The organism is Acinetobacter beijerinckii CIP 110307, assembly GCF_000369005.1.
Lineage (GTDB): Bacteria > Pseudomonadota > Gammaproteobacteria > Pseudomonadales > Moraxellaceae > Acinetobacter > Acinetobacter beijerinckii.
Genome location: NZ_KB849766.1, coordinates 533,755 through 591,425, shown reverse-complemented (window position 1 = coordinate 591,425; position 57,671 = coordinate 533,755). Strand labels below are relative to the sequence as shown.

Here is a 57,671-nt window from a genome sequence, read left to right as displayed (position 1 = left end):
ACAACGTCATATTCACGGTAAATTAAATACTCAATATTTACAGACTTCACCAGAATTCCCGATGAAACGCTTATTAGCAAGTGGTAGTGGTGCAATTTATCAAATCTGTAAAGTGTTTCGTGATGATGAGCATGGCCGTAAACACAATAGCGAATTTACCATGTTGGAATGGTATCGTCCTGGTTTAGATTTAAAAGGCTTAATGCATGAAACAGCAGAATTACTAGAAGTTTGTTTGGCACATCGCTTTGGTGAAGTTCGTCCTTATATTTTGAGCTATAAACATGCTTTTCAAGATCGATTAGATATTAACCCTTTACAAGCGACTTTAAAGCAACTCAAAGAAACTTCGAATCGAGTTGGTCTTAACCTTGATTTAGGAAATGATCGCTTGGCTTATATGGATTTATTGTTTTCGCATTTTGTAGAGCCGAGTTTAGGTTTTGATGCTCCAGTATTTTTAACTGATTTTCCACCTGAAATGGCATCATTAGCCAAGGTAAAAACAGATGAAGAGGGTGAGCTAGTCGCAGCGCGCTTTGAAGTGTACATTGAAGGATTAGAGCTTGCGAATGCCTATGATGAACTTCTTGATGCCGAAGTATTGGCAGCACGTTTTGATGCGGATAATGCTGAACGTGCTCATAAGGGGTTGCCTGTGATTCCAACAGATCAACATTTATTAGCAGCTTTACCAAATATGCCTGAATGTTCAGGTATTGCACTTGGAATTGATCGTTTACTTATGGTTGCAATGAATAAAATGAAAATTGAACAAGTCATTACTTTCCCTGCTGAAATTGCTTAACACATAGATTTTGAAACTTTTTATAAAAATTGCATCAACAGTTGAATCAATTCAGTTTGTCGATGCGTTTTTGTTTTTTTGAAAATGGATTGCAGGTGTTTCTTTACGGTATCCGCTTGAATTTCATGCGAGCGTGCAATCTCTTTAGTGGTTTTACCTTCGAGTAGTTGTTCACATATTTTGTGTTCGACAGGGGTGAACATAAAAAGTTGTGCATAGACATCTTTTTGATATTTGGGTTTATGTTTTAAACCAGTGAATGTAGCGAGTAAAACGGGGCGTAAACCAAAAATCTTATGGGTTTTCTCGGGACTGAGTAAATCTAAAGTTAAAAATAAATGGTGATCAAACTTGATGATTTTGCTGCGCTCAGTCGAGCTTAAATCGTAATTTTTTTTATAATTACGCTCAAGTTCGATTAAGTGTTGATCAAACTGGCTTTGATTTTTTTCAGTGAAAATGAAACGACGTTGTTTTATTCCGATGTGATCATTTTGTTCTAATAAGCTTTGGGCCTCAGGATTTATTTCCAGAATATCTCCATTTAAGTTAATAAGAGCAATTGGTTGTTTCATTTTCTGAATTAATTGCGAACCAAGTAAAGTCATCGTGGAATATTCAAAATGGTGACGATACTGCTGAATTTTTTGCTGCATGACGGGCAAGATTTCATAGACAGCATGTAACTCCGAGCAGCAAAGAGCACCTCGCTCTGGACTAGTCAAAAAAGCTAAGATCACGCAAACTTTTTGGTCATAGATGATTTGAATTGCTGAACAAAAACGTAAATTAAGCGGCTGTAAAACTTGCTGATAAATCTGAGTTTCTAGGATTTCATCTTCTGAAAAATGTTCAGAGCAATGCATCCAACCATCGACTGGAGCAAGTAAGATTTTCTTTAAACGAGGATCATCATCAATATTTAAACGTATTTGCTTTAATGCGGCTTGTTCAAGTTGATTAGAATCAAAATCTACACCGTGATGAACACTAAAAGAAAGTGCTTGAACTTCGAGATCTACGGCTAAGAGTTGAGAGGCTTGTATGTTGAAACGATGATTCAGTTGTTCTAAGAAATTAACCCAATCATCAGCACACTGGACCTTATTCAAGATTCCTGTAGCTATGTCATATTGGGTTATATTCATTAAAAATCCCTTTAAAATAAATGGAGTATATTTCCATGTAGTTTATATGGGTTTTTTAAAAATAAAATTACTAATTAGATGAAAATATCATTTTTATTGTGATCGAGTGACAAAATACTCATTCTAAGGAGCGTAAGACTGTTCTAAAACCGACGTGGCTTGCTGCTAAGTCAAACTCTTGTGGATAGCGACTACTGTTTCGGTAACGAGCACAAAAGTTTGAGGCACATAAAAAAGATCCACCTTTTAACACATATTGAATAGTAGAATTATTCTGTTGCCGTAATTCAGCATAATTCCCCATATGTTGATCATGTGCGCCGTGATATATCGAAGACGTCCATTCCCAGACATTGCCGATCATATCGTATAAGTTGAATGCGTTAGCAATATAACAGCCCACAGGTGCAACCCCTTTAAAGTGATCTTCACTGGTATTGGTAAATGGAAATTCGCCTTGCCAATAGTTGGCTTGTGAATGCTGATGTGAATCTTTAGGTGCTTGATGTAGCGGCGTATCCGTTTTTGATCCAGCTTTAGCAGCATATTCCCATTCTTGCTCTGTAGGTAAATCCCGACCTAACCAAACCGCATAATGTTCAGCATCATTTTTAGTGACATAACGAACGGGTTCAGAAGGTAGAGGTGCTTGACCTACTTTGCCGTGAGGCGTTTTCCATGTGTAGTTTGCTTTTAGTTGCCACCATTGATTCGGATTACTCACATTAGGAGAAAATACCGCAGCTTGTTTTTGTTTTTCTGCATCAGTAACGTAACCCGTCGCTTTGATGAAGCTAGAAAACTGCGCCACAGTAACTTCAGTTTGGTCGATCCAGAAACCTTCCACCTGCCGTTTTTGTTTGCCGAAGTTTAACTCATCTGGGTAAGCGAGATTAGAACCTAGTTGAAAAGAACCTTTAGGAATCCAAACCATGCCCGCGGTTTTATTTTGTTGCCATGCATCGGGTAGACCTGAATACTGTTGGCATTGCTGCAACGTGCCCAATTGTGCCGCTACAGTATTACGGGGCTTAGTATCATCATCTCCGACCTTATTACAGCCCGTCAGAAGAGACAGACTGCTGAGTGAAACTAAAAAGTAAATCCATTTCATTTAAGGTTGTATTCCTGAACGCCATTTTTTTGCGTGTATTGGTTATATACATCTACAAGTTGTTGCAGTTTTTCAGGATTGTTTTGAGCAAGATTTTGAGTTTCCCCACGATCATTTTTCAGATTATAGAGTTCCCAAGAGCCTGTTCCGAGTTTGGCATTACCTTGTAGTGCGATTTTCCAATCACCTTGACGAGCATATTTACTACCATGTAATTCATCAGCAAAGCTAAAGTTAACTGGACGAATGTTTTGAGCCTTATTCTCAAGTACGGCTTTCCATGAGTAACCGCTTGGTGTATTAATTTGACGACCTTTGTACTGACCTTGTGGTATGGAAATATTGGCATAATCTAAAACGGTTGGGAAAACATCCAGCACAGATGCAAAACCATGATGAGTGGCTCGAGCTTGACTTTGATAAGGGAGTTTTACAATGGCGGGTGCTGTCGTTGCACCTTCGCCCGCTGTATCTTTCCATAAATGAAATGGCGCAGCGCTGACTTCTGCCCAACGTGGTCCAACATAGTGATAAGAGTTCGCTGCACCGACATTACTGATACTGTTATCAAAACCTGATTCTGTTCCATAACTCCCTCGGATAAAGCCTTCTGCACCGTTGTCTGAAACAAAGAAAATTAAAGTGTTGTCATATAAATTATTGCGTTTCAGATATTGAATGATACGACCGATATTGGCATCTAGATTTTCAACCATACCAGCATAGATTTCCATTCTGCGTGCTTCCAGCGCTTTTTGCTCAGTTGAAAGCTCATTCCATTTGCCATATTTTTGTGGTGCGTTTTCAGTAGCAATTGGTTCAGCAGTACTGAAATTGGCGGGAATTAAACCCAGTTGTTTTTGACGCGCAATACGTGCATCACGAATTACGTCATAACCGACATCGTAAACACCACGATAACGGTCACGATATTCGGTAGGAGCTTGTAGCGGCCAATGCGGTGCGGTGTAAGCAGCATAGGCAAAGAATGGTTTACCTGAATTTTTACCTGAATCTAAATAGCTAATCAGTTTGTCAGTAAAATAGTTAGTCGAAAAGAAATCATCAGGTAAGGATGAAATTGGAATTTTTTTGCCATCCTCAGTATATGTTGCATTGCGTTTGTAAGCGTCAGGCGCTTGTTTAAAATGTAAATCAAATCCTTGTAATAAGGTAAATGAATGATCAAAACCTTTGGCATGAGCATTGGTTTCATCCGTTAAGCCTAAGTGCCATTTTCCACTGATATAAGTTCGATAGCCATTGTCTTTCAGCACTTCAGCAATTGATAGAGAACGTTGATTTAGAAAACCCTCATAACCGGGTTGACCCTTCAAATGAGTGGGCGTAAGTTCCGCCATAGCCCCAATACCTGCTAGATGATGATCAGTACCAGAAATCAACTGTGAACGAGTGGGAGAGCAAGTAGGGGCTGTATGATAGTCGGTTAAAATACGACCCTCTTGGGTGAGGGCATCAATATTTGGTGTATTGATTTCACCACCAAAAGCACCTAAGTCTGAATAGCCTAAATCATCCGCCATAATAAATAGAACATTGGGTTGTTTCTTGATTTCACCAACAATATTTGTATTTTCTGAATCATCATTATTACAAGCTGTGAGCGTAAGACTAAATAATGCAAATGAAAGAGTAGAGAGTAGATATTTACGTGGCATTGTAATCGACTTATTTTCTAAAATTTTAGTTAGTTTAGATAGATGATTTTTATGATAAAAATAATTAAAACTTGAATGTTAATCTTAAAAAAAGAAAAGCCCCTAAATCGGGGCTGATGTTTAAAACAATTTAAAAAGGTAGTTTGGTCAATTGATTTAGGAAATGAGGAACAACTCTAGGCTCTAAGATGATGGTCACCACTACGCCATAGGCAGCACCCCAAAGATGCGCACTGTGATTGATATTACTATTGCCTTTTTTCCCTGACCAAATGCTATAAGCCACATATAAAATGGCAAAGATAATTGCAGGAACAGGAATGAAGAAAACAAAAATTAAGTTCCAAGGCTGAAATAGAATATAAGCGAATAACACGCCAGAAACTGCCCCAGAAGCTCCCAAACTCGCCCAACGTGCGTCATGACGATGTTTTAAATAGCTTGGTAAAATAGCAGCAATCAGACCGCCAAGATAAAATAAAACAAAGCCCATATCGTAAAAAAACTGACGATAAAAACTTTCAATGATATTGCCGAAGAAAAACAGCGTAATCATATTGAACAATAAGTGTGTTCCATCGGCATGAATGAAACCATGTGTGATAAAACGATCGTATTGCCCACGTTGCATTGCGGGTGGCCAAAAAATTAAACGATTCATTACTGTTTGATTGGAGAAAGCCAATAAAGAAATCGCAACAGTAATAATGATGATTGTCACAGTGTGACCGAAGGGTAGATGTAACATAAATGTTTTAAATTGATCAGTGTCTAGGCAATAATGCCATTAAAAACTGAATAAACAATCATCTTGCATAGAATTCCTACAAAAATGGTTGATTTTTTTTAATTACCCTCCATCTTCGGTTAATATAACGACATCAGCTTGAGGATTAATGTTATGTCGACTGAGAACACCAATACTGCCGTTGCAGAAGAAATTCCAAACCTTTTGATTACTCCCTCTGCGCAAGAGTATTTAAGCGATTTATTGAACAAGCAAAATACTCCAGGGATTGGCGTTCGTGTTTTTGTAGAACACCCAGGTACACCACGCGCGGAATGCTGTATGGCATATAGCGCACCTGATGAGGTCGTACCGACCGACTACAAACAGGATTATCCAGATTTTCCTGCTTATGTTGATGCGCCATCCATCCCATATCTTCGTGATGCAGTGATTGATTACAATAAAGATCGTTTTGGCGGTCAGTTAACATTTCGTGCTCCAAACTCAAAAGTACCTCGTGTAGGTCCTGATGCGTCGATTGAAGAGCGAATTACTTATATTTTACAATCTGAAATTAATCCAGGTTTAGAAGGCCATGGCGGTAATTGCAGTCTTGTAGAAGTTCAAGATGATCCTGAACATGGTCTTACTGCGGTATTGAAATTTGGTGGCGGATGTCAGGGTTGTTCTGCAATTGATGTCACGTTAAAACAAGGCGTTGAAACAACCTTGCAGCAGCACGTTCCTGAACTTAAACGTGTTGTGGATCAAACGGATCATTCTCAAGCAGAAGGCGCTTATTTTAAATAATTTTCTTGAAATTTATTGTATTTTAAAAGCTCTCTCGGGAGCTTTTTTTATTTTTAAATCTGTATGATTTAGAGCAGTCCATTGTTTCATAACTAAAAATAAGAATTTATAAATGAATACATAAATAATAATAATTATCATTTGTATTGAGTTTTATTATTTTTTTGTTAGACTTTTCATGAATTTTTTAAGCAAATCTTGAAATTTGCCATATTTAGGTGGGAATATGTCCAATAAATTAGCTAGTCAATCTCTCCTCACAATTTCTGTGTTTAGTAGTATGATGGCCGTTGCACATGCAGCAGAAACTCAAACGAATAAAGATGCCGTCCAACTTGAAAAAATTGTTGTGACTGCTAGTAGCCAAGCTGTAGATGTAAAAGATGCACCTGCAAGTATTAGTGTGATTACGCGAGAAGACTTAGAAAAACAACCAGTTAGCAGTATTGGTGAATTATTGAATAAAGTTCCTGGTGTTACAGGTGGAACGAGTCCTAATGGCGACGGTTCAAAAATTAAATTACGTGGTTTACCAGATAATTACACCTTGATCTTAATTGATGGGAAACGTATTGGCTCTTCGCGTGATACCAACTATCGTCCTGATTTAGGCCGTCAGGATTTAAACTGGATTACACCTGAAATGATTGAACGAATTGAAGTGGTACGTGGCCCAATGTCATCACTTTATGGTTCAGATGCGATGGGTGGGGTAATCAACATCATTACCCGTAAGATTCCAACCAAATGGGGCGGGAGCTTAACTCGTAATTATACTGTTCCAACGACTTCCAGGGATTTAGGGCATACTGACCAAATGGGCGTTATGGTGACAGGTCCATTAACTGATAGTTTAGGATTACGTTTAACAGCTGGTCGTACAGAGCGTGAAGCTGATCAGAATATTAAAGCTGGTAAAGGGACTTCTGGATACATTGATGAAAACTATAACGCATTATTGAATTTTAAAATTAATGATAAACATCAAGTTGCTGTTGAAGCGGGAATTTCAACTCAAAAAAATAAGGCAGGATTTGGTGAGGTTGGTGGACGTGGTGGTGCGATTAGTGAGGGAGAGATCTCTTGGGGACCAGACAATTTAGAACATCACACTTATAGTATTTCCCATGATGGGGATTGGGGTTTTGGTAAATCTAAACTATCTGCATATTACAATGATTACGATAGTAGTAATGAGACTGGCATTGCGAAGTCAAATGAAACAATTGTTGAAGGTAATTTGAACATCCCATTCAATGTATTGTTTGAACAATCATTAACGGTTGGTGGGCAGTGGAAGAAAAATGAGTTAACCAATACTCAAACGATTGGAACATCACCAGATGGAAGTTGGGATGGGCAGAAATATTCAGATCCAACTGTTGATAATAAGACTTGGGCAGTTTTCTTGGAAAATAATATAAGTTTATTAGACAACTTAAATTTAACGATTGGTGATCGATTAGACCATGATGATAAATATAGTTCACATCATAGCCCACGAGCTTATCTTGTCTTCCATCCAGTCACTGATTTCACCATTAAAGGTGGGGTTGCAAAAGGTTTCCGTGCACCATCATTAAAAGAAACAACTGCAGGTGCTGCGACTTTTTCTAGAGGAGGTGGTTGTAGTTCTCTAATCCCATTGGGTTATACCACAGGTGGCTGCTACATGGCAGGTAATCCAAATCTACAACCCGAAGAGAGTACCAACTATGAAATTAGCTTTAATTATACGGGCTTTAATGCTGATCTTGGTGTGACGTATTTCCATACTGATTTCAAAGATAAAATTGATTATGCAGCGTTAGATAAAATTAATGGTCGTTGGTATACCCGTTATGAAAATATTGGCAAAGCACGAACGAAAGGTTTAGAGGTTGTTGCAAACTTTCCACTCACAGATACGTTGTATTGGAATAATAATATGACTTATTTCTTTGAGGCAAAAAACTTAGATACTGGTGAAAAGCTAATTACGACACCTAAAATTACAGTGAACTCAGCTTTAAATTGGAAACCAACAGATGCTTTTGCTTTTGAATTCAATGCAAAACATTCAGGGAAGCAATATTTCGGTAATAATATTACAACTAGTAGCCTGCAAAAACCTCATACAATTTTTGGGGTGTCTGCAAACTATAACTACAACGATAATCTTACGTTTAGAACTGGTTTGAGTAATCTATTTGATAAAAGCTTATCAAATGGCGATGATTCATATTTAGTAGAACGTCAACGTGCATTTATTGGCGTAACTATTAAATACTAAGTAAATGAGTTAGAAAGATCATTTAATGATCTTTCTAACTTAGAATACTTTGTATTTTTTCTGAATAATAAAATTTCTCTAAGTGAATACGCGCTCTTTGTCTTAAATACCCAGTTGCTATAACTTGCTTTAGAACAGGTGCTAATAATTGACTCAATTCATTTTGAATCAGGTCTTCATCAATATTTAAATCACGCAATAATAAATCGAATGATCTTTCTTGATTACGTGCATACCAAGCATATACGCCATCGTGTACTTGCTGTTTTAAGTATGGAGTTTGACGAATATGATCCCAAATTTCATGTCCCATGCCGACGGTTTTAGGTAAGTCCTGAACTTCGACATAGTTTTTCAATACTGATAAGGGCATAACTTTGATTTTATGCCAAAGATTTGCTTGGAAATGATAAAGCTTATCATCATTGAAATGTTGACTTAAAACTCGCTCACTCATTTGACTAATTTTTAGAATGTTTTTACGTAGATAATGTGCAATTGTTTCATTCAAGTTGGAATCAGTGACTGACTCTAAAACAGATTTGCCCATTTTCATAAAGTGCCCAACCCCAGGCACACGTTTAGACATCACCGAGTTATCTAAATAATCTTGGATTGAATGTTGAATCAGTTGGGTAATTAGGGCTGAAAAAGCTGGATTATTTACAATGGTTTTAATTAAACGTTCCCTATGAGCGCTTTTACTCGCGACATATTGGGCAATAGAATCAATCGTAAGTACGGGAATCACGTCTTCTATGGTGGTGCTATCATTTAATGGATGGATTAAAGCAAAACGAATATGCTCTGCAATTTGTTCGACTAAAAATGCGCTTGCTGGCGTTGCTAAAATTTGCTTTTCAATTAAATTAAAAATTTGTTCAAATGACCAAATATGTTGCAGTTGTTGTAACCGTAACCAATGATAGAACGCTTTAAATTCAAGTTGAATGGTTTCTGGTTGGGCAAATTCAAGATCGAGAAAATCAAGTTGTGCATCAATCAGCTGTTCTATCATTGGATGTTTAGGCATAAAGACTCAAATTATTGCTTAAATTTTAAGGTGCCGTTGCAGGCTTTTGTGTTTGCACTTTATTCAAGAATGGCAAGTATTGTTGAACCACCAATTGATCTGCTTCTAAAATTGGCATATGGCCAACATTATCTAAGATCACAGGTGCTTGAGCATTCTTCAGCAGAGATTTTAACTCAGGTGCAACTTCAACATTAATAATTTTATCTTGTTTACCCCATAAAATCAGCGTTGGAGCATCAATTGATCTCGCAAGTAATGCAAATGAATCTGGTGTGTAGAGCTTATTCAAGGCAATGATTTGATCAACCATTTTTTGGGTTTGTTCGGATTGGGCGATCATCATTTTTTCTTGCGCTTGCGCAATTTCTTTTGGAATAAATGGTGGGGTATGCATGGCTTGCTGCATTAAGAAATTGAAATCGCCTTTCTTACTTACGATCATATTCTTAACTTGATTTGGGTCTTTTAAATAAGGGGTTGTTGCTGACTTATAAACACCCGCAGCATCAATTAAGAATAGGCTTTTGGTTTCAAATGGATACTGACCGGCATAAAGCATCGCAATAGAGCCACCTAATGAATGCCCTGCAACATGAGCAGGACCCGTTAAGTTCGCAGCTTCAATAAATCGACGTAATTTTTCCGTGACGTTTGGAACCGAGTAATCGAAATCTTTCGGGACTTGAGTCTCTCCACTTGCAGGTAAATCAGGAATGACAACATGATAGTTTGCGGTTAATGCACGAGCCACTCGGTTCCAGTTATCACGGCTACCAGCTAAACCATGGATTAAGACAACAATTGGTTTTCCAGCCTGTCCGCCTTCACTATAAGACCAAGTAATATCACCCACTTTGATTGTTTTACTTTGCAATCCTGCCCAAGCTCGTTCTTGTTGTAACACATTTTGGAAGCTCATCTCGATTTCAGCCGCTTGAGTGGTGCTGATGGCAAAAGTTGCTAGACTAAATGAAAGTAATGTGGCGGTTAATGTTTTACGAATGGGCAAGCTAAATAGAGTAGTCATTGTTCTGTCCTTGATTTATTTTTAAACCAATTGATTATTGTGGAAGTTTGTATTGGAGTCATTTGCATAATCTACAGATGTATGGAAATTCTTGCCAATGAAATCATAAATTTTCCACGATTTAACTGATTAAAAGATTATTCATCAATAATGATAGTTTCTATTTTTTGTCAGTGACTTTCGAACATGTGCACATTAAACTATTTGCTCATGTTAATCATAGATGGATGTACGCATGCTCACTGCCCAAGAAGCTCTAGAACGTTTAAAAGCTGGTAATGCTCGTTTTGTGAAAGGGGAAGCAACTCAACAAAAGTTGCTCACTCACCAAGAGCGCGCCGAGATGGCAAGTGAACAAAATCCTTTTGCAATTGTTTTAGGTTGTTCTGATTCACGTGTACCTGCCGAAATGGTATTTGATCAAGGTTTAGGTGATTTATTCGTTATCCGTGTGGCAGGTAATATTGTTGCACCTTCACAAGTCGGTAGCGTTGAGTTCGCTGCTGAGCGTTATGATTGTGCAGTGGTAGTGGTATTAGGTCATAGTCATTGTGGTGCAATTCAGGCAACTATCGATACCTTAAAGCATCCTGATCAAGCTCCTTCTTCGAACTTAATGTCGATTGTAAATCGTGTTCGCCCTTCAGTAGAAATTTTAATGCAAACTGAGTTAAAAGATGATTTGAAAAAATTATCTGCTCATGCAGTGCGTTCAAATGTATTTGCTTCTGTGAATCAGTTACGTCATGGTTCAGCCGTTTTAGAAAGCCTGATTGAAAAAGGCAAGATGATTGTGGTTGGAGCAGAATATTCGCTGGAATCTGGTGAAGTTATTTTCTTTGATTTTTAATTGTTTTGGCTAGTTTTACACTAGCCATCAATTTTATATGTTATTCGTTTTGATACAAATTTTAATGATTTAAAATCAATAATAGCGTTTTCTATTATGAAAATTTTATCGGTATCTGAGCCGTTATTGGCAGATTGGTTAAGATTAAGAATTTTACTTTGGCCAAATACTGAAGACGCACATTTGATAGAAATGCGTCAGCTACTTGCAGAAAAACAAACTTTGCAATTAATGGCATACTCTAATAATCAAGCAGTCGCCATGCTTGAAGCTTCTATTCGACATGAATATGTGAACGGAACCGAAACTTCGCCTGTTGCTTATTTAGAGGGAATTTATGTTTGTTCCGAATTTCGCCGTCTGGGAGTTGCCACGAATTTGATCCGACAAGCAGAGCAATGGGCAACTCAGTTTGCTTGTACTGAGTTTGCTTCAGACACAGCCGTTGATAATCTAGTTGGTCAAGCCATGCATAAGGCTTTGGGATTTCAAGAAACCGAACGTGTGATTTACTTTTCTAAAAAAATAAAATGAAATCTGTGTAAGAGCTAGCTCAACTACAAAACAGCTTTGATATAGGGATAAGCTAAATTCAGCATAATTGGCTGCGCTTTGGCATTCGGATGAATCTGATCATTTTGAATCAACGCTTTTTGCCCAGCGACGCCTTCTAAGAAAAAGGGTAATAGCTTAATTTTATATTTCTGGCTTACAACTTTATAATTATTTTCAAAAGCATTGCTATATGCGCTACCGTAATTAGGTGGTATTTTCATACCGAATAGTAAAACTGTCGCTTTTTGTTTTTGGCTGAGTTGAACTAATTGAGCTAAGTTTTTTTGGATCATTTGTGGCGGTTGTCCACGTAAACCATCATTGCCGCCGAGTTCAATCACAACCACATCTGGTTTGTAAGTTGTTAATAATTTCGGCAGCCTTGCAAGCGCACCACTGGTTGTTTCACCACTGACACTTGCATTGACCACCTTATGTTTTTTCGGATACTGTTGGTCTAAACGTTGTTGTAATAAGTTAACCCAACCTTGTTTTGCATCTATACCATAACCTGCACTCAGGCTATCACCCAATACTAAAATAGTCTTTGCAGAAACGATTGTCGGTACTAAGCAAATCGTTATGGTTGCGAGTAATTTAGACGTAAACAAGATGACTTTAGATATTTGCATAGCACTTTAAATTTGTCCTAAAGGATACGTGACATCATGCCACAACCGATTATTTCTGCCCGAAAAGTTACACAAAATATTCAAATCAATCAGCAAACTTTAACGATCTTAAAAGATATTGATTTAGATATTTACTCAGGTGAACAGATTGCAATTACAGGTCGCTCAGGCTCAGGGAAATCAACTCTATTGGGTATTTTAGCAACCCTTGATCGACCAAGTATTGGTGAGTTGTGGGTGTGTGAAAAAGCGGTGCATACATTAACAGAAGAACAACGTGCCGAAGTCCGCTTACAAAATATTGGCTTCGTATTTCAATCCTTTCAACTTTTACCACAGTTGAGTGCATTAGAAAATGTAATGTTACCGCTACGCTTGCAACCGAATTTTGATTTTAAACAAGCCGAACAAAAAGCACTGGCATGGCTAGAACGTGTTGGTTTGGTTCGTCAGGCGCAGCAAACCCCAAAAGTTCTCTCTGGTGGTGAGCAACAACGTGTTGCAATTGCTCGTGCATTGATTGCTGAGCCTAAAATTATTTTTGCGGATGAACCTACAGGAAATTTAGACGGACAAACGGCAGAAGAAATTGAACAGTTATTATTTGATTTAAATAGAGAATTGGGCACAACACTTATTTTGGTCACACATGATCAGAGTTTAGCAAACATGTGTCAACGCCATGTAAAACTGGTCGATGGTCAAATCCAAGAAATTGTAAAAGTACAGGAGGCGACATGAGTTCAGTCCTCAAACCTTTACTTCTGCAAAGTTTTCGAACAGGTGGATTGTATTTACTAATAATTGCCTTGTCCTTAGCAATCAGTGCCACTACAGCATTAAAATTTAGTAATACGCAAGTTCAAAATGCTGTCACGCTTCAAGCGGCTGAAATGTTAGGTGCTGATCTCGTTTTATCTGATAACGATCCAATACAGTTAAACTGGCAGCAACAAGCAGAAAAGCTCAAACTCAAGCAAGCGCCAGTAACTTTATTTGGCTCTATGGCACATACACAAGATCAGTTTGTTATGGTCAATGTGAAAGCAGTTGATGAGCATTTTCCTTTACGCGGTAAATTAGAAATAAAGCCAAGGGCTCAATCAATCCAACAAGGGCAGGTGTGGTTAAGCCCAAGAGCAATTGATTTATTGAAAGTAAAAGTTGGTGATCAAGTTGCGATTGCTGATGGTCAGTTTAAAGTGACAGGTGTTATTGAGCATGATTCAAACCAAGAATTAGGCTTTTCTGGTTTTTCTCCGACCGTGATTATTCATCAAGCGGATATTGCCAAAACCAATGCGGTTCAAGTGGGAAGTCGCATTGAATATCGATTATTGATGGCAGGCGAACCTGAACAAGTTGAGACATATAAGAAGATATTTAAGCAAGAAACAAATCATGATCTCAAAACGGAATCAGAAAAAGAGCAACAAATCGAAAATAGCGAGCAAACATCATTAAAGCTTAGAGATGCGAGTCAGTCGAATACTCGATTAATGAAACCGATTGAAAATTTGGATACTTTCTTACAGCTTGCCAATTTATTAACTATTTTACTCTGTGGTATTGCGATTGCCTTAACAAGTCAACGTTATGTACAACAAAATCAAGATCATATTGCTTTGATGCGTTGTTTGGGTGCAAGCAAGCGACAAATTTTATTTGCTTATATCGCGCTTTTAGGCATTGTGAGCGCATTGTCTATTGTGTTGGGAAGTCTGATTGGTATTGCTTTAGGTTATGGTCTGTTGCAATTAATGCTGCAACTCATTCCACAGTTAGAAATGAGTTTTGCGGTACTTGATTTACTGATGGCTTTACCAATAGCGATTTTTACAAGTGTAATGGTATTGATTGGTTTTATTTTGCCTAGTATCTGGGAGTTACTAAATACACCACCTATACGTGTGATCCGTCAGCAAGAGCGTTCACGTAAATCCTATTTCACTATGTTTACTGTAGGTGTGCTGAGTCTTGTGGTGTTTAGTTTAGTGCTGAGCGATAATTTAACCCTTAGCTTAATGGTTCTCACTGCGATTCTTGCGCTTTGCGCGCTGTTATATCTTGTCATTTGGTTGTTATTAAAAGCGATTAAACAGTTAAAACATCCATTATCTGCTTATGTTCGTATACCGCATCAAACTGCACTTCAGATTACTGCACTTGCGCTAGGATTGAGTTTAATTACAGTGCTGAGTGTTTTAAGAACTGATTTACTTGAGCGCTGGCAACAACAGTTGCCTGAAGGTACACCAAATCAGTTTGTCTATGGATTACCACCATTTGACATGCCACAGTTCAAACAACAACTTGAACAAAATAAATGGCAGTCAACGCCGCTTTATCCCAATATTCGTGGACGGTTAGTGGCTAAAAATGGCGAAGCTTTTACGCCAGAATTGATTAAACAAAGTAACTCATTACGACGTGAACTCAATCTGACTCAGGCAGCGCATTATCCGAAAGATAATCTCATTACTCAGGGGCGTTCAAACTTTACTCAAACTGGTCAAGTTTCAGTAGAAGAAAAATTAGCAACTGAGTTGGGAATAAAAATAGGTGACCAATTAAGTTTCAGTTTGCCTGAGGGAACATTACAAGCCACCGTTATTAACTTGCGTTCTGTCGAATGGGAAAGCTTTAGTCCGAATTTCTTCTTTATCTTTTCTCCTCAAACGATGGATGAAAATGCTGGTAGTTATTTGGGGAGTTTTTATGTACCACCGACTGATCAAACAAAAATGGTGCAATTGATTCAGCAGTATTCCAATACCGTATTTATTGATGTGGGACGTGTGTTGGATGAAGTGAAGCGACTTATGAATGTCTTGGTGCAAATTGTCACAGTACTCGCAATGCTGGTTGGTTTATCTGGGATATTGGTATTGATCGCATGTTTGAATGTCTTGATGGATGAGCGCCGTAAAGAGGTCGCACTATTGCGTTCTTTTGGTGTCGCCAAGAAAAAATTAAAGCAGATGTTAAGTTTGGAAATTGGCTTTATCGGATTATTGTCAGGTATTGTTGCCTGTCTTTTTGCTGAGGTGATTAGTGCAATTGCGAGTTATAAGATGCAAATGGCAATGCAATTGCATCCTGAAATTTGGTTGATTTTACCTTTGAGTATGATGATTGTTTGTACTTTAATTGGGCGTTATCGCTTGAGTTATTTATGCGATATTCCACCTTTGCAAAGTTTAAGAGAAATGAATCAATCTTAAAACCCAAGTTGATTCTGGCGCAGGATTTCACTCCATAACGGGGTGAGTCCTGTACTAAGTTGAGTACAATAAAAGTAAAATGCACCGAGTAATACGCTACCTAAGATAAGTGAAATCATTTGAAATAGCGATTTACTTCGCGATTTTTGACTCAAGTACCATGTGCTGGCGAGCAAAGCCCCCATAATCATGCCACCAATATGCGCTGCATTATTAATACCTGAAACGGTAAAACCAAAAATAAGGTTGATACCCATCACCATCAATAATGATTTTTTATCGAGCCAAAAACGTAACTGCGGTAATCTTGGGAACAGGGAAATTGCTGTCAACGCCGCACCTAAACCCATCACTGCTCCAGAAGCACCTGCACTAATGTGAGGAAGTAGCTTAGGATCAAAGTGTTGCAATAAGGCATAACCATCACGAATCGTGAGATAACTAGACAGGACACTTCCCATCAAACCCGCGAGAAAATATAAACCAATATAATAAACTCGACCAAATAGTTGTTCTGCTACGCTACCGAAGATATAAAGCGCCCACATATTTAGCATTAAATGAATGAGACCGAAATGGAAAAACATACTGCTAAATAAACGTTCAGGCTGCCCTAAAAAGGTCAGTGGAGTAAAATCTGCTCCCCAAGCAATTGCATCTACAGGTGAAGGGTCGGTAATATTCACACCTGAAAGAATTTGCCAGCCAAATAATCCGACATTGACTGCAATCAGTACCGCAGTGAACCACCAAGTTTGTATCTGTATTTTTTGATTAATTTGTGGTGGAGTCGTTTCAGTCATATATTTGCGCTAGTTATTGATGTAAAAAATAGCTTAGCATGAATTTGTTGCACGATGGAGAGATGCACTTTAATGAAAGCCTTTTTAGCACGCGCAGTAATGTTGGTTCTCGGTGTTATTCTACTGATTCAGTTATGGATTTTTAGTAGTTTAGTATGGTGGAGAACTCATCCTGTTGAAACAACAATGTTTATGCGATTAGATTATTTGACAGATTTTAATCCAATTAAACAACAGTGGCGTGATTATGATGATATTAGCAATAATTTTAAGCATGCGATTTTAGCAGGTGAAGATGCAAAATTTATTCATCATCATGGTTTTGATTGGGCTGGTATTCAACATGCATTAGAGCGTAATAATGAAAAAGGTGAGGTGGTCGCTGGAGGTTCAACCATTTCTCAACAGCTCGCAAAAAACTTATTTTTATATAATCAGCGTTCATTTATTCGTAAAGGGCAAGAAGCTGTTGCAACTTGGATGATGGAGCGAATGTGGTCAAAACGCCGAATCTTAGAAGTGTATATGAACTCTGTTGAGTTCGGTAAAAATATCTATGGTGTAGAAGCCGCAGCACGATTCTATTATGGAAAAAGTGCAAAAAGTTTAACGCCTGAACAAGCCGCCTTTTTAGCCGCGCTTTTACCTAACCCTAAATATTATCAAGACAATCGTAATGACCGTAAACTGCAATATCGCAAACGTGTGATTTTAAAATATATGAATGGCACTCAAATTCCTGAATAAGTCATTTAATTTAAAAAAAGCCCAAAATTATTGGGCTTTTTTACCAAATTGACATAATTTTGCAGCATACTAAATCCATAACTTGATAAATGATAATGCAACAAGGTTCGGTATGAATACTGCAGTGACGACAACAGCGCCAATAGAATATAGTTACAATGATCGATATATAAATCGTGAGCTTTCAATTCTCGATTTTCATCTTCGTGTACTTGAGCAGGCAGTCGATCCACTCCATCCACTTTTAGAGCGGATGAACTTTTTACTTATTTTTTCACGCAATTTAGATGAGTTTTTTGAAATTCGTGTTGCGGGGATGATGGAGCAACTGACATTAGGTAATGAAAGTCGCACACCTGATGGGTTGACGCCTAAACAAGTTTTAGATCAAATATCAAAAACAGCACATGCTGCATTAGAACGTCAGTATCGTATTTTAAATGAAGAAATTTTACCTAAGCTTCGTGAAGAAGATATTTGCTTCTTACGTCGAGGTGAATTGAGCCCTGCACAATCTGCATGGATTAAAAAATACTTCCAAGAACAAGTTGCACCCGTCTTAACACCAATTAGTCTAGATCCAGCTCATCCATTCCCGCGTTTAGTCAATAAAAGCTTAAACTTTATTGTGACGTTGGAAGGGAAAGATGCATTTGGTCGTCAAATTGATTTAGCAGTTGTACCAGCGCCACGCTCTTTACCGCGTGTAGTCCGTTTACCTGATGAATTAACCGATGGCAAAGAGCATCATGTGATGTTGTCTGCCATTATTCATGAGCATGTCTCTGATTTATTTCCAGGAATGACAGCAACTGGCTGTTATCAATTCCGTGTCACACGGAATGCCGATTTAGCTTTAAATGAAGATGTAGAAGACTTAGCCAAAGCTTTGAAAGGTGAGTTGAGTTCACGTCGCTTTGGTCGTGCTGTCCGTTTAGAAGTCACACATAATTGTCCAAAACATATTTATGAATATTTGCTTGATGAATTCCATTTAGATGAAGAACAACTGTATCGTGTCGATGGGCCTGTCAATTTAGCGCGTTTACTTTCAAATTTTAAACGTCCTCATTTACGTTATGATTCGCATACACCTGTACTACCAAAAGTATTTAAAAAAACAGAAAGTATTTTCGCAGCGATGCAGAAGCAAGATATTTTATTGCACCATCCTTTTGAATCATTTGCACCAGTGATTCAATTGCTCCGTGAGGCTGCTCGTGATCCGCAAGTACTTGCGATTAAGCAAACACTATATCGTAGTGGCGCTGACTCTGAAATCGTACAAGTTCTAGCTGAAGCCGCACGCAATGGTAAAGAAGTCACGGCTGTGATTGAATTACGTGCACGTTTTGATGAAGAGTCAAATATTGAAGTTGCCAATGTACTGCAAGAAGCAGGTGCGGTGGTTGTATACGGGATTGTGGGATATAAAACACATGCCAAAATGATTTTGGTGGTGCGCCGTGAAAACAACAAACTGATTCGTTATGTTCATTTAGGTACGGGTAATTACCATGCGACTAATGCACGTATTTATACCGACTATGGTTTGATGACTACAGATAAAGATATTTGTGAAGATGTACATCGTATTTTCCAGGAATTAACAGGAATGGGGAAAATGGCGAAGCCGAAAAAGCTTCTTCATGCTCCATTCACTTTGCATGCCCAACTCATTAATTTCATTGATGACGAAATTGCGAATGCTAAAGAGGGTAAGCCTGCTCAAATTATTGTTAAAGTAAATGCATTAACAGAAGTTCAACTGATCAATAAATTATACGAAGCTTCTCAAGCTGGTGTACAAATTGATTTGATTATTCGTTCGATCTGTTGTTTAAGACCTGGCTTACCAAATCTTTCAGAAAATATTCGTGTGCGTTCTATCGTCGGGCGTTTCTTAGAACATACACGTGTTTACTATTTCAGCAATAATGGTAACCCTCGAATCTATTGTTCTAGTGCAGATTGGATGGATCGTAATCTATTTAATCGTGTAGAAGCATGTTTTCCAATTGAAGAGCCGACATTAAAAAAACGTATTTATCAGCTTGGTCTATTGAATTATCTTAAAGACAATCAACAAGCTTGGTTATTACAAGGTGATGGCGTTTGGGAGCGTGCAAAACCAGCAGAGGGTGAAGCTCCGCATAATGCACAGCATACGTTGCTTGAAGCAATTAAATAACAAAAGAAACCGACTTATTTAGGTCGGTTTCTTTTTAAGAGATTTTAAATATTTTTCATTTCTAAAACTAACTGATTAATTAAATCAGCAGCCTCTAATTCTCGAATTTGAGCAACATTACTGCCTGCCCAAAATGCGCCGAAACTGAAGTCATTATGTTGGCTAGCAACAGTCATTAATTGTTTGGCTAAGTCATACGTGTAAGGATATTCCGGTGGAGTAGGACGATCTGGTGAATCAATTTCGGTATGCCAGCTTCCTAATAATCCACGAGCAGGACGACCTGAAAGACTGACGCTAATTTGGGTAATTTTCTGGCTAAATAATGCTTTACGATAAGCTGTATTTGCACTTGAGCTTTTACATTGAACAAATGCTGTACCCAATTGTACGGCAGCGGCACCACGTTCCAACATAAGATTTGCCTGTTCACCATTCATAATTCCACCTGCCGCAACCACAGGAATTGTGCAATGTGCTGAAATCAGTTGTACTAAATCACTGGTTTTAAGGGCTGCATCAAATGTTTGATTAAAGATACCTCGATGTCCACCAGCTTCAATACCTTGCGCAATGATGATATCAATACCCGCTGCTTCAATTGATTGAGCCTCAATGAGATTCGTCGCAGAAACCATGGTAATGATTCCAGCATTTTTTAATGCTTGGATTTGATGAGGATGGGGAATCCCAAAATGAAAGCTGACCGCTTTAGGGCTTGTTTCTAGTACAACATTTAGAAAATCGTCATTATCTAAAAAGCTGGGGTAGATACATTTAAGTTCAGTAGGCGGTTCAGCGCCAAATTTATTAAATTGAGGACGTAAATATTCAATCCATTTTTGCGAGTTTTCTATACTTATGTTCTGAGATTGATGACAGAAAAAATTAACTTGAAATGGTTTTTCTGTAAGTTCTTTGGTTTTAAAAATTTGACTTTTTGCAGTTTCTGGACTATTCGCGCCTAATCCTAAAGCACCGAAAGCGCCTTGGTTGGAAACTTCTGCTGCTAATTCAGGAGTGGAGACACCTGCCATTGGCGATGCAAAAATTGGGTGTTTTATTTCTAATAATTCTTGAATAGACATCATTGTATGCTCATTTCATTTTTAATCACATTAACGTATAAATAAAAAAACCTGCAAATAATAATCGCTATTTAATCTATGAATAGTCACGTATTTATTTTGCAATTACTTATTAGATGGGGGTGACATGAAACAGTGAGCCCACCCAACTTGAAAAAGCCATCGCTAAAATTCCCCAAAGTGTGATGCGTAGACTACCTTTGAGCATAGATGTTTTTGCAAAATAACTAGACAATGCTCCTAATAAAGCCAGTGAAATGATCCCTGTAATGAGCACTGAGCGAGCAATCCATGTGTTAGGGCTCAGTAATATTGCGAGCATTGGGAGTGCTGCACCGCATGAAAATGAGGCTGCTGATGACAATGCCGCTTGAACAGGATTTGCTGCGGTATTTTCATGTATCCCAATTTCATCTCTAGCATGCGCACCAAGTGCGTCGTGTTGAGTAAGTTGTTTTGCAACTTCATGAGCTAACTCTGGTGTTAATCCTCTAGAAATATAAATTTCTGTAAGCTCTTTAAGCTCGGCTTGAGGGTTTTTTTCAAGCTCTCTTGCTTCAAATCTTAAATCTGATTTTTCAATGTCTTCTTGAGATTTAACCGATATATATTCTCCTGCTGCCATTGAAGTTGCGCCAGAAATCAAACCTGCAATACACGTAATAAGTAAAGTTTGAGAGCTTGCACCACTCGCTGCCATACCCATAATTAAGCTAGTTACTGAAATGATGCCGTCATTTGCACCTAATACAGATGCACGTAACCAGCCTGAACGTTGAATAACATGGGGCTCTGGGTGATGAGGAAAAGACATAATATTGAGCTCTTATGGAAGTGTGCTATGTATTTATTGTGATGATTCTCGGAGGTTCTACTTCGATTTTATCAATCATTCATCAACTTAATTCAATTACAAAATAACGTATTTTAACGATTGTAGAGAAAGTATTTAGTTATAATGTGTGAAATATTTAACATTTTAACTCTTTGTTTAATCTAGTATTCGCTATAAAAATAGCTGAAGTTAATGGTTGAGATATAAAATGCAAAACTCGAAAAAAAAGCCAATAAACCAATCATTACTCGTGATCTGTCTCATTTTATTCTCACAATCAGCTTTGAGTGCTGAAGCTAATTTTGTCAAAGAAGGGGATGCTGAATATAAGCCCGGTAACCCAGTGTATGATCGTTGGGATAAATTTTATAAGATTGAATCAAGTCAACCTGAGAAAGCTGAAAAAACTTTAATAGAATTGAGCCAAATAACGCCTTTAGATGTTAAAGTTTGGAAAAGCTTAACCTATTTACAAATCCGTTTAAATAAACCTGATCAAGCACTGAATAGTGTTAGGCGTGCATCACAGCTTGCACCAAATGATGATCAACTAAAATTGCAGCAAGCTTATTTATTGAATCAACTCAAAAAAGATAAAGAAGCATTGGTGCTTTTTAAAGATTTAACAACCTCTCCTAATTCGGATATTGCTGAAAAGGCGCAACAAGCTGTGCAAAACCTGAGAGGTTCAACCGTTCCATCTACGTTTAAAGATGTTTATTTTGCGCCGTCTTATGAGTCGCGTTATGACGATTTTATCTTTCCCTTAAAAATGCGTTATGGCAAAAACCTTGATACTGGTCGAGCACAAGTTTATGGATTTCTAAATCTCAATCGTGACACTAAATCAAAAGGTGGCGTTCGTCCTGAGATTATTGACGAAAATGCAGTGACATTAGGTGTTGGCGCTAATTACCAACCGTGGCAATCAGTGCCTGTGCGCGCTTATTTAGAAGTGGGTGGAAGTTATGACCTGATCGATCGAAACCGTGATAAATTTCGAGAAAGTATTGTTGGTGGTGTGACGGGTTATCAAGAATGGTATGCCAATCCAAATACAGATCAGCGTACGCTTTTGAATGATTATTTTACTGATTTTTATGGAAATATAGCGACTTATTCTAGAGAAGATTATAACGTGATTGCAGATTTAAGATTACGATCAGGTTTTAATATTTATCGGGGTGAGACAGGTATAGTACAAGCTTATGGAAAACTACATGCTTTAGCTGATTCCAAGAGTGAAAATTATAACAATCTATATGAATATGGTGCTGGAGTAGCGTGGCAACCCTTTAATTATGTTCCAGTAAAACTTAGAGTAGAGCGTTTGTATGGACATTATTTTAAAGATGCTTTGGCTGATGGAACTGAGGACTATAATAATACGCGAACTGAACTTGTATTTTATAGGGACTTTTAAAACTTCTTTTATTTTTTAGTTTAAGTTCGATATCTGATCTTATACCACAATGCAACGCTATAAACCGTCCAACGATTCATATAATGAGGACCATCAAAAATATAAACTTTTTGACCCTCATAAGCTTTTAGTTGTTCGATAATTTCCCACGGATAAGCAGATCGAAATTTTCCATTCTTCATTGGACGAAATGCTTCCAGAACAATAATGATTTGATCTTTTCCAAATTCTTTCTGTAAGTCTTCTAATATAATTCTTGCTTGTTGAGGTGATCGAGTTCCGACGCCTACACCATCTTGAAAAAATACACCTGTATGTTTTGGTAGCCAACTTTTTAACCAAGAATCCAAATATTGTGGTGATGGTTCAGCGCTGTAAATACTTATCCAAACGGGTTTTGATAAGCTCGTGATGGCTTTAGCAAGTTCATGTACACAGATCCATGTAGGATCGGCTTCTACAGGAAAATAATATCCTTTCAAAGGAATGGTTTTTGTATCTTCAATAATTTTATTTGAATGTTTTGCTAACTCGAGTACATTAGCTCGGGCAATAGTTTCATTATATTCACCAGCTAAACCAAGAATAATATTTTGTGCCCATGGTTCTTGATTAAGCTTTTTAATATTTATATTTTTTTCCCATTTTGAAAAATGTGAATCATGGTCAAACCAAGATTTAGATTCAACCACAGACCACTGTGGCAGAAAAGTATTCACACCCAATAAGTCCCAATTTCCTCTAGGTGCAGTTGTGGCTAAGTCTGGTTGCCAAAATATACCTTCAATTTGAGGAGGCTGTATGTCATCTGCTTGAACGCCATGCATACAACCACCTAACAAAATTAAAGAGCAAATAAAAATTATAATAAATGCTTTTTTAGTTAGCCTTTTTTTTATCATTTGGTCTTTTGCGCCAATACCAAAGCAGGATTGCTAAAATCATAATAGCAGAGATAATTATGATCAGTACAAAGAAAGAAGATTGTTGAACTAAAGGTACCTTTTGATTTCCAACAATAATCTTTTGTAAAGTAAAGACTTGCCCATTTTCAGTAACTAAAATTTTACTCGCATTATTGGGAATGTTTTGTTGAATTTTCTCCCAAATTTTACTGAAATTTTGTGCACCTTCGACCGAGTCGGTAATAATATCAAAGCGTTGATCTTGAAAATTGATTAAAAATCCGCGATCAGCAGCTGGTGCATAAATAATATCGGGGTGCATTAAAACTTGTTGTTTATAAATACTCGGATTGACTTGAACATTTAAGACTTCAGGTTTCTTTTGATCATATTTAACAACATTTAATGGCACAGGAGCATTCGTCATTAACATTTTCTTAGTAGTTTGACTAATTGCAATAGCCATTTCTAAGCTGCCAGCATGACTATCGATGGCAATTGTTGGATGCGTCGCAAAACTCATCGGTAGAGATGCAACCCCATTTTTTAATTTGTGAGGTAATTTTACTGTTGATTTTTGCGTATCAATCCAGAGTGAGCCTTTTGCTGTGGGTAGACATTGAGAGTTTACGATGACAGAGTTTTCTAGCTTCATGCTAAAAGTAGTACTGTCCGAAATGGTTTTAGCAAAGTAGTTAAATTGTCTATTGACTGGATCGGAAGCTAGGTCAGCAGTCTTGAGGCTTCCTGCTAAACCGCCGTCAATCCACGTTGTAATATTAGAGCCTTCTAATAAACCACTTTGGACTCGAAGTGCAATTTGTCCCTGTAAAATATCTGTGGGTTGCCATACTGCAGGAAAATTTAAAAATAGATTTTTCTCCGCTTGATTAAGGCGGAAATCACTAATACCTAAATCGGCAAGTGTTTTGATCTGCTTTAATTCAGCCCATTTAGGTTCCGCCAATTTATTGGGTAGGTATGTTGCTGAAGTATCAAGTTGTTGCAAATAATCTGAATTTAATAATCCGTTTATCGCTGATACTAATTTTTCAGGATGATCATATTCTATAGTTAAGGTTGGAATATCATTTTGAGCACTAATCTGTACTAAAGTTCCATTTGGCATTGGCTTAGCAGATTTAACAATTTCGATGTAAAAATTTGCAGGCTGATCAGCAGGGGCAGTTTTTTCGTACCATTTTATAGGCGTTGCTGCACTCCAAGCGCTAATCAAGCGACCAAGCATAGAGGCTTCAATTAATTGAGAAGAATTAAACTTTAAAACGCCAACAAATTTGGAAGGACGTACAATTTGTGGATTAAATAATGCATCAGGCAAATCTTTAAGTTTATAAACAGGTCTATAACGTAAATACTTAATTTTTGAGTTGGTCAGATAGGTCACTTGATCAACATCTTCGCTACAGAAGGTGGTTCGATCTGCTGCAGGAGAGGTTGGAGGAGAATATTGTTGTAAAATAAAATCTAGTCGATGGAAGCCACTTTCGCTTGGGGGAATATTGAAGCTTAAATCACCAGCGCCATTGAGTGTAGTGTTATAAATTAATTTGTCGTCATATTTTACGAGCAATGTTGTGAAATGCTCCGTAGAATAGTCGGTACTAAATTGAATACTTTGCCATTCTGACCCTTTACCAATATAAAAAAAGTGTGGTTCAATCGTATATTTATTTGACGTGTTTATATTGTCAAAAGTCCAAGTATTCCATGTATCCGCTGAAGAAAATACTGGCAAAGAGAGGACCGCTGTTGCTAAAAGAGCCCGAAGAATCTGTGGTTTCAATAGTTTTTTTTTCATTTATTTTCTCTCTTTGCTACGTTCAGTTTTATACCACTGTAAAGAATTACCTTGAATTTTATTTTTCAGCATATCGTAAGCAGCTTTAAAAACGATAAACAAAAATATTTGAGAATACGTTATGTAAGATAAGACTGAAAAGAAATATAGTTGAGGCTTAGCTCTTTCCAACGAAAGGGTAAACCACATTTGTGCGACATATAAACAGAAAGACAAGCCCCATAACAGGGTAAAAGGACCTGCTAAGGTGATACCTGCAATACCTAATAAACCTAATGTGAGTGTAATGTGACTCCAAATTAGGGCTGGAACAAACAGTACATAACACATAATGTTATTAAATATTTCAATACCGATAGGAAATGGTTTTCTAAGAGCAATCGGTAAATATTTACTGGTTACATAGAAGTTCCCTTGAGTCCAACGAGAACGCTGCTTAATAAAAACACTTAATGATGGTGGGTCTTGTTGCCAACCTACAGCATAAGGAACCCATTTAATCCGTCTTTGACCCAAGAAAATTCTAAAGCTCATTTCAGTATCATCAACCAATGACTTTTCATCAAAGCCACCTAACGTTTCTAAAGCATCACGCCATATAACATAATTTGTACCCATTAACGTTGAAAGCTCAAAGCGCTGCCAACGACCACCTTGGAATATCCATTGAAAAAAAATAAATTCAATTGCGATAAAACGAGTCAGGATACTGTCACGCCAATTACGTGTGCGCACTTTACCATTCACCGCAACTAATTTTTTATCAGCGAGTAAGGTTTGTGCTAAAAGACGAACACAATCAGGTTCAGGCGTACTATCTGCATCATAAACCACAATTAACTCGCCATTTGCATGAGGAAGGCCGTTATTTAGTGTGCGAGATTTTCCTTTACCTCCCATACCTTTAGGAACATTCACAATTTTAATGCACGGGTAAATAGCTGCCATTCTTTCAGCTATTTCCAAAGTATCGTCTTTAGAGCCATCATTAATGAGTAGTACTTCATATGCATGCTCAGGATAATCTTGTTGAGCGATGGCATGCAAAGTATCTTCAATCACAACACCTTCGTTATACGCTGGGATCAGTACACTCAAAATTGGCCATTGTTCAGGTATGGGTAAATTTTCTAATTCACGAGCAGCATTTTTTGAATATTTCCAAGCTTGGAAACTTAACCACGCCCAAAAAGCTTGAGGAATCCAAATCCCTAAAAATCCAAATAAGAAAAGAACATCAATTGCGGGCATTTATTCTTCTCCTACGGATAATTGAGATGATTAAAATGAGTAATAAAATTCCTCCAAAGAGTAAAGAAATCCAAGAAATAGAGCTGCCAAAAGTACTGAGTAGACTTGGGTAATGAGCGGAAAAAATATAATCTAATGGAATGACTACGATACTTAGTACGATGAAGACATAACCCAAAAGATTTGTTTCAATTCCTTCTGTGGTACTTCGATAATTCGTATTATGTATCTTCCATGAAATACCTAAATTTGGATATTGAATATTATTAACTGACATATTCAGAGGCGGATTTAAAATAATTTGATAACCGCTGCTTTGTGTTGGGTCGATTGTGGTGTTATAAAAAAATTGTTGTTTGTATTGAATTACTCTTGCAGGAATATTTAGATCATTTGAGTTTTTTGATTGAATGAAGTAATTACCAGCAGGTTGAGAAATAATATTTTGATCCCAGCCAGTCTCAATCATTGCCCCAAGAGGTCTAAGACCTATCGCTGTAGAAAAGGTGGCTTTCGCTGCAAAATACTTTGGCGTTTTCATTTGATATAAGGCAATTGGTATAGCACCCTCATTGACTGCTTTTTTTATTTTAAAATATTCAATAAAACTAAAATAATCATTTGGTAAAATAACCCCAGGGTTAATACCATGCCTTACAATATTTTTATAGCTTTCTGAGTCTAATTGATCTGAGGTAAATATGGGCCACCATGTTGCATTTTTAGGAAATAGATGGTAAATCGTTTCTGTAGGTTGGATTTCATAAGAGGATTCATCCTCTGTAGGTTCAATTTTGCAATGATAATAATCCTGATAAAAACTTCGGAGTGTTGGATCAGGAAAGTTAGATGTTGCAATTAAGACACCACATATATTGATGATCACTGACATTTAAGAATCTCCTATTTGGGGAGTTAAATATTCAGTTCGATCTACAATTTGAAGTTTGAGTACTGTTAATGATTTGAGTTTTTCAATAAACTCAGGTTCAGAAAATCCTTCTGTTAATTGATCTTGATGAATGACGATACTTTTAATTTGACTCAGTTCTTCATTAATAAAATGATAAATAACATTGTTATGATCATTTGATAATATTGACATAATTTTATTTTGTGTTTCTTTCCAAATATCTTCTCCTAACATTTCACGAATTAAAGTAGTGTTGATAATGCTTATATTATAAATTTTATAATGATCTTTTTGTGTGAGTTTTAACAGTTTTTTAAGTTCAACTTGGAAATGTTTAAGAGCGGTAATGGGTAAAATATCATGTTGATAATTTCGATCGTAACTTTGAATTGCACGAAAGCTTCTTAGAGCATTTTGAATATTGTGACGAATTGCACTCATAAAAATAGGTGCTATTGGAATCACAAATAATAGTAGAAGTTGTCTTTCAATATACGTTTGATTGGCTAGATCAAGTGAAAAATAAATTGCCATACTTATGAAAGCAATTAATCCTAAAATAAGGGCAAGGCCAACATTTAAAAAAGCACCAACAATTAACAAGATAACTAAAAAAATCCAACTTCCTCGATAGGTTGCTGGTAACCATTCATATGCAACGACTCCCATAAATAACTGAGAAGAAACAATCCATAATATGAGTGCGGGTGCTGGGTTCTTTTGCATAATAATTTTAATTTTTTTAGCTTGTTTTAAAATAAAATTAACATCGATAACTCGCTTTTTCGATATGTTTTATGTTTCTATTTTTTTTAAATAATTGTGAAAAAAGTAACATATTACAGACATCGCTGAATGTAATATGTTACGTGATGGTCACAAAATTTAAAAATTATTGAGAATGCTTAAATGCTTCTATAGCACGAACACGGCTCAATTTTAAATCGACTATTGGCTTAGGGTAATTCAATTTAATCGATGAATTTTTTGCATAAGGCTCATGAATTGTCTTTGCATCCAACCCTTTCAATTCGGGCACCCATTTCCGAATGTAATCACCTTGGGGATCAAATTTATTGGATTGGCTGACTGGATTAAATACTCTGAAATAGGGCGCGGCATCGGTACCTGTTGATGCACACCACTGCCATCCACCATTGTTTGCAGCCAAATCACCATCGATTAATTGCTGCATAAACCATTGTTCACCTATTCTCCAATCAATTAATAGGTTTTTACTTAAAAACATCGCACAAATCATTCGGACACGATTATGCATCCAACCTGTTGCAAGGAGTTGTCGCATTCCAGCATCAACTATCGGGATACCTGTTAAACCTTGCTGCCACTGTTTTAAACTTTCCTGATCATCTCGCCATTCGATATTTTGAGTCGATGCTTTAAATGGTAAATGTTTAGAGACTTGAGGGAAATCAAACAAAATATGTTGATAAAATTCTCGCCATAAGAGCTCATCTAACCAAGTCTGTTGACCTTCAGATTGAATAGTAAAATGACCTAACTGCTTTCTAAATAGTGCCTGAAGACATTGGCGAATCGAAAGAACACCTATATTTAAATAAGGTGAAAGCTGACTTGTACCTGACTGTGCAGGAAAATCTCGAGCCAATTTGTATTCTGCTAAATGCTCTTCCACAAATTGATCTAATAATGCTAAGGCATGCGCTTCACCAATTTTCCATTCACACTCAGTGTTTTCTCTCAGTTGGTCTTGGAAAACCGAACGTAATTGTTCAATATCTGTATTTGTTAGCTCGGTTAGATTTAATTCAATTGGCAACTGTTGTAATGGAGATGGATAGCACTGAGGAAGTCCATGTTCTAGACGTTGATAACATGTTTTCTTAAATGCGCCAAAAACTTGATAGGGCTGATTGGATTGATTACGGATGGATGCGATCGGAAATAAGGTTCGATCTTGCAGTAAAATCAGTTGTTTTTGCTGTAGGTTTAAAATGTGATGAATCGCATTATCACGTTTTAACTCATTGAAACCAAATTCGATGTTGGCGTAAATATTTTGAAAAGGGATATGTTTGAGCAAATTTTCAATAAATTGGGGAATGCCTTTCCATAAATCAACTGTTTGAACCATGAGGGGAATATTAAGAGCTTCCAGGTCTTGTTTGAGTTGTTTCAATTGGCGTAAATAAAAATCAATTTTTATTGCTGCATCATCATGTAACTGCCATTGTTTCGGAGAGAGGATCACCAAAGCGATACATGGACCTGCTTGGGTCGCATGCCACAGAGCAGCATGATCTTGAATTCTTAAATCTTGACGAAACCAAATCAATTGATAATGATGAGACATAAACAATAACGACCAGTTAAATAATGAGAAAGAAGTTTAATTTTTATTATTTTATTAAATTATATGTGAAGAAAAAGCAAAGCCGTAGCTTTGCTTTTTTGTGCACTGATTCAAAAATGAATTAGTGGTGGTGACCACCTGCACCGTGAACGTGACCGTGATCTAATTCTTCTTCTGAAGCATCACGAATTTCAATGATTTCTACTTCAAAAGTAAGATCTTGACCAGCAAGTGGGAAGTTTGCATCAACAACAATGTTTTCGCCTTCAACCGCTTTAACAGTTACGATTTGCACGCCATCATCAGTTTGAGCTTGGAATTGCATACCTGGTTGGATGTTATCCACACCTTGGAACATTTGAGCTGGAACTTCTTGAACAAGATCAGGATTATATTCACCATAACCTTCAGCTGCTGGTACATTTACTGTGAATTTTTCGCCAACAGTTTTACCTGTAAGAGCATTTTCTAAACCAGGAATGATGTTGCCTGCGCCGTGCAAATATGCAAGTGGTTCACCTTGAGATTGATCAAGTGTTTCACCCTCAGCGTTTGTTAAAGTGTAGTGGAATGAAACCACGTGGTTATTTGCAATAGCAGTCATGTTGTTTGATCCATTCAATCAATTTAGATGTATATCATAAAGTGAAAAATAGATTTTGTTGACTATTTTCCACTTTTTGAAACGATTTCGTTATTTATGGGAGCAAAATTCAAGATTTCAACTCAATAAAGCTTAATTTTTGGACGTACACGACGGGTCAGGAAATCTTTTACAGTTAATGCCCCAGCCTGAGTGTAGCCATGAATATTTGCTTGATGAAGTCGATAGAGCGAAACGTACATGGTTTTTGCAATAAAACCTTGCACACTGACATCACCAAGTAATTCACCGACAGCCTGATTGCGACTTAACGACACTAAAGAGCCTTTATCGCTAAAACTAAACATTGGTTGTGGTGAAGCTGATAAACGTGCTGCCATTGCATCGACGAGGAAGGTGGCTTGCTGACTTGCAACTTGCGCTCGTGGAGCAAGTGGTGGTTGGCGCGCATCGAGTTGACAATTAGCACAATCGCCAAAGGCAAAAACGTTTGGATCAGAATAAGTCTGTAGTGTTGCATAGACCATTAAACGATTGATCTTGTCACGTTTAAAGTCGGTAAATGATTCCAAGACCTTCGGCGCTTTCACACCAGCAGCCCAAACGGTAATGTCTGAATGAATGACATCGCCATTGCTGAAATAAACATTTGTTTCATCAACTTTTTGAACTTTATGTTCAGTCAAAATTTCGATGCCCATCTTCTTCAATTGTTTGGCGCTATGTGCAGCCGTCTTTTCGTTCAGAGCAGGCAAGATACGATCTGAAGCTTCAATCAAAGTGATTTTGACTTGTTTAGGATTAATTTTCTTTAACCCATAACGATAAAAGTTTTTAGTGGTTTCAATGAGTTCGGCTGCTAGTTCAACGCCTGTTGCACCTGCACCAACAATGCCAATATTTAACGCACGCTCTGTTGGTTGATTTTGCGCTTCAATATACAAATGGAATAAGTCTTGTTGGAAAATATCCGCTTGTTTACGGCTATCTAAGAAATGGCAATAATCACGAACACCTTCAGTACCAAAGTCATTTGAAACAGAACCTACGGCAAGCACCAATGTATCGTAAGTTAAGTTCTGAATAACAGGCGTGTGTTCTTTAGAAAGCTGTGGGGGAGAAATGGTAATTTGTTTTTGGTCTTTATTTACATCAATTAAGGTACCAAGTAGGAACTCAAAATGATGTTTTTCTGCGTGAGCAAAATAATTGGTTTGTTCTTCGTGGGGATTGAGAGAGCCAGCAGCAATTTCGTGGAGAAGTGGTTTCCAAATGTGGGTGAGGTTTTGATCAACTAGTGTGATTTTAGCTTTCTTTCGACTGCCAAAACGTTCACCTAATTGTGTTGCAAGTTCTAAGCCACCTGCGCCACCACCCACAATCACGATATGATGTAAGGTTTTGCTCATGATTAACCTAATTATTTTTGTGAAAGGATGGTTGGATTATGCCATCCTTTTTTCAACATTGTATGGTCAATCTTGATTAAAATTGTCAAGTTTCTACCCTTGATTTAAAGGATAGAGTTTGGCAGTACTGGTATCATTACTTGAAAAAAATGAAAATAGATTAGAAAACCAAATCATAATTTTCTGAAAGATATTGGCTTCTTCAATCTGCACTTCATTTTCAATCTGTAAACTACGAATGAGTTGATTATTTTGATAAATTGATACGGTTGCCAAGTTCATCACTTGAGTCAATGGGGCCGTTAAATGTTGCTCATTAAGTTCAATATTAATATGCGTATTGGTGGTTTGCAGCGGCTCGATTGTAGTCACTTGTTGATTTGCATCGACCAAATGAATGCGTTGTGTCAATAGATTAAAATTATTCAAATCTATTGGCATTGCTTGATCATAGAGTGAAGTGGTCACGATAGTTGGTTGTTTTGTCTCTACTTTAAATATTTTTAATGTTGATTTGATCACTGGAAGTTCTGCGATAAGTCTTTGCTTTGGAATGACTTCTTCATCACGGGTATAGGTATAAGCTAAATTCATTAACTTATGTGCAACTTCAGCTCGTTTCACAGCACTTGGCGTACCAAGCACAATAACAATAAGGCGACGCTTTTCTAAATGCTGATTTGATGTTGGTCGTTCAGCAGTTAAAGCTAAGTTATAACCTGCCGCTTTGGTATAACCTGTTTTTAAACCATCTGCTGTAGGATCCATTTTTAATGCAAGATTGGTGGCGTGATGGAAGTGTTGGTTATAGCTAAAACTTGGCATTTTTGAATAATAGAGGTATTCAGGCGTTTCTTTTACAATCGCTTTTGCTAATAAACCCAAGTCAGCAGCTGTTGAATAATGATCAGTCATGGTAATCCCAGCAGGATTACTAAAGTGCGTATCCTTCATGCCCAATGCTTGAGCCTCTAGATTCATACGTGTAACGAACTGCGGCACACTGCCCGAAATTTTTTCAGCTAGCGTGACTGCTGCATCATTCGCTGACATGACGATCAAACCCGCTAAAAGTTGATCAACTGAAATTTGTTCACCAGCCTTCAAATACATTTGTGACTCATCCCACATCACTGTGCTCACGACAGGTGTTGCAGTGAGTATCTCTTCTTTACGTAATTTACCCGCTTCGATTTCTTTTAGAGCGATGTATGCAACCATCATTTTGGTGAGTGAGGCAGGTGCACGCTGGACATGACTATTATGCTCAGCGATGATTTGTCCTGATTGTGCTTCGACAATTGACCAAGCTTGAGCTTCTACCGTTTCAGGGGCAATGTTAAGTAAATTTGCATGTGCAAGGTTTGCACACAACAGACTAAACAACGTAAAGAGGGAGAGGAGAAATTTCACGTGAATACCTTGTGTTGCCGATCCGATGGCATGAAATGCGAAAAAAGCATGCTATGACTTTTTTGTTGAAGAATCCAGCAACTTTTGCTGACAATTAATACATCCGCGCATGACTTTGTAAAAAAATGCTAAGCTGTGTGAAACTGTTCCTATTTTCATGATTAAAAACTATGTTGCACTATCAAATTGAGTTTGACGATTATCGCCAACACCTTATTCATGTCACGCTTCGTTTTCTTGCAAATCCCAACCAAGAGCTTTGGTTGCCGACTTGGATACCAGGAAGTTATTTGATTCGAGAGTTTTCAAAACATATCGAATCAGTAAAAGCATCTGATGAAGCAGGGCGTTTATTAAGCATAAAAAAAACAGAAAAAAATCGCTGGCGTTTGTTTAACACTGATCATGAGCTTATTACAGTTGAATACGATGTATATGCTTATGATTTATCAGTACGTGGCGCATATGTCGATCAAACCCGTTTATATGTAAACCCAGCATGCGTGTGTTTAGGGCTACAAGATCAAGAGCAAGCACCTTGTGAAGTTGAGTTGTTCTTGCCAGATGAATTGAAACACTTCCAAATTGCTACAGGTTTGCCAAATAAAAGTTTAGTCAAAGGGCGCTTTACGCTGAAAGCAAATCATTACGATCAATTAATAGATAGCCCTTTTGAGTTAGCGGATCAAAGTCGTTTTAGCTTTGAGGCGAATGGCATTCCTCATGAATTTGTGATTTCAGGCAAACACAATACACATTTAGAACGTTTACAAGCTGATATTGAAAAAATATGTCGTACTGAAATCGACATGTTTGGTTCGGCACCATTCAAAAACTATACCTTTATGACTATGGCAACAGGCAATAGTTATGGTGGCTTAGAACATTGTAATAGTACCAGTTTGATTACTCCACGTGATGATTTACCTAAAGCCAATGAGCCAAAAGAACCATCTAAGGATTATCAACGTTTCTTGGGGCTGTGTAGCCACGAGTATTTTCATTCATGGTTGGTAAAATTTATTCGACCTGAAAACTTTGCGAATTATGATTTAAACAAAGAAGGTTACACCAGCTTGTTGTGGATCTTTGAAGGTTTTACTTCTTATTACGATGATTTGATTTTATTACGTAGTGGCGTGATTTCTCAAAAGTCGTATTTAGAGTTGCTTAAAGCGCAAATAGATCGATACTTGCAAAATCCAGGACGCTTTATTCAATCGGTTTCTGAATCGAGTTTTGACGCGTGGATTAAATTCTATCGTCAAGATGAAAACTCTAATAATGCAGGGACAAGCTACTATAACAAAGGAAGCTTGGTCGCATTGTGTTTGGATTTAGGTTTGCGCTTACGGGGATCAAATCTTGATCGCTTATTGCGTCGTTTGTATGAAAATACCCAAAAAGGTATTCAGGTTAATGAACGGGCAATTTTCGAGTTGTGTAATGAGTTAACTGGCGATAATTGGATCGAACAAATTAATCATTTGATCAACACCACAGATGAATTACCTTTAGATCAATTATTTCCTGAGTTTGGTTTAAGTTATAACCTTAAAAATGAAAAAGCTCTGCCATTTGGATTAAAAGCAGTAGATAAAGCTGAAGGCGTGTTGGTGCAAAATGTTCGTCGTGACAGTGCGGCTGCTCAGGCTGGCTTATCTGCTAATGATGTCATTATTGCGATTGATGGCATCAAAGCATCAGAAAAACTATTAGCTAAGTATGCAAAACAAGTTGGAACGTTTACCATTTATGCCTTCCGTCGTGATGAGTTATTAGAATTTGAACTCGAAGCGGCTGAAAATAAATTAACACATGTTGAATTAAACGTTGAAGATCAAAACGCTCTAGATCGTTGGCTGAAATCTTAGCGTCATAATTTGATTTACTAATACTTGTTCGTTAAAAAAAGCTCACACAGTGAGCTTTTTTAATTTGTACCATTAATTACCGTGATAGGTTGAATAACCATAAGGGCTGATTAACAGCGGGATATGATAATGTTCAAGCTTTCTATCCACTATGAAAACTAAAGGGACTTCTGGAAAAAATGAAGTCTGTTTTCATGTTCAAACCATTCGCCAGTTTTAAAAGTGAGTTTATAAATCCCTTTTTGAAACGCTGCATCTTTTGGATAAAGATCTGGAATGCAACCTTGTTGGTTTGTTGTACTTGTACTAAGTTGCTTCCATTGATTGTTTTCTTGCTTTTCCAAGATCACTTTTACTCCAGCGGAAGGCAGCCCATTTTCTAAGTTAAGTACATATACACTTAAGGGGTTTTGAGCAAAGCTGAAGGTTGATAGTGTCAATGTTAAAAAGGCAGTAATAGCTTTGTCATTTGATCGAACCTAAAAATAAAAAAAATACTTTAATCATTTGTTCAAAATATAAGTTTAAAAAGTGTAAATGGAACTTGAGTCGAATATGAGTTGTCATCTAAATAATTTAAGATAAGTAGATTAAGCTTTTAAAATCTAATGCTGCTATCTGAGAATAAAAGTTCCAAATATTTTCAAAGTGCAGGAAAAATTTTCATTTTGTATTATTTCGTAGCGAAATGTCGTTATCACGATATATTACATTGACTGAGAAGTAATCAGAGCTGATACTCTCATGTTTTATTTAAGCTAACCGGTTCGCAAGAGCTGAATTCTAAACTTGCTCTTATTATTTCGTAGCGAAATGTCACTATCACAAGATATTGCGTTGACTGAGATTCGATGAGGATTGATACTCTCAAGCCTTATTTCAAGCAAACCGGTTCTAAGAAGATGGGCCACAAGCTCGCTTCTAAACTCAATTCAACACAAGGGGCTATATATGGCTGGTGGAAAGTCAACAATCATTTACACACTAACTGATGAGGCGCCACTGTTAGCGACCTACTCGTTGCTGCCGATCATTGAAACCTTTACTAAGCCAGCTGGCATCGAAATCGTGAAAAGCGATATCTCTGTGGCTGTACGTGTACTCGCGGAATTCCCAGAATATCTTAGCGATGAACAAAAAGTGACAAATAACCTTGCAGAGTTAGGTCGTCTCACGCAGGATCCAGATACAAATATCATTAAACTGCCAAATATCAGTGCTTCGGTTGCTCAATTAACAGCGTGTATTAAAGAGTTGCAAGCTAAAGGATATGCAATTCCTGATTATCCAGAAAATCCAACAACTGATGAAGAGAAAGAAATCAAAACACGTTATGGCAAGTGTCTTGGCTCTGCTGTAAACCCTGTATTACGTGAAGGTAACTCTGACCGCCGTGCGCCAGCTGCTGTTAAAAACTATGCGAAAAAACACCCGCATTCAATGAGCGAGTGGAAACAGTGGTCACAAACTCATGTTTCTCACATGGATGAAGGAGACTTCTACCACGGTGAAAAATCAATGACGCTTGACCGTGCCCGTAATGTGAAAATGGAACTCATCACCAAGTCTGGTGAAACTATCGTGCTTAAGCCAAAAGTTGCGCTTCAAGACGGTGAAATCATTGACTCAATGTTTATGAGCAAAAAAGCATTGTGTGACTTCTACGAGAAAGAACTCGAAGATTGTCGTGAAGCAGGCATTCTGTTTTCATTACACGTAAAAGCGACAATGATGAAAGTATCACACCCGATCGTCTTCGGTCACTGTGTGAAAATTTACTACAAAGATGCTTTTGAAAAGCACGGCAAGTTATTTGACGAACTCGGTATCAATGTTAACAACGGTATGGCGGGTCTTTATGAAAAGATCGCTACTTTACCGACATCTTTACGTGAAGAAATCATCGAAGATTTACATGCTTGCCAAGAACACCGTCCAGCGCTTGCAATGGTTGATTCTGCAAAAGGTATTACCAACTTCCATTCACCAAATGACGTGATTGTAGATGCTTCAATGCCTGCAATGATTCGTGGTGGCGGTAAAATGTGGGGTGCTGACGGTAAACCTTACGATTGTAAAGCAGTAATGCCTGAGTCAACGTTCGCACGTATCTACCAAGAAATGATTAATTTCTGTAAGTGGAACGGTAACTTTGATCCACGTACGATGGGTACTGTGCCAAACGTCGGTTTGATGGCGCAAAAGGCAGAAGAATACGGTTCACACGATAAAACTTTTGAAATTGCGGAAGCGGGTGTTGCTAACATCACTGATCTTGAAACAGGTGAAGTGTTGATGTCTCAGAATGTTGAGGAAGGCGATATCTGGCGCATGTGTCAGGTAAAAGACGCACCAATTCGTGATTGGGTGAAACTTGCAGTAACACGCGCACGTAACTCTGGTATGCCTGCGATTTTCTGGCTTGACCCATACCGCCCACACGAAAATGAATTGATCAAGAAAGTTGAAAAGTATCTTGAAGAACATGATACAGATGGTCTTGATATTCAAATCATGTCACAAGTTCGTGCAATGCGTTATACGCTTGAGCGCGTAGCGCGTGGTTTAGATACGATTTCTGTGACGGGTAATATTCTTCGTGACTACTTAACTGATTTATTCCCAATCATGGAATTGGGTACATCTGCGAAAATGCTTTCGATCGTGCCGTTAATGGCGGGTGGTGGCATGTATGAAACAGGTGCGGGTGGTTCAGCACCGAAACATGTACAGCAGTTAGTTGAAGAAAACCACTTACGTTGGGATTCTCTTGGTGAATTCCTTGCATTGGCTGTGTCTTTAGAAGAACTTGGTATCAAAGAAGACAATAACCGTGCGAAATTGCTTGCCAATACACTTGATCAAGCGACAGGAAAATTGTTGGATAACGACAAATCTCCATCACGTCGTACAGGTGAACTTGATAACCGCGGTAGCCATTTCTATTTAGCGTTGTATTGGTCAGAAGCATTAGCGACTCAAGATGAAGATGCTGAGTTAAAAGCGAAGTTTGCTCCTCTAGCAAAGGCTCTCGCTGAAAATGAACAGAAAATTCTTGCTGAATTAAGTGAAGTGCAGGGTAAAGCTGCTGATATTGGTGGCTACTATGCAGTTGATCCAGCGAAAGTAAGTGCTGTAATGCGTCCAAGCTCAACGCTTAATGCTACGCTTGAAACAATTTAAGTTTTAATAATTTACTGATAAATTTGTCAGTAATGTAAAAAGCCGATGTGAAAACATCGGCTTTTTGTTTATGAAAAATAAATATTGCCAAAATAGAAAGAGTAAAGAGGAATAATTTTATTTATTAAGTATAGAATATACGGTTATAGTCTTTGTTTTATCAAATTAGTAGTTTTGAAAGTAAAGAAATTTAAATGAAAAAAATATTTGAAAGTAAAAGTTGGGATGTTTTTTTGATTAGTTGTGTTCTTTTTACAATTACCTATGGAATTCTGCTAATGCAAATTAGTATTTATGATAAGAATTTCTATTATAAGTGGAAGGAAAAACACATTTATGAAGATTCTTCACTGAAAATATATAGTTCTTATAAAGTGAAAAGGAAAAGCTTTTTTAAGACTTATTATTTGGAAATCTATAAAGGAGATCAACTTTTTTATAAAGATGAATGTGCCTTATCTCTAGAAAGTTATTGTAAATCAATGCTTGAAAAAGGAGGTCTACCAATTAAAAATTTAAGGTATAAAGAAGGAATAGATACATCTCATAAAAAAATTATTTATTCAGTGCAGTCTTTCGAGATAATAAATAATGGTAAAAATAAAAAAATTGATTATTCCTCGACAGAGAAGACTTCTAAAAATAATATTTTTTTTATAATCATTTCTGTCTTACTATGCTTGGTTGCACATATGTGGATTATAAGGAAATGGTTTTTAACGAGGGAAAAGGATTTTATTGAAACGAATCAATTAGAATATTGGATAATCAAAGTTGGATTGCCATTGAGTATGATTGTGGCTTTTATCTTATTTTTTAATGAATTTAAGTCTATTTGAAGCTCAAAATAAAAAATTGGAAAAAATATGTTATTAAGGAGCCATTTTATAGCTCCTTAATGCTTTAAAAGATATTAACGACTATTACGGCTACGTCCACGCGGTGCTTTAGTATTTGGTCGAGTTGTACCATTGGTCTTACGACGTGGTTTATCAGCTTCATCAGTTTGCCAAATACGTGTTGTACCGCCACCCGCTTTTTTCTTCCCTTTAAACGGTTTTTCACCTTTCTCTTCACGTGCTTTATCTTTGGCACGAGAGAAATGCGGTTTATTATTCGTTTTTTTAGCAAAAGAACGTCCTTCATACGGCTTGTCCGCAGGAACATCTTTAAAGTCAGGATATAACAAAGGTTCAATTTCAACTTGTTCGCCAGGTTGTAAACCTAATTTGACCACATCAATAGAGCCAATTTGAGTGCGAATCAAACGTAAAGTCGGAAAGCCAACAGCCGCAGTCATGCGACGAACTTGACGATTGCGTCCTTCACAAATTTGTAATTCAATCCAAGTGGTTGGAATGCTCGCGCGAAAGCGAACAGGTGGATTACGTTCCCATAACCATTCAGGCTCATCTACTTTTCGAGCTTTAGCTGGCAAGGTTATACCATCAGCCAGTTCCACGCCTTTTTGTAATTGTTCAATGGCTTCGTCAGTAACGTCACCATCAACCTGAGCAAGATAGGTTTTATATTTCTTATTGTCAGGATGGGTAATAAATTGATTTAACCCTCCGTGATCAGTAAGAAACATTAAGCCTTCAGAATCTAAATCTAAACGACCTGCAATACGGAGTTCAGGGTCTTTAATAAAGCTTGAAACCGTTAAATGTTTTTCATCTTCACGAAACTGTGACAAAACGTCAAAAGGTTTGTTGAATACGACTATTTTCATATGAGTATACTGCTTTGGCTATGGGCGGCATCATAACAATAAAGGTTTTTATTTAACGCAAAAATGTTGTTATTTCACGTCTAAATCACAAAAAAACCTGTTTTGAACTTAAACTGTTTCATGCAATAAAAACGAAAGTATGCCACAGAAGGCATAGTGATAATCGCTAAATACATGAGGGAGAACCTGCAAAATGGGTTATCAGAAGATCGTGGTTCCTACAGACGGTGATAAAATCACAGTAAATGCAGACCTGTCACTGAATGTTCCAAATCGTCCAATCATCCCTTTTATTGAAGGTGATGGTATTGGTGTTGATATTACACCAGCTATGAAGTCAGTAGTAGATGCTGCTGTATTAAAAGCTTATGGTGGCAAACGTTCGATTGAATGGATGGAAGTCTATTGTGGTGAAAAAGCAGACAAAATTTATGGCACTTACATGCCAGAAGAAACTTTTGAAGCTTTAAGAGAATTTATTGTTTCAATTAAAGGGCCATTAACGACACCTGTTGGTGGTGGTATTCGCTCTTTAAATGTGGCATTACGACAAGAATTAGATTTATACGTCTGTGTGCGACCTGTACGTTGGTTTGAAGGCGTTCCTTCTCCAGTGCAACATCCAGAACTGACTGATATGGTGATTTTCCGGGAAAACTCAGAAGATATCTATGCTGGTATTGAGTGGAAAGCCGATTCTGACGAAGCGAAAAAAGTTATTAAATTCTTAAAAGAAGAGATGGGTGTAACAAAAATTCGTTTTGATACAGGTTGTGGTATTGGCATCAAACCTGTTTCTAAAGAAGGAACCCAACGCTTAGTTCGTAAGGCGATACAATTCGCGATTGATAATGATAAACCTTCTGTGACCTTAGTACATAAAGGTAACATCATGAAATATACCGAAGGTGCGTTCAAAGAGTGGGGCTATGAGCTTGCGATGGAACGATTCGGTGGAAAACTTCTTGATGGCGGACCTTGGGTAACAATTAAAAATCCAAGAACAGGCAAAGATATTATTATTAAAGATGTGATTGCTGATGCCTTTTTACAGCAAATTCTCATGCGACCAGCGGATTACTCTGTGATTGCCACCCTTAACTTAAATGGTGATTATATTTCTGATGCACTTGCTGCAGAGGTCGGAGGTATTGGTATCGCGCCTGGTGCAAATATTGGTGGTGCAATTGCCGTTTATGAAGCAACGCATGGCACTGCACCTAAGTATGCGGGACAAGACAAAGTTAATCCAGGTTCGATCATCCTTTCAGCGGAAATGATGCTTCGTGATATGGGGTGGACTGAAGCAGCCGATCTCATCATTCAAGGTGTTTCGGGTGCAATTGAAGCGAAGACAGTCACCTATGATTTTGAGCGTTTAATGCCAGGAGCAACTTTATTAAGATGTTCTGAATTTGGACAGGCGATCATCAACCACATGGGAGATTGATTGTTATTCAACAAGAAAAGGGCAGTAACGACTGCTCTTTTTTTATTTTTCACACATACGTGAACTGGGTATTCACATAACGTCTTTGTAAAATTGAGTCACATAGATATCAATATGTTAACTTGATCAAAACAGCTTCAGATCGAATATAAAATGTCTAATTTATTGAATACTTTCGTTCAAGATTTAAAGAAAAGCATAAGTCCGCACGGAAATTATGTATTAGATGCCTACACTAAATTGAAAAAAATTCCAGGTGGATTAACAATACTTTCAAAGATTGTTAGTCGAAAAGCACCTTACTTTCAAACGGTTGATCCAATTATTAGTAAACTTGAACGCAATTATTGCGAAGCAAGAATGTCAAAAAATAAAAGCGTAGAAAATCATATTGGTACAGTTCATGTGATTGCGATCTGTAATGGTTTGGAATATGTCATGGGGGTACTTACAGAAGCTTCTATTCCAACCCATCTCAGATGGTTGCCAAAAGGGATGCAGGTCAACTATGTCGCTAAAGCTAATTCAGATATTAAACTGATTGCGCGTGTTGAAGATGAATGGAAAGTTGGTGATCTGAATGTTACGATTGAAGCTTATCGTGAAGATGGAGTCGTAGTTGTGCAAGGTGTGATCACGCTTTGGGTGACAGAAAAGCAATAAGAGCAATTTTAAACGTTCATTTATTCAGAAATATTATTGAGCGTTATCATGGATTGAACTCAATCAAATTCGATTGTGTTTTTAAGCAGAAAATATAATTGATCACCATGATTTGAAATAAATTGAGAATACATCCGAATTTAATGTGTGGTGTATCGTAAATTTAGGAAAATCTGTATCTATATTTTTTATATCATACGTTCAAAATGTTTAAAAACCTGAAGAGTTATATGCAATGAAGATGTATCAAGTCGATGCTTTCACTCAAGCTTTGTTCAAAGGGAATCCCGCAGCGGTGATTGTGGTTGATGAATGGTTAGATCAAAACTTAATGCAAAATATCGCATTGGAAAATAATTTATCTGAAACAGCTTTTGTAAAAAAACAAGATGATGCTAATTATGAAATTCGTTGGTTTTCACCAACAGATGAGGTTGCCTTCTGTGGACATGCGACTTTAGCCAGTGCCTTTGTTTTATTTAAAGATTTTACCACAGTAAAGACGATACAATTTCATGTGAAAGACTTGGGCATTTTTATCGTTACTCAAGATGACGACGGTAAAATTAAGATGAATTTCCCAATTCGTAGAGCAGAGTTAATCACGGAATATCCACAAGTATTGCGTGAAGGTTTAACGAAACCGTTTAAAGCTGTGTATCTAAATGCTCAGGCATATATTGTTGAGTACGAAACAGTGCAAGACGTACTGGATGAGCAACCCAACTTAGAAAAGTTAAAGCAGCTTGGTAAAGTACGTACAGCGATTACTGCTTCTCAACCAGACGTGGCAATTACAGCAAGAGGTGAAGGACAGTTTGATTGTGTGTCACGTTATTTTGCACCTGCGGTTGGTATTGATGAAGATCCTGTGACTGGTTCAATTCATACCGCGATCGTTCCACTTTGGGCTGATAAACTGAATAAAAAGCAATTGGTTGCCTTTCAAGCTTCAAAACGAGGCGGTATTTTAGATTGCGTTATTCAATCTGAAGATCGAATTGAGATTTCGGGCTATGCAAAACTCTATATGCAAGCTGAACTCGTAATCTAAATTTTTACTCAAGCACTATAAAAACCAAGAAAAAAGCTGCTTAAATCGGCAGCTTTTTTCAAAACATAACTATTAAAAATATAAATCGTTCACTAGTATAGTTCCTTGTTTTTATTTAAATCACCAATAATTCTTGGATAAATTATGTTAATGCGGTTTAAGCAACTAACTCTCTCTCTTTGTTTGATCGGGTTGAGTGCGTCGTCTTGGTCTCAGGCTGTACTCGTAAAAAGTGAAAAAAATATTGAAGAATATAAATTAGATAATGGTTTTAAAGTTATTCTTGCGCCAAATGAAAAAGAAAACAAAGTTTATGTGAACACGATTTACTTGACCGGCTCACTCAACGATCCAGAAGGGAAAGGTGGTCTTGCTCATTTGTTAGAGCATTTGGCATTCAAGGGTACTCAAAATGTCAAAGGTGATGAGTTTCAACGCCGTCTTGATCAATACACCTTAATGACCAATGCGAGTACCGATTATTACTCTACCAAATATTTAAATATTGTTCGTCCAGAAAAAGATGCACTCAATGAGATTCTATACCTCGAATCTGAGCGTATGGATAAATTGGTGTTACAAGAAAAATTTGTGCCTTCTGAAATCGAAATCGTAAAACGTGAAAGAGAGATTCGTATGGATCAACCTTTTGCCGTAATGATGGATCAAGTCTGGAAAGCAGCTTATGGCAATCAATATTTAGGTCGGTTGCCAATTGGTGACTTGCCTGAATTGAAATCAATCAAAATGAATGAGCTGAATCAGTTTTATCGAACATGGTATGCACCGAATAATGCAATTATGGTCATTTCTGGAAAATTTGATAAAACTGAAGTATTAAATAAAATTGATCAGTATTTTAGCCCGATCCAAGCTCGATCAGTTCCTGAACAAGTGAAAGTGCCTGTACTCGATTCTACTAAGATTCAACAACGCCAGTTTACGGTACAAAAAGGCAGTGATCTTGCGAAATTCCATATTTATATGAATGGAAAAGACAGTAAGTTACAACCCGCTTTAGCTCTTGCTCCAGCACTGTATACCATGCAGCCAAGTGGTGCTTTATATAAAAGCATGGTCGAAACAGGGATTTCTACAGCAGTACAATCAACCACATGGTTAGATCAGGATTTTAATTTAGTATTTATGGGGGCGATATATGCGCCGAATCATGATGCTAAGAAAGTGAATGAATCATTGACTCAAGGTGTTGAAAATAGCCAAGCATTTTCTGAGGCTGAATTGCAGCGTATCAAAAATATTACCCAAAATTCTGCTGATTCGATTATGAATGATGCAGTTGCCTTAGGTTCGCGTCTCAGTGATTATGCGGTATCTTCCCATGGTGAATGGAATCAGTACTTTAAAGATTTAAATGCAATTAAAGATTTAAAACTAAACGAAGCAAATCAAACCCTAAAGCAGTTTTTAGTTGCTTCGCACCGTATCTCTGGTGATATTTTACCGACTCCTGAAGATCAGAAAAAAGCCATGACACTTCAATCTGAAGAGCCAAAAAAGACTTTAGATCAAAGTAGTGAAAAGCCAGAACCGTTAAAAGATGTTGGTGTTTATAAACAAGAAGTAGCTCAATTTGTCTCGCAATCTGCTGAAGAGTTGCAAAAAAATGAGCAGAAAATTCAGCGTGGCGAGTTAAAAAATGGTATCCGTTACGCTTTATTTCCAACGTCAACACGCGATGATAAAACCTATGCCACGATTAGTTTAGATTTTGGTGATGAGAAGTCTTTATTTGGTAAAGGTATCACGCTTGATTTAACCAGTTATCTTATGTTGCGTGGCTCAGAAAAGCATAGCTTGCAAGAAATTACCGATCGAGCCATCGCAGCAAGTGGTGGCGCGTCAGTAAGTACCAATGGCAATGGTATGACCATTGTGGTACAAGCCAAGAAAGACAAATTTGAGGATTTCTTAAACTTTGTTATTGATGTGGTTAAGCAGCCAAAATTTTCTCAGACAGAGTTTGACTTAGCTAAAAATCAAAGTTTATCTGCATTAGATCGTCCTTATACAGAGCCTGATGTTGTTTCCTCAATGGCGATTTCAAAAATACTTGAAATTTACCAACCTGGGGATTTGCGTTATCACTTTGATCCTGAGTTAGCAAAAAAACAATTAACGGAAGCCACACAAGCACAAGTTAAACAATTTTATGATCAATTCTTCGTAACCAATCATGCTCAAATTGCGGTTACAGGTGATTTTGATGCCAAGAAAATGCAAAAAACGTTGCAGAATGCTTTTGGAAGTTGGAAAACTCAACAGCCATATAAAAAAGTGAATGGTCAATATACGCCGTATAAAGCGCAAAAAGTTCATGCACTCTCTGAACAGCGTGAGTTTGGTAGTTATCAGAGTATTTTAACGATGCCAGTGGGTTCGTATCATCAGGATGCTCCCGCATTGATTATTCTGAGTCATATAATGGGGAACTCTCAATTATCTTCGCGTTTGGCACAAGAACTACGTGAAAAGAATGCACTTGTGTATGGCTTTGGCAGTAATTTAGATTTAGATTCCGATATTGATAGCGGTTGGTTAAGTATCACTGCGAATTATACCGCTGGTCGTTCTGATCAAGTTTCAAAATCTGTTCATAGGGTATTAACTGATCTTTTAGAGAAAGGTGTTACAGAACAAGAAGTTGAAGCAGCAAAAGCTGACATCATGAAGAAGCGAGTAACTTCACTACAAGATGAAAGAAATATTCATGGCATGCTAACAGGACAACTTGAACGACAAAGAACTTTGTTAGATCGAGCGAAACGAGATCAAGAAATCGCTAAATTATCAAAAGCTGATGTTGATGCTGTGATCAAAAAATATATTAAGCTTGATCAATTTGTCGAAGTCATGGCAGACCAATATGGTAAAGCTCAGTAATTCCTGAAAAGAACCTTGCTATTTCTAAGTACATCAAAAGAGGTCGAAAGTGATTACTTTCGACCTCTTTTCAATTTTTTGAAACTAAATAATTTTTTAAAAATGATAACCGATTTTTAAACCATAGCCGACTGCATGATTATCTTTAAAATCAGCTTGTTCTGCTAAAGCTTTAACTCCATCAACAGGCAAGTAATAGGTACCATCCTCAGCAACTACATCACCTAACCAAAAATACTTTACGCCACCTGCAATAAAGTAATTCGGTGCGGGATTAAACTGTACGCCTAGACCAATACCCCAAGCGCCTTTGGTCGGATTTAATGTTGATGCTGGATTTCCAGTACCCGAATCCCAACTGACTTCAGTTGAAGCGCTCCATTTTTCGGTAAATTGATGTCCAAGCCCCAAGTTCACGCTCCATTGATCTTTTTGATAACTGTCTAAGTCAAAGCCACCTGTATAACTTCCTTCACTGATTAAGCCTGTTAAATATTCGGTAATTGCTCCAAATTGCGTTGGTCGAATATGAAAGTCTTTCCAATTGACCCAACGAATATTGGTATATGCGAGCGTATCTTTATAAACACCTGTTTGAAAATCCAAATTGACCGATTGAGGAGTCGTGATTTTAGTTTTATTTGCTGTTGCGAATGTAATTGGCTCACTCAACATCGTTTCAGTGACTTGCATCTCATGATCGATTTTAGAGCGATAAGTCACTGCTGCTTTTAATGCAATTTCAGGGATTTGATAACTTAACCCTGCTAACCATCCGACAGCATGATCTTGTTTAAATTTTGCATCATAGCCATTAAATGCTTCACCATATGAGTTGCCACGTAAGGCTACATCGCCTTTAACAGATTGATAGATTGCACCGCCGTAAAGTTGAAAATGATTAAACGGACTCACTCCCAAAATTATACTGACACTTTCAGTATCGACATTCACTGATGTTCCTTGCTGAGTGAATTGATTATCTGAAAAGGTATTATTCGATTGAATTGGATAAGCGATATCTGCCATAAAGGGTTGATCATAAAGTACACCAAAGCTGAATCGATCATTCAATTGTAGTTTCAGCGCAGCACTATAATATTGAAAGCTATTGCCCATATTTCCTGAGCGAAGATTTTGCGAGTCATTGGTCAGTTCGGGACGGTTACGGATTTTTCCTGAAATATCAGGATCGATTGCAGTGGCATTCGCTTCAACATAGTTTCCATTTTCCAAAAAGGGTAAAATCGATTGACCTGATTGATCTAGTGCCGCTGCATGGTTGAATGTGCTTGCGTATATCCCACATATCCCTATCACAATTGGATTGAGCTTCATCTTTATCATCCTTGTAAAATCACGTTTTATTCTTAGCTGTGCTCTTTTTATCAAAGTCATTTTCTCACTAGCATTTGAAAGAAAGTGTCATGACCTTGTTTGAGTGAAACATTTTTTTAAATGATGAAATAGGGTTACAAATGGTGAATATGGGGGGCTTATCGGTCAAATGATTAGAATTTGGTGATTAAAAAACCCTGTGACTGTGCACAGGGTTTGCTATTTCAAATCAGCATTTATTGTTTAACGATCAGCACAGGGATATGTGATTCTGTTAAAACTGCACGAGCTACACTGCCGAGTAATAAACGCTTAACACCAGTACGACCATGAGAACCCATTACAATTAGATCAGCGCCCACTTCATCGGCAACAAAAATAATTCCTTCGCTTGCTGAACCGTGATAAATCTTGGTGTTGACTTGAATACCGTCTCTGACAAAGGATTGCGAAATATCTTGTAGTTGCGTTTTGGCGTGTGATTCAGCTTGCATAAAATAATCTGTAATCGCTGGCGCAACCTGATAAAAATCTACACCGACAAATGGATCAACAGCAACCACACTCAGAATAGTGACTTTTGCCCCTGAAAGTTTTGCCAATGAAAGAGCGTGCTCAACAGCAGCATAAGAAATTGGAGAGTCGTCGACTGGAACTAAAATATTTTGATAAGACATATTTACTCCTTATAGTTTATCGTTGTAAAAAATAAAAGTACTTTAAGTTGATAGCACATTGAGCTGCTGCTAGCAAATTAGACTATGATCAAAAACTTGTGATAAAACAGAAAATAACCTAGAAATAATAGAAATATCTTAGCAAAATAGCGCACTAGGAAAATCTCTGTATTTTTGTAATTTAATTCTAATGATAAAAGAATAGGAAGCTCTGTGTTACTCAGTTTAGAAGCGTTTAAACAACAAAAATTCGATCAGGTTGCTGCCAAAATTATGGATGATCCAGAAAGTTATTTGGCTTTTGAGTCCGTTTCAGATTTTTATAAGGCAAATTGGTTAGATGAATTTCCGCAAGGTACAACGTGGTCAGCAACAGGCTTAGATGATGGCGCAGAGCAATTTTATGCAGTGATCGAGTATGGAGATCATTATCTGTATATCAGCCGTACAGATCGAGTAACGGTCAAACTAGGTATCCGACATCATTACAATAAAAATGATTAATCCGAGCAGTCATCCATTTTTGTTTAATCTATTTTTTACATTTAAACGAGAATGATATACTTTTGCGTAATGATCAAATCCTAATAAAACGAAACGGAAATTTTAAAGATGGCGCATCAATTTACGGTTAATGAAACAATTCATGGTGTTTCGATTGAAGATTTTGCACGATTAGTCGCTCAAACATCATTGCATGAAGCAGTATGTAAGCGCATTCCTGGGGAAAACCTAGAGATTATTGAATCGAATATCAATGGTGATATTTACACATTACGTCGTGAATATAACCTTGATGTGAGTATTCCTGAGGTTGCAAAAAAATTATTAAAAAATGCATTCCGCTTAAAACGTTCAGATGTAACGCATCTCAAGAATTTAACCTCGACTGTTGAATTAGGGGCTAATTTGCCTTTAGAAGCGAAAGCAGAACGTAAAGTGACAGGAAACAGCGAAAAGGTTGATATTTCATTAACTTGGACTGTAAAAGTTAAAGTACCTTTGATTGGTGGCATGCTTGAAAAACATGCTGAAGGTGAAATTCGTAAATTCAGCCAACTTGAAATCGAAATCGTTGAGGATGAATTAAAAAAACAACTCTGATTTTTAGTTGACTTAAAAAACTCTCCAAATTGGAGAGTTTTTTAATTTAGAAACGAAGAAAATAGGGGGCGATGGATAAAATGATGCCAATTACACTGATCATGGTGGTGTTATCAATAAAATAAGTAAAAAACATTAATCCTAAGCCACAAACTAAAGGCATGGTCATCTTTTGCTTTTTCCCATAAATAAAATAGCCTAAGCCAATTGAACTAAAAATTACGCCTAAAAAGAGTTGAGTTGCATTCATGCCAAATATCACGCTTTATTTTTATACTACATACTTTATGACAAGATTCTTAAATGAAAATTATGGAAGCTGATGTAAATATCAAATAGTATGATATTCACTGAATGGTCAAAAATTATAAGGTCAACTGATGAGTGTGATTTTACCTGTAGCACAACGTGGCGAAGGCATTTTACAATTAAAAGCTGCTTCGATTGCAGCAACTGAATTTAATAGTGAATGGTTAATTCAACTTGCTTCTGCGATGCATGCAACTATGTTAGAGCGAAACGGGGTAGGGATAGCCGCACCACAAGTTTATATATCTAAACGCGTAATTATTGTGGCATCTCGATCTAATCCGCGTTATCCCGATGCACCTGAAATGGATGCCGTGGTGATGATTAATCCTGAAATTTTAGAATTTTCGCAAACAACTTGTTTAGGCGAAGAAGGCTGTTTGAGCGTACCGAATGAACGTGGGCAAGTTGAACGTGCGCAGGCAATTAAAGTCCGATATTACACTTTACAAGGTGAAGTCATCGAAACAGTATATGAAGGTTTTCCTGCGCGAATTGTACAGCATGAAGTCGATCATTTAGATGGCATTTTATTTGTAGAACGATTAGCTTAGCCCTGTTTAATCAGTTTTTGAAAAATTTGAATGAGACTAAAAAATAAAATACGTGATTGTGAAATTACAATACTAGTCTCGTGATTTGAAAATCATTACAAAAGATATAATTTTAATATTATCAACACTCTGTACTATAAAAATGATAGTTAATTATAAATTTATACATTTTAAGGTTACTCATTATGCAAACCCCACTTCCTGATTATCTAGCGCATGTGATAGAGGCGTGCGACATAGATAACAGCGGACATCTAGCTGATTATATTCCTGAGTTAGCCAATGCAAATCCCAATCGGTTGGCTTTAGCAATGTCGACGGTAGATGGCGAAATTTATTCAGTTGGGGATGATGATATTGAATTTACCATTCAATCGATGTCTAAACCTTTTGCCTATGCCTATGTGTTACAACAACTTGGCATTGAAACAGTATTAAATAAAGTTGGAGTAGAACCTTCGGGAGAAGCGTTTAATGAGATTTCATTGGGCAATGATCGTCGTCCCAAAAATCCGATGATTAATTCAGGCGCAATCACCACACATTCATTGATTCCAATTAAAGATGACTTGGAAAGTGCAGAAATTTTGCGTCAATTTATGAGTGCGCTTGCAGGGCGTGAACTACGTTTTGATGATGCTGTTTATGAGTCTGAGGTGAAAACAGCTTATCGAAATCTTTCTATCGGTTATATGCTGAGAACAGTTGGGATTTTAGAAACTGACCCTGTGGATATCGTGAATGGTTATATTCGCCAATGTTCGATTTTGGTCACGGTGAAAGATCTTGTACGCATGGGGAGTGTACTTGCCAATGGTGGTGTTGATCCTAAAACAGGAAAACGATTGTTGAATCGTTCTGTGGTTAGACAAGTGCTCAGTGTAATGATGAGTTGTGGTATGTATGATGCTGCTGGTGATTGGCTCTCTACGGTTGGAATTCCTGCCAAAAGTGGTGTGGCCGGCGGGATATTGGGCGTGTTACCGGGGCAAGTGAGTATTGCCGCATTTTCGCCAAAGTTAGATGAGCATGGTAATAGTGTTCGTGGTATCGATATTTTAGAGCGACTATCACGAGATATGGGATTGCATCTGATGGAAGGTACACCTTCAGCACAAACCATTGTACAAAGTCATTATCGAACTGGAAAAGATGCTTCATTGAGTGTGTATGTGCTTCGAGGTGTATTGAAATTTACTGAAGCTGAGATGTTATTGCGTATCCTACAAGCTGAGCCGATGGATCAAAGCACTATCGTGATTGACTTAACTCAGATTTCAATTATTCACGATGTTGGTAAACGTATGTTTTTAGAGGGTATTGATCGTCTGATTGATGATGGTCATACCTTGCTTTTGGTTGATCCTGAGCAACGTTTAGATCATGCACGAACGCATAAGGATCGAACACTACATGTTTATCAAGATATTGAAGATTTAATTGCACAACTAAAGGAGGCTGAAAAATAACGAAACTTAAATTTCACCAACCCTAAATTGCTGTGGTGTTTTACCCAAATGCCGTTTAAACATTGCACTAAAAGCACTTGGATTAGTATAACCCAGTGCTTCAGAGATTTGAGCAATCGATTCACCATTAGAGATTTTACTCAGTGCATGAGCGATATGCATCTGTTGAATCCATGCGCGATAGGACAGTCCCGTTTCTTTTTGAAACATCCGCATTAAGGTTCTTGAACTTGTACCAATATCATCAGCCCAATCAGTTAAATCTTTTGAGTGATTTGGAGAATGTAGTAGTTGTTGACAGATTTTTAATAATCGTTTGTCTTTGGGCCAAGGAATTTGAATGCTTAATAAATTGGCTCGATGAATTTCTTCAAAAATTAAAATTTGCAAAGCTTCTGAAATTTCTTGAGAAGAAACAATATTGGGAGGGTCGATTTGTGTAATTTGATTGAGCCGAATCAATAACTCATGTAGCAAATTACTGACTTGAATAATAAAACATTCTTTGCCCATTAATGCTGCGGCATTCACTTCAACAAGGGCAGTATTTAGCTTGACGTGACTCAGTGAAATGACGCTGTGTTCAACATTTGCAGGAATCCATAACGCACACATCGGCGGAACTAGCCAGACATTATTAGGTGTGAAAACTTGGATGTTTCCCATTGAAGCGTATAAAAACTGTGCTCTGCTATGAGTATGTGTAGGTGTAAGCTCACGATAGGTATGTTCTGAGGACAGTCCAATCACCAATTCAGATTGATCGGACTGAATAAGAGAATCATGCATACATCACTCTAAATTTTGTCACTTATACGATGATTATTGGAAGATAACGTTATAAGCGACAATTTACAATAAGCACCTTATCTAAAAATATTGGAGTTTTTCAGATATGACGTCTTCAATACAGTTGAAAGATGGCATTGCTGATACCGTAGTAAATGATCAGCCGCAAGGTATGATCATGAAGGTTGTAGGTGCAGTCGCTTTTGCTCATTTGCTGAATGATTTGATTCAAGCAGTCCTGCCAGCTATCTATCCTATGCTTAAAGCAAACTTTTCACTTAGTTTTGCTCAAGTCGGGCTGATTTCCTTTGTATATCAGATTACGGGTTCGCTGCTTCAGCCTTGGATTGGACTATATACTGATAAACATCCCAAACCTTATCTATTGCCATTAGGAATGATGGTGACATTATGCGGTATTTTACTACTCGCATTTTCTCCAAGTTTTACTGTCTTGTTGCTTGCATCTGCACTTATCGGCGTAGGTTCTGCAACCTTTCATCCTGAAGCTTCGCGTGTGGCGAGAATGGCATCGGGTGGGCGTTTTGGTACAGCACAATCGACCTTTCAGGTTGGGGGAAATACAGGTACAGCAATTGGACCATTATTGGCTGCATTAATTATTGTGCCTTTTGGGCAACATGCGGTTGCATGGTTGGTGGTATTTTCATTATTAGCGATTTGGGTTCTGTTTGGAGTAAGTCGTTGGACGATTAGCCATGCAAAAAACTCATTTGCTGCCAAGGTTAATCAAGCACAAACCAAGTTGCATGGTCGTCAATTAATCATTGCTTTAACAACTATTAGTGTTTTGATGTTCGCCAAATTTACTTATATCGCGAGCATTAGCAACTATTTTACTTTTTATTTGATTCATAAGTTTCAGATTAGTCTTCAAACGGCTCAATTACATTTATTTGTGTTTTTGGCTGCGGTCGCTTTGGGTACTTTTGCAGGTGGACCGATTGGCGATCGAATTGGGCGTAAAGCGGTGATTTGGGTGTCATTTGTGGGAATGGCGCCGTTTGCCCTAATGATGCCGTATGCCAACTTGTTTTGGACAACTGTTTTGTCAGTGATCACAGGTTTAGTGTTGTCATCTGCTTTTGCTGCAATGGTGGTTTATGCTCAGGAGGCTGTTCCGGGGCGTGTGGGTATGATCTCAGGTTTAATGTTTGGCTTGATGTTTGGTGTCAGTGGTATTGCAGCAGCAGGGCTTGGACATTTAGCTGATGTGAACGGAATCGAATGGGTATTTGGTTTATGTTCTCTTTTACCCTTACTTGGTTTTGCAACGGTCTTTTTGCCAAATACAAAAGCTAAATAGTCCGTATAAATATCTCTCAATCTTCAAGATTGGGAGATTCTCACTAAATCTTTAGAAACTAATAATCGAATTTTATTCACAGAAATAAATTTATATGTAATTATTAAATTCTTGTATATTTAAAATAAACCAATTAGGTGATTTATGAATTTAAAGTTAATAAATATAAGTATATTAACAATTTTTATTCTAACTGGATGTGGTAGTGAAAAGAAAGAAGAGAGTCAGTTTGAAAAAAATGTGCTTGAAATTCAAGCTGAAGGTTTTAGTGATAAAATTAACATGGATTTTAAAGAGGGAGATTATAGCTTAATTGCCAAAGGAAATGACCCTGATGTATCTCTTTCTTTTCGTAAACTTAAAGGGAAAAATGATATTTTATATGGTGATTTAAGACTTTTAGCTAGTGAGCATAAAGCAGGTTTTGCTACACTAGCTTGGGGGGATTATAGAGTTTTATTCTGTATTAGCTATCTAGCATGTGTGGATAATACTGAATATAGATTTGATGGAATTAATCGGAAACTAACGGTAAGCTTTAAAAATAAAAATAATAATAATCGACTATTTAAAAATTATTTAGAGGATGGTGGTGATTGGAGTAAAACTGTGCCTGCAACTATTTCAGGTGACTTGGTGTTTAAAATACCATCTAATTGGTTGGCTTTTAATAAGAATAGATTTCCAGAAATAAATAGAGATAAGAGTCTTAAATTGGCTGATAAAACTTATCATATATCAGAAATAAGCTCCGATATTGCTTTTTATAAAGATGATAGTGGTAGATATATTGGTAGTATAGATCAGCTTGTTTTTGAAAACGCTGAAGAAGTTGTTAGCTTACATATTTATCATGGAATTGATAACAGTTCTTCATTTAAGGATACACGTCTTAAGATTTTTAATTATAATAAAAATGGAGAAAACATTTTTTACTTTGATGATTCAATTCCTTCTTCGTTTATAACATTAAATAATAGTGGTGAGATATTATCTTTCAATATTAAAAATCTAAATTTATATCTTCAAGAGCAAGGTATAAATAAGACATTAGATTTAAATTTTACTATACCTAGACACACTTCTAATATGCAAGTTAATGATGAAAATGTCTTATTATCTACATCAAACGTTGATTTTGCTTATGTCATTAATGATCGGAAAATATATACTATTAATTTAAAAAATTATTCTGAATCATATTTTTTATATATAATTCAGGAGTTTAATGGAAATATATCAATTGAAAGTGTTGACGGTGAATCAAAGATAACCTGCGGAGATCGTAATAACTCTTGTTTAGGCTTATCACTGAATTCGGATAAAAAAACTTTTAAATTTGATGATGTTAAATTAGGAAAAGATGTATTAAATGGAACGATTTACATCGCAGGAGTCCTTAATTCAAGATAAGGAAAATAACCCCCTCAATTTGAGGGGATTTTCTTTAAAACTTAAGCAATCGAATCATCTAAATTCGGTGCTAACCAACGCTTCGCTTCATCGAGTGTCCAGCCCTTACGCTTCGCATAATCCTCAAGCTGATCTTGAGAAATTTTGCCCACATTAAAGTATTCACTTTCAGGGTGTGAATAATAGAAACCACTCACCGAAGATGGCGGCATCATCGCAAAGTGTTCAGTCAACTTGGTACCAATCTTCGCTTCCGAACCTAACCAGTCAAATAACACTGCTTTTTCAGAATGCTCTGGGCAAGCAGGATAACCCGGTGCAGGACGAATACCGACATACTTCTCTTTGATCAATTCTTCATTACCCAAAGTCTCATCGGCTTTATAGCCCCAGAACTCTTTACGGATACGCTCATGCAAATGTTCTGCAAAGGCTTCGGCAAAACGATCCGCTAAAGACTGAACCAAGATTGCTGAGTAATCATCACCTTTGGCTTTATATTCATTTGCCAATTCTTCAGCACCAAAGATCGATACAGTGAAACCACCGAGATAATCAGTATTCTCTTTAGAGGTGCTAATAAAGTCTGCCAAAGATAAGTTTGGTTTGCCTGTCACCTTGTCAGATTGCTGACGAATATGCTCAAAAGTATGTGTAATATTTTGACCAGATTCATCAAACACGCTGACGGTATCCGCAGACGTACGTTGTGCAGGGTATAAACCAAACACCGCACGCGCATCAAAACGATTATTCTCGATAATGTCTTTTAGCATCGCTTGCGCTTGGTTATACAAATCAGTGGCTGCTTCACCAACAACTTCATCTGTCAGGATTTTCGGGAATTTACCCGCCAAGCTCCAAGAGATAAAGAATGGTGTCCAGTCAAAATATTCAACCAAGGTCGCCAATGGATAATTGGTAATAACTTGCGTACCTAAACTATTTGGAATCGGTGGGACATAGTTGTCATCCACCTTAAAACCATTTTCAATCGATTCGGCATAGCTAAGTTTTGCAGCTTTCGGTTGCTTGTTGGCTAAACGTTCACGAATCTTGGCATATTCAGCGCGATGCTCAGCAATAAAATTACCACGCATTTCTTTTGATAGTAGGGTAGTTGCCACACCGACTGCACGAGAAGCATCAGCCACATAAATGACTGCATCATTTGAATATTGCGGGTCAATTTTTACAGCGGTATGCGCTTTCGAGGTGGTTGCTCCACCAATTAATAATGGAATATCAAAGCCTTTACGCTGCATCTCTTTGGCAACAAACACCATTTCATCCAATGACGGGGTGATTAAACCAGACAAACCGATGATGTCACATTTCTCATCAATCGCAGTTTGCAGGATTTTTTCCGCAGGCACCATCACACCAAGGTCAACGATGTCATAACCGTTACAACCCAAAACCACGCCCACGATATTTTTACCAATATCGTGTACATCACCTTTTACGGTTGCCATTAATACACGACCCTTAGATTGTGCATTACCTTTTTCAGCTTCGATGTATGGATTTAACCATGCTACGGCTTGCTTCATTACGCGTGCTGATTTTACGACTTGCGGTAGGAACATTTTACCCGAGCCGAACAGGTCGCCGACCACGTTCATGCCATCCATCAATGCGCCTTCAATCACATCAAGAGGACGCTTGGCTTTTAAACGGGCTTCTTCGGTATCTTCATCTATATAAGTAGTGATGCCTTTGACAAGTGCATATTCGAGACGTTTTTCTACAGACTCATTGCGCCATTCAAGGTTCTCAGCTTCACGTTGTGCACCACTATGACCACGGAATTTTTCCGCGACTTCAAGTAGTTTTTCTGTGGCGTTTTGACCTGATTCACCTTGGTTCTGGTTTAAAACCACATCTTCAACGGCTTCTTTCAGTTCTTTAGGAATATCATCATAAATCGCCATTTGACCAGCGTTCACGATCCCCATAGTCATGCCTTGCTTGATAGCATGGTAAAGGAATACTGAGTGAATCGCTTCACGTACAGGTTCATTACCACGGAATGAGAAGGAAACGTTAGAGACACCACCTGAAATCATCGCATGTGGCAAGTTTTGTTTAATCCAGCCCGTAGCTTCAATAAAATCGACGCCATAGTTGTTGTGTTCTTCGATCCCTGTTGCCACGGCAAACACGTTCGGGTCAAAAATAATATCTTCAGCAGGGAAGCCCACTTC

General features: G+C 37.4%; 48 protein-coding genes and 1 pseudogene (2 of these 49 only partly in view). 23 read left to right on the top strand and 26 right to left on the bottom strand.

Annotated features, from left to right (window positions below):
- Nucleotides 1-808, top strand: the 3' portion of a protein-coding gene (epmA, locus tag F933_RS15950; RefSeq protein ID WP_005062884.1) for an EF-P lysine aminoacylase EpmA. 176 nt of this gene lie to the left of the window's left edge; 808 of the gene's 984 nt are visible here — the last part of the coding sequence; its start codon lies beyond the left edge, outside the window; the stop codon is at nucleotides 806-808.
- A gap of 20 nt (nucleotides 809-828) precedes the next feature.
- Here epmA and F933_RS15945 read toward each other — a convergent pair whose 3' ends face one another.
- From F933_RS15945 to F933_RS15930, 4 genes are all read right to left on the bottom strand, one after another.
- A complete protein-coding gene (locus F933_RS15945; protein WP_005062883.1) occupies nucleotides 829-1,956 on the bottom strand; it encodes a helix-turn-helix transcriptional regulator in 1,128 nt (375 codons plus the stop codon).
- 118 nt (nucleotides 1,957-2,074) lie between these two features.
- Complete coding sequence (locus tag F933_RS15940) at nucleotides 2,075-3,070, bottom strand: SUMF1/EgtB/PvdO family nonheme iron enzyme (RefSeq protein ID WP_005062881.1); 996 nt, start codon at nucleotides 3,068-3,070, stop codon at nucleotides 2,075-2,077.
- Nucleotides 3,067-4,749 carry an arylsulfatase gene (locus F933_RS15935; RefSeq protein WP_005062879.1) on the bottom strand — a complete coding sequence of 561 codons (1,683 nt, stop codon included), beginning with the start codon at nucleotides 4,747-4,749 and terminating at the stop codon, nucleotides 3,067-3,069. Before F933_RS15935 ends, F933_RS15940 begins: the two co-directional genes overlap by 4 nt.
- 130 nt (nucleotides 4,750-4,879) lie before the next feature.
- Entirely contained in the window at nucleotides 4,880-5,497 is a 618-nt protein-coding gene (locus F933_RS15930; protein WP_005062877.1) for a rhomboid family intramembrane serine protease, read from the bottom strand.
- A gap of 153 nt (nucleotides 5,498-5,650) precedes the next feature.
- On the opposite strand from F933_RS15930, the gene nfuA reads away from it, so the two are divergent.
- Both nfuA and F933_RS15920 read left to right on the top strand, forming a co-directional pair.
- Entirely contained in the window at nucleotides 5,651-6,289 is a 639-nt protein-coding gene (gene nfuA, locus F933_RS15925) for a Fe-S biogenesis protein NfuA (protein WP_005062874.1), read from the top strand.
- A 226-nt stretch (nucleotides 6,290-6,515) separates the two neighbouring features.
- Complete coding sequence (locus F933_RS15920) at nucleotides 6,516-8,561, top strand: TonB-dependent receptor domain-containing protein (RefSeq protein ID WP_005062873.1); 2,046 nt, start codon at nucleotides 6,516-6,518, stop codon at nucleotides 8,559-8,561.
- A 34-nt stretch (nucleotides 8,562-8,595) separates the two neighbouring features.
- On the opposite strand, the gene F933_RS15915 is transcribed toward F933_RS15920, so the two are convergent.
- A complete protein-coding gene (locus F933_RS15915) occupies nucleotides 8,596-9,594 on the bottom strand; it encodes a hypothetical protein (RefSeq protein WP_005062871.1) in 999 nt (332 codons plus the stop codon).
- A gap of 25 nt (nucleotides 9,595-9,619) precedes the next feature.
- Nucleotides 9,620-10,624, bottom strand: coding sequence for an alpha/beta fold hydrolase (locus F933_RS15910; protein ID WP_005062868.1), 1,005 nt, complete (start codon nucleotides 10,622-10,624; stop codon nucleotides 9,620-9,622).
- Between the two features lie 235 nt (nucleotides 10,625-10,859).
- Here F933_RS15910 and F933_RS15905 point away from each other — a divergent pair, with 235 nt between their 5' ends.
- A complete protein-coding gene (locus tag F933_RS15905; protein WP_005055153.1) occupies nucleotides 10,860-11,474 on the top strand; it encodes a carbonic anhydrase in 615 nt (204 codons plus the stop codon).
- A 96-nt stretch (nucleotides 11,475-11,570) separates the two neighbouring features.
- Nucleotides 11,571-12,008 (top strand): AAC(6')-Ighjkrstuvwx family aminoglycoside N-acetyltransferase, encoded by a 438-nt coding sequence (aac(6')-I, locus tag F933_RS15900; RefSeq protein WP_005062866.1) that lies wholly within the window; start codon nucleotides 11,571-11,573, stop codon nucleotides 12,006-12,008.
- A 23-nt stretch (nucleotides 12,009-12,031) separates the two neighbouring features.
- Here aac(6')-I and F933_RS15895 read toward each other — a convergent pair whose 3' ends face one another.
- Nucleotides 12,032-12,655, bottom strand: coding sequence for an arylesterase (locus F933_RS15895; protein WP_378236427.1), 624 nt, complete (start codon nucleotides 12,653-12,655; stop codon nucleotides 12,032-12,034).
- A 42-nt stretch (nucleotides 12,656-12,697) separates the two neighbouring features.
- Here F933_RS15895 and F933_RS15890 point away from each other — a divergent pair, with 42 nt between their 5' ends.
- Nucleotides 12,698-13,402: an ABC transporter ATP-binding protein gene (locus F933_RS15890; RefSeq protein ID WP_005055143.1), complete on the top strand. Its 705-nt coding sequence runs from the start codon at nucleotides 12,698-12,700 to the stop codon at nucleotides 13,400-13,402.
- On the top strand, nucleotides 13,399-15,885 hold the full coding sequence (locus F933_RS15885) for an ABC transporter permease (protein WP_005062862.1): 2,487 nt from the start codon (nucleotides 13,399-13,401) through the stop codon (nucleotides 15,883-15,885). The genes F933_RS15890 and F933_RS15885 overlap by 4 nt, the downstream gene beginning before the upstream one ends.
- On the opposite strand, the gene F933_RS15880 is transcribed toward F933_RS15885, so the two are convergent.
- On the bottom strand, nucleotides 15,882-16,688 hold the full coding sequence (locus F933_RS15880) for a rhomboid family intramembrane serine protease (RefSeq protein WP_005062861.1): 807 nt from the start codon (nucleotides 16,686-16,688) through the stop codon (nucleotides 15,882-15,884). The two genes, F933_RS15885 and F933_RS15880, sit on opposite strands and share 4 nt — an antisense overlap.
- 72 nt (nucleotides 16,689-16,760) lie before the next feature.
- Between F933_RS15880 and mtgA the strand changes: the two genes are divergently transcribed.
- Nucleotides 16,761-17,435, top strand: a complete 675-nt coding sequence (gene mtgA, locus F933_RS15875; RefSeq protein WP_005062858.1) for a monofunctional biosynthetic peptidoglycan transglycosylase — start codon at nucleotides 16,761-16,763, stop codon at nucleotides 17,433-17,435.
- Nucleotides 17,436-17,547: 112 nt separating this feature from the next.
- The gene (gene ppk1 / locus F933_RS15870) at nucleotides 17,548-19,626 is read left to right on the top strand and encodes a polyphosphate kinase 1 (RefSeq protein ID WP_005062857.1); all 2,079 of its coding nucleotides are present in this window, start codon (nucleotides 17,548-17,550) and stop codon (nucleotides 19,624-19,626) included.
- A gap of 44 nt (nucleotides 19,627-19,670) precedes the next feature.
- Here the strand turns inward: ppk1 and F933_RS15865 are convergent, their stop codons facing one another.
- Both F933_RS15865 and F933_RS15860 read right to left on the bottom strand, forming a co-directional pair.
- A complete protein-coding gene (locus F933_RS15865; protein WP_034711230.1) occupies nucleotides 19,671-20,714 on the bottom strand; it encodes an NAD(P)H-dependent flavin oxidoreductase in 1,044 nt (347 codons plus the stop codon).
- A gap of 112 nt (nucleotides 20,715-20,826) precedes the next feature.
- Nucleotides 20,827-21,528: a VIT1/CCC1 transporter family protein gene (locus tag F933_RS15860; RefSeq protein ID WP_005062853.1), complete on the bottom strand. Its 702-nt coding sequence runs from the start codon at nucleotides 21,526-21,528 to the stop codon at nucleotides 20,827-20,829.
- A 229-nt stretch (nucleotides 21,529-21,757) separates the two neighbouring features.
- On the opposite strand from F933_RS15860, the gene F933_RS15855 reads away from it, so the two are divergent.
- Nucleotides 21,758-22,972, top strand: coding sequence for a tetratricopeptide repeat protein (locus F933_RS15855; protein WP_005062851.1), 1,215 nt, complete (start codon nucleotides 21,758-21,760; stop codon nucleotides 22,970-22,972).
- Nucleotides 22,973-22,992: 20 nt separating this feature from the next.
- Here F933_RS15855 and F933_RS15850 read toward each other — a convergent pair whose 3' ends face one another.
- The 9 genes from F933_RS15850 to F933_RS15810 all read right to left on the bottom strand — a co-directional run bounded on the left by F933_RS15850 (nucleotide 22,993) and on the right by F933_RS15810 (nucleotide 33,624).
- Nucleotides 22,993-23,874 (bottom strand): alpha-amylase family protein, encoded by an 882-nt coding sequence (locus F933_RS15850; RefSeq protein ID WP_034711160.1) that lies wholly within the window; start codon nucleotides 23,872-23,874, stop codon nucleotides 22,993-22,995.
- Nucleotides 23,852-25,699 (bottom strand): hypothetical protein, encoded by a 1,848-nt coding sequence (locus tag F933_RS15845; RefSeq protein WP_005062847.1) that lies wholly within the window; start codon nucleotides 25,697-25,699, stop codon nucleotides 23,852-23,854. Before F933_RS15845 ends, F933_RS15850 begins: the two co-directional genes overlap by 23 nt.
- Nucleotides 25,700-26,950 carry a glycosyltransferase family 2 protein gene (locus F933_RS15840; RefSeq protein WP_005062845.1) on the bottom strand — a complete coding sequence of 417 codons (1,251 nt, stop codon included), beginning with the start codon at nucleotides 26,948-26,950 and terminating at the stop codon, nucleotides 25,700-25,702.
- Nucleotides 26,937-27,842: a hypothetical protein gene (locus F933_RS15835; RefSeq protein ID WP_005062843.1), complete on the bottom strand. Its 906-nt coding sequence runs from the start codon at nucleotides 27,840-27,842 to the stop codon at nucleotides 26,937-26,939. The genes F933_RS15840 and F933_RS15835 overlap by 14 nt, the downstream gene beginning before the upstream one ends.
- Nucleotides 27,843-28,589: a hypothetical protein gene (locus F933_RS15830; protein ID WP_005062840.1), complete on the bottom strand. Its 747-nt coding sequence runs from the start codon at nucleotides 28,587-28,589 to the stop codon at nucleotides 27,843-27,845. It abuts the gene before it with no gap.
- 166 nt (nucleotides 28,590-28,755) lie between these two features.
- The gene (locus tag F933_RS15825) at nucleotides 28,756-30,198 is read right to left on the bottom strand and encodes a cryptochrome/photolyase family protein (protein ID WP_005062838.1); all 1,443 of its coding nucleotides are present in this window, start codon (nucleotides 30,196-30,198) and stop codon (nucleotides 28,756-28,758) included.
- Between the two features lie 121 nt (nucleotides 30,199-30,319).
- On the bottom strand, nucleotides 30,320-30,802 hold the full coding sequence (locus F933_RS15820) for an FKBP-type peptidyl-prolyl cis-trans isomerase (RefSeq protein ID WP_005055116.1): 483 nt from the start codon (nucleotides 30,800-30,802) through the stop codon (nucleotides 30,320-30,322).
- 122 nt (nucleotides 30,803-30,924) lie between these two features.
- Nucleotides 30,925-32,211, bottom strand: a complete 1,287-nt coding sequence (locus F933_RS15815) for an NAD(P)/FAD-dependent oxidoreductase (protein ID WP_005062836.1) — start codon at nucleotides 32,209-32,211, stop codon at nucleotides 30,925-30,927.
- Between the two features lie 93 nt (nucleotides 32,212-32,304).
- Nucleotides 32,305-33,624 (bottom strand): D-alanyl-D-alanine carboxypeptidase PBP6B, encoded by a 1,320-nt coding sequence (locus tag F933_RS15810; protein ID WP_005062834.1) that lies wholly within the window; start codon nucleotides 33,622-33,624, stop codon nucleotides 32,305-32,307.
- A 170-nt stretch (nucleotides 33,625-33,794) separates the two neighbouring features.
- On the opposite strand from F933_RS15810, the gene F933_RS15805 reads away from it, so the two are divergent.
- A complete protein-coding gene (locus tag F933_RS15805) occupies nucleotides 33,795-35,498 on the top strand; it encodes a M61 family metallopeptidase (RefSeq protein WP_005062832.1) in 1,704 nt (567 codons plus the stop codon).
- A gap of 72 nt (nucleotides 35,499-35,570) precedes the next feature.
- On the opposite strand, the pseudogene uraH reads toward F933_RS15805, so the two are convergent.
- Nucleotides 35,571-35,967, bottom strand: a pseudogene (gene uraH / locus F933_RS15800) (hydroxyisourate hydrolase).
- Between the two features lie 482 nt (nucleotides 35,968-36,449).
- Between uraH and F933_RS15795 the strand changes: the two are divergent.
- Both F933_RS15795 and F933_RS15790 read left to right on the top strand, forming a co-directional pair.
- The gene (locus F933_RS15795; protein WP_005062830.1) at nucleotides 36,450-38,681 is read left to right on the top strand and encodes an NADP-dependent isocitrate dehydrogenase; all 2,232 of its coding nucleotides are present in this window, start codon (nucleotides 36,450-36,452) and stop codon (nucleotides 38,679-38,681) included.
- 194 nt (nucleotides 38,682-38,875) lie between these two features.
- Complete coding sequence (locus F933_RS15790; RefSeq protein ID WP_034711157.1) at nucleotides 38,876-39,520, top strand: hypothetical protein; 645 nt, start codon at nucleotides 38,876-38,878, stop codon at nucleotides 39,518-39,520.
- Nucleotides 39,521-39,594: 74 nt separating this feature from the next.
- Here F933_RS15790 and F933_RS15785 read toward each other — a convergent pair whose 3' ends face one another.
- A complete protein-coding gene (locus F933_RS15785) occupies nucleotides 39,595-40,413 on the bottom strand; it encodes an rRNA large subunit pseudouridine synthase E (RefSeq protein WP_005062828.1) in 819 nt (272 codons plus the stop codon).
- Between the two features lie 193 nt (nucleotides 40,414-40,606).
- On the opposite strand from F933_RS15785, the gene icd reads away from it, so the two are divergent.
- The 4 genes from icd (at nucleotide 40,607) to F933_RS15765 (ending at nucleotide 46,484) form a co-directional block, all read left to right on the top strand.
- Nucleotides 40,607-41,863 carry an NADP-dependent isocitrate dehydrogenase gene (gene icd, locus F933_RS15780; protein WP_005062826.1) on the top strand — a complete coding sequence of 419 codons (1,257 nt, stop codon included), beginning with the start codon at nucleotides 40,607-40,609 and terminating at the stop codon, nucleotides 41,861-41,863.
- Between the two features lie 153 nt (nucleotides 41,864-42,016).
- Entirely contained in the window at nucleotides 42,017-42,526 is a 510-nt protein-coding gene (locus tag F933_RS15775) for a hotdog fold domain-containing protein (RefSeq protein WP_005062825.1), read from the top strand.
- A gap of 235 nt (nucleotides 42,527-42,761) precedes the next feature.
- A complete protein-coding gene (locus F933_RS15770; RefSeq protein WP_005062823.1) occupies nucleotides 42,762-43,580 on the top strand; it encodes a PhzF family phenazine biosynthesis protein in 819 nt (272 codons plus the stop codon).
- 144 nt (nucleotides 43,581-43,724) lie between these two features.
- Nucleotides 43,725-46,484, top strand: coding sequence for a M16 family metallopeptidase (locus F933_RS15765; RefSeq protein ID WP_005062821.1), 2,760 nt, complete (start codon nucleotides 43,725-43,727; stop codon nucleotides 46,482-46,484).
- Between the two features lie 96 nt (nucleotides 46,485-46,580).
- Here the strand turns inward: F933_RS15765 and F933_RS15760 are convergent, their stop codons facing one another.
- Together F933_RS15760 and F933_RS15755 are read right to left on the bottom strand one after the other, a co-directional pair.
- The gene (locus F933_RS15760; RefSeq protein ID WP_005062820.1) at nucleotides 46,581-47,822 is read right to left on the bottom strand and encodes an OmpP1/FadL family transporter; all 1,242 of its coding nucleotides are present in this window, start codon (nucleotides 47,820-47,822) and stop codon (nucleotides 46,581-46,583) included.
- Nucleotides 47,823-48,058: 236 nt separating this feature from the next.
- Nucleotides 48,059-48,499 (bottom strand): universal stress protein, encoded by a 441-nt coding sequence (locus tag F933_RS15755; protein ID WP_005055092.1) that lies wholly within the window; start codon nucleotides 48,497-48,499, stop codon nucleotides 48,059-48,061.
- A gap of 213 nt (nucleotides 48,500-48,712) precedes the next feature.
- Here F933_RS15755 and F933_RS15750 point away from each other — a divergent pair, with 213 nt between their 5' ends.
- Nucleotides 48,713-49,003, top strand: a complete 291-nt coding sequence (locus tag F933_RS15750) for a hypothetical protein (protein WP_005062819.1) — start codon at nucleotides 48,713-48,715, stop codon at nucleotides 49,001-49,003.
- 108 nt (nucleotides 49,004-49,111) lie between these two features.
- Nucleotides 49,112-49,603 carry a DUF2505 family protein gene (locus F933_RS15745; protein ID WP_005062818.1) on the top strand — a complete coding sequence of 164 codons (492 nt, stop codon included), beginning with the start codon at nucleotides 49,112-49,114 and terminating at the stop codon, nucleotides 49,601-49,603.
- A 46-nt stretch (nucleotides 49,604-49,649) separates the two neighbouring features.
- Here F933_RS15745 and F933_RS15740 read toward each other — a convergent pair whose 3' ends face one another.
- The gene (locus F933_RS15740) at nucleotides 49,650-49,853 is read right to left on the bottom strand and encodes a hypothetical protein (protein ID WP_005062816.1); all 204 of its coding nucleotides are present in this window, start codon (nucleotides 49,851-49,853) and stop codon (nucleotides 49,650-49,652) included.
- Between the two features lie 130 nt (nucleotides 49,854-49,983).
- On the opposite strand from F933_RS15740, the gene def reads away from it, so the two are divergent.
- Nucleotides 49,984-50,466: a peptide deformylase gene (gene def / locus F933_RS15735; protein ID WP_005062814.1), complete on the top strand. Its 483-nt coding sequence runs from the start codon at nucleotides 49,984-49,986 to the stop codon at nucleotides 50,464-50,466.
- Nucleotides 50,467-50,651: 185 nt separating this feature from the next.
- On the top strand, nucleotides 50,652-51,935 hold the full coding sequence (locus F933_RS15730) for a glutaminase (RefSeq protein WP_005062813.1): 1,284 nt from the start codon (nucleotides 50,652-50,654) through the stop codon (nucleotides 51,933-51,935).
- Nucleotides 51,936-51,941: 6 nt separating this feature from the next.
- Here F933_RS15730 and F933_RS15725 read toward each other — a convergent pair whose 3' ends face one another.
- Complete coding sequence (locus F933_RS15725; protein ID WP_005062811.1) at nucleotides 51,942-52,724, bottom strand: AraC family transcriptional regulator; 783 nt, start codon at nucleotides 52,722-52,724, stop codon at nucleotides 51,942-51,944.
- Nucleotides 52,725-52,830: 106 nt separating this feature from the next.
- On the opposite strand from F933_RS15725, the gene F933_RS15720 reads away from it, so the two are divergent.
- On the top strand, nucleotides 52,831-54,051 hold the full coding sequence (locus F933_RS15720; RefSeq protein WP_005062808.1) for an MFS transporter: 1,221 nt from the start codon (nucleotides 52,831-52,833) through the stop codon (nucleotides 54,049-54,051).
- Nucleotides 54,052-54,195: 144 nt separating this feature from the next.
- Nucleotides 54,196-55,464, top strand: coding sequence for a hypothetical protein (locus tag F933_RS17330; protein WP_005062807.1), 1,269 nt, complete (start codon nucleotides 54,196-54,198; stop codon nucleotides 55,462-55,464).
- Between the two features lie 41 nt (nucleotides 55,465-55,505).
- Here the strand turns inward: F933_RS17330 and metH are convergent, their stop codons facing one another.
- Nucleotides 55,506-57,671 carry the 3' portion of a methionine synthase gene (metH, locus tag F933_RS15710; protein WP_005062805.1) on the bottom strand. 1,521 nt of this gene lie beyond the right edge of the window, so 2,166 of the gene's 3,687 nt are visible here — the last part of the coding sequence; its start codon lies beyond the right edge, outside the window — the gene reads right to left on this strand; its stop codon occupies nucleotides 55,506-55,508.

Coding starts and splice junctions, on each gene's coding strand:
- F933_RS15755 (WP_005055092.1), bottom strand. CDS start 48,499: ATGTCTTATCAAAATATTTTAGTTCCAGTCGACGACTCTCCAATTTCT.
- F933_RS15880 (WP_005062861.1), bottom strand. CDS start 16,688: ATGACTGAAACGACTCCACCACAAATTAATCAAAAAATACAGATACAA.
- F933_RS15935 (WP_005062879.1), bottom strand. CDS start 4,749: ATGCCACGTAAATATCTACTCTCTACTCTTTCATTTGCATTATTTAGT.
- icd (WP_005062826.1), top strand. CDS start 40,607: ATGGGTTATCAGAAGATCGTGGTTCCTACAGACGGTGATAAAATCACA.
- F933_RS15820 (WP_005055116.1), bottom strand. CDS start 30,802: ATGACTGCTATTGCAAATAACCACGTGGTTTCATTCCACTACACTTTA.
- mtgA (WP_005062858.1), top strand. CDS start 16,761: ATGAAAGCCTTTTTAGCACGCGCAGTAATGTTGGTTCTCGGTGTTATT.
- F933_RS15910 (WP_005062868.1), bottom strand. CDS start 10,624: ATGACTACTCTATTTAGCTTGCCCATTCGTAAAACATTAACCGCCACA.
- F933_RS15865 (WP_034711230.1), bottom strand. CDS start 20,714: ATGTCTATTCAAGAATTATTAGAAATAAAACACCCAATTTTTGCATCG.
- F933_RS15920 (WP_005062873.1), top strand. CDS start 6,516: ATGTCCAATAAATTAGCTAGTCAATCTCTCCTCACAATTTCTGTGTTT.
- F933_RS15760 (WP_005062820.1), bottom strand. CDS start 47,822: ATGAAGCTCAATCCAATTGTGATAGGGATATGTGGGATATACGCAAGC.
- F933_RS15940 (WP_005062881.1), bottom strand. CDS start 3,070: ATGAAATGGATTTACTTTTTAGTTTCACTCAGCAGTCTGTCTCTTCTG.
- F933_RS15890 (WP_005055143.1), top strand. CDS start 12,698: ATGCCACAACCGATTATTTCTGCCCGAAAAGTTACACAAAATATTCAA.
- F933_RS15730 (WP_005062813.1), top strand. CDS start 50,652: ATGCAAACCCCACTTCCTGATTATCTAGCGCATGTGATAGAGGCGTGC.
- nfuA (WP_005062874.1), top strand. CDS start 5,651: ATGTCGACTGAGAACACCAATACTGCCGTTGCAGAAGAAATTCCAAAC.
- F933_RS15840 (WP_005062845.1), bottom strand. CDS start 26,950: ATGCCCGCAATTGATGTTCTTTTCTTATTTGGATTTTTAGGGATTTGG.
- F933_RS15905 (WP_005055153.1), top strand. CDS start 10,860: ATGCTCACTGCCCAAGAAGCTCTAGAACGTTTAAAAGCTGGTAATGCT.
- F933_RS17330 (WP_005062807.1), top strand. CDS start 54,196: ATGAATTTAAAGTTAATAAATATAAGTATATTAACAATTTTTATTCTA.
- F933_RS15795 (WP_005062830.1), top strand. CDS start 36,450: ATGGCTGGTGGAAAGTCAACAATCATTTACACACTAACTGATGAGGCG.
- F933_RS15790 (WP_034711157.1), top strand. CDS start 38,876: ATGAAAAAAATATTTGAAAGTAAAAGTTGGGATGTTTTTTTGATTAGT.
- F933_RS15845 (WP_005062847.1), bottom strand. CDS start 25,699: ATGAAAAAAAAACTATTGAAACCACAGATTCTTCGGGCTCTTTTAGCA.
- F933_RS15720 (WP_005062808.1), top strand. CDS start 52,831: ATGACGTCTTCAATACAGTTGAAAGATGGCATTGCTGATACCGTAGTA.
- F933_RS15765 (WP_005062821.1), top strand. CDS start 43,725: ATGTTAATGCGGTTTAAGCAACTAACTCTCTCTCTTTGTTTGATCGGG.
- F933_RS15930 (WP_005062877.1), bottom strand. CDS start 5,497: ATGTTACATCTACCCTTCGGTCACACTGTGACAATCATCATTATTACT.
- F933_RS15835 (WP_005062843.1), bottom strand. CDS start 27,842: ATGTCAGTGATCATCAATATATGTGGTGTCTTAATTGCAACATCTAAC.
- F933_RS15860 (WP_005062853.1), bottom strand. CDS start 21,528: ATGTCTTTTCCTCATCACCCAGAGCCCCATGTTATTCAACGTTCAGGC.
- F933_RS15855 (WP_005062851.1), top strand. CDS start 21,758: ATGCAAAACTCGAAAAAAAAGCCAATAAACCAATCATTACTCGTGATC.
- F933_RS15945 (WP_005062883.1), bottom strand. CDS start 1,956: ATGAATATAACCCAATATGACATAGCTACAGGAATCTTGAATAAGGTC.
- F933_RS15775 (WP_005062825.1), top strand. CDS start 42,017: ATGTCTAATTTATTGAATACTTTCGTTCAAGATTTAAAGAAAAGCATA.
- F933_RS15740 (WP_005062816.1), bottom strand. CDS start 49,853: ATGAATGCAACTCAACTCTTTTTAGGCGTAATTTTTAGTTCAATTGGC.
- F933_RS15885 (WP_005062862.1), top strand. CDS start 13,399: ATGAGTTCAGTCCTCAAACCTTTACTTCTGCAAAGTTTTCGAACAGGT.
- F933_RS15785 (WP_005062828.1), bottom strand. CDS start 40,413: ATGAAAATAGTCGTATTCAACAAACCTTTTGACGTTTTGTCACAGTTT.
- F933_RS15915 (WP_005062871.1), bottom strand. CDS start 9,594: ATGCCTAAACATCCAATGATAGAACAGCTGATTGATGCACAACTTGAT.
- F933_RS15815 (WP_005062836.1), bottom strand. CDS start 32,211: ATGAGCAAAACCTTACATCATATCGTGATTGTGGGTGGTGGCGCAGGT.
- def (WP_005062814.1), top strand. CDS start 49,984: ATGAGTGTGATTTTACCTGTAGCACAACGTGGCGAAGGCATTTTACAA.
- F933_RS15850 (WP_034711160.1), bottom strand. CDS start 23,874: ATGATAAAAAAAAGGCTAACTAAAAAAGCATTTATTATAATTTTTATT.
- F933_RS15745 (WP_005062818.1), top strand. CDS start 49,112: ATGGCGCATCAATTTACGGTTAATGAAACAATTCATGGTGTTTCGATT.
- F933_RS15825 (WP_005062838.1), bottom strand. CDS start 30,198: ATGTCTCATCATTATCAATTGATTTGGTTTCGTCAAGATTTAAGAATT.
- F933_RS15725 (WP_005062811.1), bottom strand. CDS start 52,724: ATGCATGATTCTCTTATTCAGTCCGATCAATCTGAATTGGTGATTGGA.
- ppk1 (WP_005062857.1), top strand. CDS start 17,548: ATGAATACTGCAGTGACGACAACAGCGCCAATAGAATATAGTTACAAT.
- F933_RS15805 (WP_005062832.1), top strand. CDS start 33,795: ATGTTGCACTATCAAATTGAGTTTGACGATTATCGCCAACACCTTATT.
- F933_RS15770 (WP_005062823.1), top strand. CDS start 42,762: ATGAAGATGTATCAAGTCGATGCTTTCACTCAAGCTTTGTTCAAAGGG.
- F933_RS15830 (WP_005062840.1), bottom strand. CDS start 28,589: ATGCAAAAGAACCCAGCACCCGCACTCATATTATGGATTGTTTCTTCT.